At 62.9% G+C, this 56,922-nt stretch carries 49 protein-coding genes and 7 pseudogenes (1 of these 56 only partly in view); 16 read left to right on the top strand and 40 right to left on the bottom strand.

What is annotated here, in order from left to right; translation table 11 throughout:
- The 17 genes from ftsH to QW863_RS29350 form a co-directional block, all read right to left on the bottom strand.
- Nucleotides 1-868 carry the beginning of an ATP-dependent zinc metalloprotease FtsH gene (ftsH, locus tag QW863_RS29430; RefSeq protein WP_315717576.1) on the bottom strand. Its footprint begins 1,049 nt before the window's first position, so 868 of the gene's 1,917 nt are visible here — the first part of the coding sequence; its start codon is at nt 866-868; the stop codon falls past the left edge of the window.
- Nucleotides 869-1,103: 235 nt separating this feature from the next.
- Nucleotides 1,104-2,177 carry a tRNA lysidine(34) synthetase TilS gene (gene tilS / locus QW863_RS29425; RefSeq protein WP_315717577.1) on the bottom strand — a complete coding sequence of 358 codons (1,074 nt, stop codon included), beginning with the start codon at nt 2,175-2,177 and terminating at the stop codon, nt 1,104-1,106.
- Nucleotides 2,178-2,239: 62 nt separating this feature from the next.
- Complete coding sequence (gene ybgF / locus QW863_RS29420) at nt 2,240-3,289, bottom strand: tol-pal system protein YbgF (RefSeq protein WP_315717578.1); 1,050 nt, start codon at nt 3,287-3,289, stop codon at nt 2,240-2,242.
- A gap of 202 nt (nt 3,290-3,491) precedes the next feature.
- Nucleotides 3,492-3,986 carry a peptidoglycan-associated lipoprotein Pal gene (pal, locus tag QW863_RS29415; RefSeq protein ID WP_172133860.1) on the bottom strand — a complete coding sequence of 165 codons (495 nt, stop codon included), beginning with the start codon at nt 3,984-3,986 and terminating at the stop codon, nt 3,492-3,494.
- A gap of 279 nt (nt 3,987-4,265) precedes the next feature.
- The gene (locus tag QW863_RS29410) at nt 4,266-4,988 is read right to left on the bottom strand and encodes an N-acyl amino acid synthase FeeM domain-containing protein (protein ID WP_315717579.1); all 723 of its coding nucleotides are present in this window, start codon (nt 4,986-4,988) and stop codon (nt 4,266-4,268) included.
- A gap of 333 nt (nt 4,989-5,321) precedes the next feature.
- Entirely contained in the window at nt 5,322-7,661 is a 2,340-nt protein-coding gene (locus QW863_RS29405) for a putative bifunctional diguanylate cyclase/phosphodiesterase (RefSeq protein ID WP_315717580.1), read from the bottom strand.
- A 246-nt stretch (nt 7,662-7,907) separates the two neighbouring features.
- Entirely contained in the window at nt 7,908-9,179 is a 1,272-nt protein-coding gene (gene tolB / locus QW863_RS29400; RefSeq protein ID WP_315717581.1) for a Tol-Pal system beta propeller repeat protein TolB, read from the bottom strand.
- A 68-nt stretch (nt 9,180-9,247) separates the two neighbouring features.
- Entirely contained in the window at nt 9,248-10,282 is a 1,035-nt protein-coding gene (locus tag QW863_RS29395) for a protein TolA (RefSeq protein ID WP_315717582.1), read from the bottom strand.
- Nucleotides 10,279-10,758: a biopolymer transporter ExbD gene (locus QW863_RS29390; protein ID WP_315717583.1), complete on the bottom strand. Its 480-nt coding sequence runs from the start codon at nt 10,756-10,758 to the stop codon at nt 10,279-10,281. The genes QW863_RS29395 and QW863_RS29390 overlap by 4 nt, the downstream gene beginning before the upstream one ends.
- Before the next feature lie 39 nt (nt 10,759-10,797).
- Nucleotides 10,798-11,481, bottom strand: coding sequence for a protein TolQ (tolQ, locus tag QW863_RS29385; RefSeq protein ID WP_315717584.1), 684 nt, complete (start codon nt 11,479-11,481; stop codon nt 10,798-10,800).
- A 456-nt stretch (nt 11,482-11,937) separates the two neighbouring features.
- Nucleotides 11,938-12,423, bottom strand: a complete 486-nt coding sequence (locus tag QW863_RS29380) for a DUF2852 domain-containing protein (RefSeq protein ID WP_315717585.1) — start codon at nt 12,421-12,423, stop codon at nt 11,938-11,940.
- Nucleotides 12,424-12,552: 129 nt separating this feature from the next.
- Nucleotides 12,553-13,278 carry a TetR/AcrR family transcriptional regulator gene (locus QW863_RS29375; protein WP_315717586.1) on the bottom strand — a complete coding sequence of 242 codons (726 nt, stop codon included), beginning with the start codon at nt 13,276-13,278 and terminating at the stop codon, nt 12,553-12,555.
- Between the two features lie 262 nt (nt 13,279-13,540).
- Nucleotides 13,541-13,909 (bottom strand): hypothetical protein, encoded by a 369-nt coding sequence (locus tag QW863_RS29370; RefSeq protein WP_315717587.1) that lies wholly within the window; start codon nt 13,907-13,909, stop codon nt 13,541-13,543.
- A gap of 33 nt (nt 13,910-13,942) precedes the next feature.
- On the bottom strand, nt 13,943-14,359 hold the full coding sequence (locus QW863_RS29365) for a YciI family protein (RefSeq protein ID WP_315717588.1): 417 nt from the start codon (nt 14,357-14,359) through the stop codon (nt 13,943-13,945).
- A 33-nt stretch (nt 14,360-14,392) separates the two neighbouring features.
- Nucleotides 14,393-14,806 carry a YciI family protein gene (locus QW863_RS29360; protein ID WP_315717589.1) on the bottom strand — a complete coding sequence of 138 codons (414 nt, stop codon included), beginning with the start codon at nt 14,804-14,806 and terminating at the stop codon, nt 14,393-14,395.
- A gap of 112 nt (nt 14,807-14,918) precedes the next feature.
- Entirely contained in the window at nt 14,919-15,569 is a 651-nt protein-coding gene (locus QW863_RS29355; protein WP_315717590.1) for a glutathione S-transferase family protein, read from the bottom strand.
- Between the two features lie 187 nt (nt 15,570-15,756).
- The gene (locus QW863_RS29350; RefSeq protein WP_315717591.1) at nt 15,757-16,308 is read right to left on the bottom strand and encodes a dihydrofolate reductase family protein; all 552 of its coding nucleotides are present in this window, start codon (nt 16,306-16,308) and stop codon (nt 15,757-15,759) included.
- A 106-nt stretch (nt 16,309-16,414) separates the two neighbouring features.
- Here QW863_RS29350 and QW863_RS29345 point away from each other — a divergent pair, with 106 nt between their 5' ends.
- Nucleotides 16,415-16,933: a helix-turn-helix domain-containing protein gene (locus QW863_RS29345; protein ID WP_315717593.1), complete on the top strand. Its 519-nt coding sequence runs from the start codon at nt 16,415-16,417 to the stop codon at nt 16,931-16,933.
- Nucleotides 16,934-16,979: 46 nt separating this feature from the next.
- Here QW863_RS29345 and QW863_RS29340 read toward each other — a convergent pair whose 3' ends face one another.
- Nucleotides 16,980-18,188 (bottom strand): hypothetical protein, encoded by a 1,209-nt coding sequence (locus QW863_RS29340; RefSeq protein WP_315717594.1) that lies wholly within the window; start codon nt 18,186-18,188, stop codon nt 16,980-16,982.
- 885 nt (nt 18,189-19,073) lie between these two features.
- Between QW863_RS29340 and QW863_RS29335 the strand changes: the two genes are divergently transcribed.
- Together QW863_RS29335 and QW863_RS29330 are read left to right on the top strand one after the other, a co-directional pair.
- On the top strand, nt 19,074-19,874 hold the full coding sequence (locus QW863_RS29335; protein ID WP_315717595.1) for an SDR family oxidoreductase: 801 nt from the start codon (nt 19,074-19,076) through the stop codon (nt 19,872-19,874).
- Nucleotides 19,875-19,878: 4 nt separating this feature from the next.
- Nucleotides 19,879-20,325: a hypothetical protein gene (locus tag QW863_RS29330; RefSeq protein ID WP_315717596.1), complete on the top strand. Its 447-nt coding sequence runs from the start codon at nt 19,879-19,881 to the stop codon at nt 20,323-20,325.
- 5 nt (nt 20,326-20,330) lie between these two features.
- On the opposite strand, the gene QW863_RS29325 is transcribed toward QW863_RS29330, so the two are convergent.
- The 5 genes from QW863_RS29325 to QW863_RS29305 form a co-directional block, all read right to left on the bottom strand.
- Nucleotides 20,331-20,750, bottom strand: coding sequence for a VOC family protein (locus tag QW863_RS29325; protein ID WP_315717597.1), 420 nt, complete (start codon nt 20,748-20,750; stop codon nt 20,331-20,333).
- Between the two features lie 30 nt (nt 20,751-20,780).
- Nucleotides 20,781-21,194 carry a DoxX family protein gene (locus QW863_RS29320; RefSeq protein WP_315717598.1) on the bottom strand — a complete coding sequence of 138 codons (414 nt, stop codon included), beginning with the start codon at nt 21,192-21,194 and terminating at the stop codon, nt 20,781-20,783.
- Nucleotides 21,195-21,290: 96 nt separating this feature from the next.
- Nucleotides 21,291-22,562: an RNA polymerase sigma factor gene (locus QW863_RS29315; RefSeq protein WP_315717599.1), complete on the bottom strand. Its 1,272-nt coding sequence runs from the start codon at nt 22,560-22,562 to the stop codon at nt 21,291-21,293.
- Complete coding sequence (locus QW863_RS29310) at nt 22,559-22,927, bottom strand: YciI family protein (RefSeq protein ID WP_315717600.1); 369 nt, start codon at nt 22,925-22,927, stop codon at nt 22,559-22,561. Before QW863_RS29310 ends, QW863_RS29315 begins: the two co-directional genes overlap by 4 nt.
- A gap of 99 nt (nt 22,928-23,026) precedes the next feature.
- On the bottom strand, nt 23,027-23,344 hold the full coding sequence (locus tag QW863_RS29305) for a hypothetical protein (RefSeq protein ID WP_315717601.1): 318 nt from the start codon (nt 23,342-23,344) through the stop codon (nt 23,027-23,029).
- 88 nt (nt 23,345-23,432) lie between these two features.
- Between QW863_RS29305 and QW863_RS29300 the strand changes: the two genes are divergently transcribed.
- On the top strand, nt 23,433-24,398 hold the full coding sequence (locus tag QW863_RS29300; RefSeq protein ID WP_315717602.1) for a glyoxylate/hydroxypyruvate reductase A: 966 nt from the start codon (nt 23,433-23,435) through the stop codon (nt 24,396-24,398).
- A gap of 4 nt (nt 24,399-24,402) precedes the next feature.
- On the opposite strand, the gene QW863_RS29295 is transcribed toward QW863_RS29300, so the two are convergent.
- Nucleotides 24,403-25,074 carry a TetR/AcrR family transcriptional regulator gene (locus tag QW863_RS29295; RefSeq protein WP_315717603.1) on the bottom strand — a complete coding sequence of 224 codons (672 nt, stop codon included), beginning with the start codon at nt 25,072-25,074 and terminating at the stop codon, nt 24,403-24,405.
- Nucleotides 25,075-25,164: 90 nt separating this feature from the next.
- On the opposite strand from QW863_RS29295, the gene QW863_RS29290 reads away from it, so the two are divergent.
- The 3 genes from QW863_RS29290 (at nt 25,165) to QW863_RS29280 (ending at nt 32,286) form a co-directional block, all read left to right on the top strand.
- Complete coding sequence (locus QW863_RS29290; protein WP_315717604.1) at nt 25,165-25,809, top strand: glutathione binding-like protein; 645 nt, start codon at nt 25,165-25,167, stop codon at nt 25,807-25,809.
- Between the two features lie 164 nt (nt 25,810-25,973).
- Complete coding sequence (locus QW863_RS29285; RefSeq protein ID WP_315717605.1) at nt 25,974-30,743, top strand: DUF3320 domain-containing protein; 4,770 nt, start codon at nt 25,974-25,976, stop codon at nt 30,741-30,743.
- Nucleotides 30,744-31,089: 346 nt separating this feature from the next.
- Nucleotides 31,090-32,286, top strand: a complete 1,197-nt coding sequence (locus tag QW863_RS29280; RefSeq protein ID WP_315717606.1) for a cytochrome P450 — start codon at nt 31,090-31,092, stop codon at nt 32,284-32,286.
- Between the two features lie 83 nt (nt 32,287-32,369).
- Here QW863_RS29280 and QW863_RS29275 read toward each other — a convergent pair whose 3' ends face one another.
- The 3 genes from QW863_RS29275 to QW863_RS29265 form a co-directional block, all read right to left on the bottom strand.
- A complete protein-coding gene (locus QW863_RS29275) occupies nt 32,370-32,597 on the bottom strand; it encodes a hypothetical protein (RefSeq protein WP_315717607.1) in 228 nt (75 codons plus the stop codon).
- Nucleotides 32,598-32,736: 139 nt separating this feature from the next.
- A complete protein-coding gene (locus QW863_RS29270) occupies nt 32,737-33,315 on the bottom strand; it encodes a hypothetical protein (RefSeq protein ID WP_315717608.1) in 579 nt (192 codons plus the stop codon).
- Between the two features lie 50 nt (nt 33,316-33,365).
- Complete coding sequence (locus tag QW863_RS29265; protein ID WP_315717609.1) at nt 33,366-33,701, bottom strand: HPF/RaiA family ribosome-associated protein; 336 nt, start codon at nt 33,699-33,701, stop codon at nt 33,366-33,368.
- 367 nt (nt 33,702-34,068) lie between these two features.
- On the opposite strand from QW863_RS29265, the gene QW863_RS29260 reads away from it, so the two are divergent.
- Together QW863_RS29260 and QW863_RS29255 are read left to right on the top strand one after the other, a co-directional pair.
- The gene (locus QW863_RS29260) at nt 34,069-34,275 is read left to right on the top strand and encodes a hypothetical protein (RefSeq protein WP_315717610.1); all 207 of its coding nucleotides are present in this window, start codon (nt 34,069-34,071) and stop codon (nt 34,273-34,275) included.
- 60 nt (nt 34,276-34,335) lie between these two features.
- A pseudogene (locus QW863_RS29255) lies at nt 34,336-34,817 on the top strand (cytochrome P450); the annotation flags it as partial.
- A 10-nt stretch (nt 34,818-34,827) separates the two neighbouring features.
- On the opposite strand, the gene QW863_RS29250 reads toward QW863_RS29255, so the two are convergent.
- The 4 genes from QW863_RS29250 to QW863_RS29235 form a co-directional block, all read right to left on the bottom strand.
- Nucleotides 34,828-37,959 carry a type I restriction endonuclease subunit R gene (locus QW863_RS29250; RefSeq protein WP_315717611.1) on the bottom strand — a complete coding sequence of 1,044 codons (3,132 nt, stop codon included), beginning with the start codon at nt 37,957-37,959 and terminating at the stop codon, nt 34,828-34,830.
- A 29-nt stretch (nt 37,960-37,988) separates the two neighbouring features.
- A complete protein-coding gene (locus tag QW863_RS29245; RefSeq protein ID WP_315729373.1) occupies nt 37,989-39,227 on the bottom strand; it encodes an FRG domain-containing protein in 1,239 nt (412 codons plus the stop codon).
- The gene (locus tag QW863_RS29240; protein WP_315717613.1) at nt 39,227-40,474 is read right to left on the bottom strand and encodes a restriction endonuclease subunit S; all 1,248 of its coding nucleotides are present in this window, start codon (nt 40,472-40,474) and stop codon (nt 39,227-39,229) included. Before QW863_RS29240 ends, QW863_RS29245 begins: the two co-directional genes overlap by 1 nt.
- Nucleotides 40,475-40,535: 61 nt before the next feature.
- Complete coding sequence (locus tag QW863_RS29235; protein ID WP_315717614.1) at nt 40,536-42,131, bottom strand: class I SAM-dependent DNA methyltransferase; 1,596 nt, start codon at nt 42,129-42,131, stop codon at nt 40,536-40,538.
- Nucleotides 42,132-43,470: 1,339 nt separating this feature from the next.
- Here QW863_RS29235 and QW863_RS29230 point away from each other — a divergent pair.
- The 6 genes and pseudogenes from QW863_RS29230 to QW863_RS36045 all read left to right on the top strand — a co-directional run.
- A pseudogene (locus QW863_RS29230) lies at nt 43,471-43,719 on the top strand (hypothetical protein); the annotation flags it as partial.
- Between the two features lie 5 nt (nt 43,720-43,724).
- Nucleotides 43,725-43,922, top strand: a pseudogene (locus QW863_RS29225) (SOS response-associated peptidase); the annotation flags it as partial.
- Nucleotides 43,923-44,163: 241 nt separating this feature from the next.
- Nucleotides 44,164-45,081: a hypothetical protein gene (locus QW863_RS29220; protein ID WP_315769493.1), complete on the top strand. Its 918-nt coding sequence runs from the start codon at nt 44,164-44,166 to the stop codon at nt 45,079-45,081.
- The gene (locus tag QW863_RS29215) at nt 45,056-45,697 is read left to right on the top strand and encodes a RelA/SpoT domain-containing protein (RefSeq protein ID WP_315769490.1); all 642 of its coding nucleotides are present in this window, start codon (nt 45,056-45,058) and stop codon (nt 45,695-45,697) included. The genes QW863_RS29220 and QW863_RS29215 overlap by 26 nt, the downstream gene beginning before the upstream one ends.
- Nucleotides 45,698-45,725: 28 nt before the next feature.
- Nucleotides 45,726-46,346, top strand: a pseudogene (locus QW863_RS29210) (DNA-directed RNA polymerase subunit alpha C-terminal domain-containing protein); the annotation flags it as partial.
- Nucleotides 46,347-46,442: 96 nt separating this feature from the next.
- A pseudogene (locus QW863_RS36045) lies at nt 46,443-46,673 on the top strand (DNA-directed RNA polymerase subunit alpha C-terminal domain-containing protein); the annotation flags it as partial.
- 135 nt (nt 46,674-46,808) lie between these two features.
- Here the strand turns inward: QW863_RS36045 and QW863_RS29205 are convergent.
- The 9 genes and pseudogenes from QW863_RS29205 to QW863_RS29165 form a co-directional block, all read right to left on the bottom strand.
- Entirely contained in the window at nt 46,809-47,663 is an 855-nt protein-coding gene (locus QW863_RS29205; RefSeq protein WP_315769486.1) for a DUF3883 domain-containing protein, read from the bottom strand.
- 455 nt (nt 47,664-48,118) lie between these two features.
- Nucleotides 48,119-49,303, bottom strand: a complete 1,185-nt coding sequence (locus tag QW863_RS29200; RefSeq protein WP_315769483.1) for a hypothetical protein — start codon at nt 49,301-49,303, stop codon at nt 48,119-48,121.
- Between the two features lie 19 nt (nt 49,304-49,322).
- Nucleotides 49,323-50,339: a hypothetical protein gene (locus QW863_RS29195; RefSeq protein WP_315769481.1), complete on the bottom strand. Its 1,017-nt coding sequence runs from the start codon at nt 50,337-50,339 to the stop codon at nt 49,323-49,325.
- A gap of 2 nt (nt 50,340-50,341) precedes the next feature.
- On the bottom strand, nt 50,342-51,178 hold the full coding sequence (locus tag QW863_RS29190) for a hypothetical protein (protein ID WP_315769479.1): 837 nt from the start codon (nt 51,176-51,178) through the stop codon (nt 50,342-50,344).
- Entirely contained in the window at nt 51,171-52,619 is a 1,449-nt protein-coding gene (locus tag QW863_RS29185; RefSeq protein WP_315769477.1) for a hypothetical protein, read from the bottom strand. The genes QW863_RS29190 and QW863_RS29185 overlap by 8 nt, the downstream gene beginning before the upstream one ends.
- A gap of 18 nt (nt 52,620-52,637) precedes the next feature.
- Nucleotides 52,638-53,360 (bottom strand): thermonuclease family protein, encoded by a 723-nt coding sequence (locus QW863_RS29180; RefSeq protein ID WP_315769474.1) that lies wholly within the window; start codon nt 53,358-53,360, stop codon nt 52,638-52,640.
- A 179-nt stretch (nt 53,361-53,539) separates the two neighbouring features.
- Nucleotides 53,540-54,145: a cell envelope biogenesis protein TolA gene (locus QW863_RS29175; RefSeq protein WP_315769471.1), complete on the bottom strand. Its 606-nt coding sequence runs from the start codon at nt 54,143-54,145 to the stop codon at nt 53,540-53,542.
- 6 nt (nt 54,146-54,151) lie between these two features.
- A pseudogene (locus QW863_RS29170) lies at nt 54,152-54,418 on the bottom strand (hypothetical protein).
- A 56-nt stretch (nt 54,419-54,474) separates the two neighbouring features.
- Nucleotides 54,475-55,404: a Ku protein gene (locus QW863_RS29165; RefSeq protein WP_315769468.1), complete on the bottom strand. Its 930-nt coding sequence runs from the start codon at nt 55,402-55,404 to the stop codon at nt 54,475-54,477.
- A 198-nt stretch (nt 55,405-55,602) separates the two neighbouring features.
- Here QW863_RS29165 and QW863_RS29160 point away from each other — a divergent pair.
- Nucleotides 55,603-56,530: pseudogene (locus QW863_RS29160) on the top strand (3'-5' exonuclease).
- The last annotated feature ends 392 nt before the right edge of the window (nt 56,531-56,922 follow it).

The raw sequence follows: 56,922 nt of genomic DNA, 5'->3' as shown, positions 1-56,922 counted from the left end.
CGAAGCCATCCATCTCGACCAGCAGCTGGTTGAGGGTCTGCTCGCGCTCGTCATTGCCGCCGCCGAGACCGGCGCCGCGATGACGACCAACGGCGTCGATCTCGTCGATGAAGATGATGCAGGGCGCGTTCTTCTTGGCCTGCTCGAACATGTCGCGGACGCGGCTGGCGCCGACGCCGACGAACATCTCGACGAAGTCAGAACCCGAAATGGTGAAGAACGGCACGTTGGCTTCGCCGGCCACCGCACGCGCGATCAGCGTCTTGCCGGTGCCGGGAGGGCCGACCAGCAGCACGCCGCGCGGGATGCGGCCGCCGAGCCGCTGGAATTTGCCGGGATCGCGCAGGAATTCGACGATCTCCTGCAGGTCCTGCTTGGCCTCGTCGACGCCGGCGACGTCCTCGAACGTCACCCGGCCATGCGCCTCGGTCAGCATCTTGGCGCGCGACTTGCCGAAGCCCATCGCCTTGCCGGCGCCGCCCTGCATCTGCCGGGAGAGGAAGATCCAGACGCCGATCAGCGCGATGAAGGGCAGCCACGACACCAGCAGCGACACGAACCACGGCACGTTGTCGCCGGGCGGCTTGGCCTGGATGTTGACCTTGGCGTCGTACAGGCGCTTCACGAGGTTCGGATCGCTCGGCGCGTAGGTCTGGAACGACGAGCCGTTCTTGAAGGTGCCGTGAATCTCCGGCCCCTGGATCACGACGTCGCGCACATTGCCCTGATCGACCTCGGTCAACAGCTGCGAGAAGTTGATGTCGGTCGACGACGCGCGTTGCCCCGGGTTCTGGAAGAGTGTGAACAGCGCCAACAGCAACAGGACAATAATGACCCAAAGGGCGAAATTGCGCAGATTGGCGTTCATCGATTTTCCTTCGTGGTCGCGCGGATCGCGGCCGTTAGTCCTCGGACTCATCCCTGGGTAGCCACGAGGGAATCCCCCGGTCGACCATCTCGTAATCTAGGTACCACTCGCCGCAATGCCAAGGGAACTAGAAAGGACTATTTATCGCATCCTAGCCCGATTCCCGCTCAAAAAATGGCGCGGGAAAGCGCCGCCAAGGCAGGTGGTTAAGCGTCCGCGAAGGCGGTGAACCGCTTCAAATCCCGCGCGACCGCCGCGGCGGCGCGGGCGTGATGCGGATCGTCTCTCTCGTCATGCTTACCAGTGCACCAGCCAGGGTCTGTTTTAGCCTGCCCGGAGCAGACGTACCACCATCTGCGATCTCCGCAAGAGTCCGGTCCAGCCGCGCCAGCAGCGACTCTGCCTTGCCGAGTTCCACGGGACCTTCGGTTCCAATGCGGTTGATCGCGCGCATCAGCAGCCTCAGCCTGATTTCGGCTGGAAGTGCGACAAAGGCGCGCGCCTCGAAGGTCTCGCCGTGAATCGCGCCCACCGGCCTGCTCCCGGCCGCGCGCAGTGCAAGATAGCGTTCGGCGCCATCCACCATCAATTCGATCGCGGCATTGGCCCGTCCGAGCCGGTCGGCCAGCGTCGCCAGCGTCCGGGCATCGCCGCCCTCGGCGGCCAGAGCCGGCATCAGGGCGCGCAGCCGCGGCCGGGTGAAGGCGGGATCTTGATTGGTCGGATCATCTGCGAAGGGGATGCCGGCCGAGCGCAGCGTCGCCACCAGCCTGGCCTTGGCAACGTCGAGCAGAGGCCGCGCCAGCAACAGCCCTTCACGCTCGCTGAGCGGTGCCATCGCCGCGAGCCCCGCGATGCCGCTGCCACGCAAGAGCCGCATCAGCACGGTCTCGGCCTGGTCGTCACGGGTGTGGGCGGTGACGACGTGTCCGGCGCCCGCCTGCCGCGCCGCGCGTGCCAGCAGGCGGTATCTTGCCAGGCGCGCCGCTTCGGGAATCCCAGTGTCCGGCTTCTCATCGTTCCAGCGCAGGGTCCGGTGTGGAATTGCCAGCCGGCGCGCGGTCTCCTTCACCATGCGGGCTTCACGGGCGGACTCGCGCCGCAGCGCATGGTCGACCGTCACGGCCACAAGGCGCGGCCCCTGCGCAAGCCCCGCGCGCCACTGCGCCGCGAGCCACATCAGAGCCATCGAATCCGGACCGCCCGACACGGCGAGCACCAGCGCGGGCGCCCCCGAAAGCGGGGCGAACAGGCGCTCGGCTTCGGCTGCGGAGATCGCAGGATCGGCTTCGGAACGGGCCTTCGACATGGCGCCGCAGCCTACCCGCCCCGCCGATTATAGGCGAGAGGCTACCCCTCGCCCGGGGACGTTCAGCACTTCACCCGCTTCTGCTCGCGATCGACGGTGGCCTTCACGCCCGCCGAGGCGCGCGGATATTTACGCGTCACTTCGCCGAACGCGGCGCAGGCGGCCTCCTTCTCCTTCAGCGCGGCGAGCGACTGGCCGAGCCGGAGCAGCGCATCCGCCGCCTTGCCCGACTTCTCGTATTTCGTCGTCACGGCGAGGAAGACCTCGGCGGCATCGCGATATTGCTGACGCTGGTAGAAGCTCTCGCCGAGCCAGTATTGCGCGTCGCCGACCATCGGATCGTTCGGATATTTCTGGGTGAAGTTGCGCATCGTCTGCTCGGCCAGCGCGTAGTCGCGGCGCTGCATGTAGCCGATGCCGAGGTCGTATTCGTCGCGCGGCGTCTGCCGCGGCGGCGCGGTTTCCAGTCCGCCAGCGCCGGGAGCGGCGGCCGGCGGCGCACCCTGGGGATAGCGACCGCCCGTGTTGGCGAGAGTCGTGGGATCGCCGGCGGGACGGCCGGCGGGCTGGCCGCCACCCGGCTGGATCGGCAACTGGCCGCCGCCGAGCGCTTGCGGGGCGCCGGGAGCCGTCGGATTCTGGCTCGGATCGAACGCATCGCCGCGGCGGCCCCGGCCAGGGGCCGCGGGCTCCTGGACGATTTGCACCGGCGCGCCGGCCTGCGGCTGCGCGTAGCCCGGCTGCTGCTGGGGATAGGCCTGTTGCGGCTGGCCGTACGGCTGCTGGCCATATTGCTGCTGGCCGTTGGCCGGCTGAGCAGCCTGGCCGTAGGCGGGATTGGCCTGCGCCGGCGCGGCCGCGCTCGGCTGCGCCGCGGGGGCGCCGCCAGGCGCTGCGCCCTGCAGTTGTCGCAGCCGCTCCTCGAGCTGGCGATTGCGATATTGCAGCTCCTCGTTCTGACCGGTCAGTTGCCGGAGCTGATTTTCGAGCCGCTGAATCCGGATCTCGGGATCATCATCATCGGTCTGGGCGAGCGCCCGCGACGAAAATGCCTGGCACGAGAAAATGACGAGCGCGGCGAGGATCGCGGCGGCGCTCCGTGGAAGAAACATGAACGACATGCTGCCCTGACGACCAGATCGGCGAGACGTTGAAAACAGGCCTGTGAGCGTGGCTGTAAAGCAGAAATGCGACGGATACAAATGACGTTCAAGCGAAGAAAATACCAAGTCCGGCCGAGACCCGCCGACAACAAACGACGAAGCCGGCGTCGATGGGCGACGCCGGCTTCATCAGCAACGGATTCGTTCAGCTTTATGAACTGGCGTTCAGGACCGTCACCGCACGGCGGTTCTGCGACCAGCACGAGATGTCGTTACAGACCGCCACCGGCCGCTCCTTGCCGTAGGAGATCGTGCGCATGCGGCCCTGGTCGATGCCGCGCGACGCCAGGAAGTTGCGGACCGACTGCGCGCGCCGCGCGCCCAGCGCAATGTTGTACTCGCGGGTGCCGCGCTCGTCGGCGTGGCCCTCGATCGTGAAGGAGTAGCGCGGATAGCTCTGCAGCCACTGCGCCTGCTTCTCCAAGGTCGCGATCGCCTGCGGCGTGAGATCGGTCTGATCGCTCTCGAAGAAGACGCGATCGCCGACATTCACGACGAAATCCTGCTGGCTGCCTGGAGTCGCAGCGCTGGCCATTGCCCCGTCGGCCCCGGTGAGATTCTTGTTGGCGCAGGCGCCCATCGACAGCGCCACGGCCAGCACGGCGGCCAACTTCAATCCCTGGAGGATACGCATCTGATATTTCATTCCCGGAGCCTCCACGCTCACGTTCTTAGACTGCCATCCGGTCTACAGGGCGATGGTTAAGCGAACGTTCCGTCAACCTTGATGGGGTCTTGCCGAACCCCGTCAAATGCTAACGAAACCCGAAAAGCGACCGCGATGGTTAATGGGTTGTAAATGTGGCGCCAGGGTGAAGGCAAGCCGCTCAGCGCCTGCAGCAGGGCGCTTTTTCGCTGATTTTTGCATCGCTGCCACGGTGCGAACCGGCCGGACGGCCGAACTGGCCCCGATATCGGCCGACGATCAGCCGGCCCTCGCGACCGCGTGAATCCTGAACGAATCAGTGAAGGCGTCCGGCGCCGGACGATCGAACAGCATCCGTCGCTCGAACGCGCTCGATCGCATGAACGGAAAGCGCTGGAACACGCGATCGCGGATCGAAGGATAATGCGCCGCCACCAGGCCGACCGGCTTGGTGAGACCGGAGTAGAGCCGCGGTTCACCCCATGGTTCCTGCAGGAACACCTTCTTGTAGAACGCACGATGCTCGGGGCGCACGTTGGCGAGACCGATATCCGCATTGAAATGGGCGCAGGCAACGTAGCCGAGCCGGACGGTCACATAGGGAAGCGCCGGAAACAGCCGCGCCTTCTCATGGTCGGCGACGAACCGTGTCGGGTCGATGATGACCTTGCCGCGATCGAGCTCGGGATGCAGCAGGTCGGCGAACATGTCCGAGGACAGCGATCGGCGCCATTGCGAGTTCAGCACGCTGATGCGGATCGAGCTGTAGAGCTCGCCATTGACGTAGACGCCGAAGATGAAGCTGTTGGGAAGATCGTCATATTCGTCGCTGACGCGTTCGCTGGGCGACGGCAGGATGGCGCCTTCACGCAGATAGGCGCGGTAGCGCAGCCGATAGATCTCGTCCTTGTCTTCAGCAGTCAGCGCCAGTCGATAGTCCACGTTCTCCAGCACATCCGACTTCTGCTCAGCAACGGCACTCACTCTAGCCGCCGACTTCATCCGCAACCCCTTTTCACACAACTCCTACGAGCAGTATGAGCTTAACAGCGGGTTAATGCCGACGCAAAGCTTTCGCCGGTACAAAGTTAACGGCACGTAGAATCCCGGAGGCGTAACCGTGACTTACGGGATTGGATGCTACGCTGGACGATTGCTTCGGATCACTTGCGTATCAAATCGAAACGGATTCGCTTGCCATACACGTGCAATGTTTCCGAACGATGCGACGTGGGGTTGTTACATGCTCGGACCGGCGGGATGCTGCGCACAGAGCCGCCTTCAGCACTGGTCGATCTTTCCTGGCACCTCCGCATCAAGGCGGAGGTCGGGCGATCAAGCGATCGAACGTGTCCCGCCGGCGGCCGCGATCGCCCCGTCGCTCGAACGGCGCCCATGCGATGCATTCAGGAGCTGCCGGATGCGGATGGCGGGGACGGGCCGGCTGAACAGATAGCCCTGCGCCTCGGTGACCGTACCGTCGGCGCTGACCAGTTCGAGCTGCTCGTTGGTCTCGATGCCCTCCACCACCACCGACATGCCGAGATCGGCGGACAATCTTGCGACACCGCGCAACAGGGTCAGCGGCCTATCGCTGTCGATGCCTTCGAGGAAAGAGCGATCGATCTTGACCTTCTCCAACGGGAAGTTGTGCAGATAGCTGAGGCTCGAATAGCCGGTGCCGAAATCATCGAGCGAAATACGGACCCCGAGCATGTGCAGCTGCGACAGCACATCGTGCGTGAGCTGAGTGTTGCGCAACAGCGAGGATTCGGTGATCTCGATCTCGAGCCGATGCGGCGGCAGCCCGGACACTTCGAGCGCGTAGCGGACCTCACTGAGCACATCGCGCTGATGGAACTGCTGCGGCGAGAAGTTGACGGCGACGCTGACAGCATCCGGCCATTTCATGCATTCCAGGCAGGCCTTGCGCAGGATCCAGCGGCCGAGATCGACGATCAGGCCCATGTCCTCGGCGACGGGAATGATGTCGACCGGCGAGACCGTGCCGCGCACCGGGTGGTTCCAGCGCAGCAGCGCCTCGCAGGTCGAGATCTTGCCGGACTTCAGGTTGACCAGCGGCTGGTAGAACAGCTCGAACTCCTCGTTCGCCAGCGCCTTGCGCAGGTCGAGCTCGAGGATGCGGCGTGCTTCCACCGTCTGGGCGAGTTCATCGCGGAAGAAGCAGAAGGTGCCGCGTCCCTCCGCCTTGGCGCGGTACAGCGCCATGTCGGCATTCTTCAGCAGGGTGTCGGCGCTGATCCCCGGCCCGGTCATGGCGATGCCGACACTGGCGCCGATCTCGACCAGGTGATTGTCGATCTTGTAGCGCTCGCTGAGCTGGTCGACGATCCGGCGCGCCAGCATCGCCGCGTCGTCGTTGGAGCGGATGTTGCGCTGGAACACCACGAACTCGTCGCCGCCGAAGCGCGCGACGAAGTCTTCCGGACGCAGCATGTCGCGCAGCCGCTCGGAGACCGCGCAGAGCAGTTGATCGCCGCAGGGGTGGCCGAGCGTGTCGTTGACCTGCTTGAAGCGGTCGAGATCGACGAACAGCAGCGCGGACAATTCGCCGTGCCGCTGCGGAATTCTGAGCAGCCGTTCGATCTCGTCGCGGAAGCTGACGCGGTTCGGCAAGGTCGTGAGCTCGTCGTAGCGCGCCAGATGCGAGATGCGCGCCTCGGCATGCCGGCGCTCGGTGATGTCCTCGAGCAGGACCACGGCGCCGCCGTCGGCCATCGGCTGGAAGGTCCAGGACAGCGACCGGTCGCGCGCAACGTCGGGATCGCTGGTAATGACATTATGGGTCTTGGTGTGCTCGATCTCGGCCAGGATCAGCCGGCCGCTCGAAGCGGAGATCGAGCCTGCAATCACGCAGGCGTTGATGATGTCGGCCGCCTTGCCGCCACGCTGCAGGATGTCATCCGGAAGGCTCATCATCTGGCCGAAGCGATGGTTCATCACGGCCAGACGCCCGTCGGAGCGGAACATGCACAGGCCGTGCGGCATGTTGTTCAGGGCCGTATCGAACTGCTTGGCCAGTGCGGCCTCGCTTTCGCGCGCCACGAAGGCCTGGACGAAGATCCGCTGCAGGTTGGTCGAGATGTGTTTCAGCGACACGAAGAACAGGACGCAGAACGCCGCCATGCCCAGGTAATAAGGACTGCCGTGGATCGCGAGGGCCACTGCGAGCGGTCCGCAGGCGAGCAGGATCTGGACGTGGAAGATCCAGGGCCGCCCGTAGGTCCGGCCCGCGCCCGCCGACATGTAGCAGAGCGTCACCGTGATCGCGATCAGGTGCACCACCGGGTCGCTGTTGTCGACCAGGGCGACCACGCACCAGACGCCGAGCACCAGCGCATAGATCATGGCGCCGATCTGGTAGCGAACCTCCCAGCGCTCGACCGCCTCCTGCGTGAGGCGGCCGTTGTCGCACAGGTTTCGATAGTAGCGCATGTCGAGCGAACGGAACGCCCCTGCGATGATCAGCATCGCGGCACACGGCCACAGATTGACGTCGCCGCTCTTGATCGCGGTCATGACGGCGGCGACGGCGGCGCAGAGTGCGCCGGCGAACATCGGGCCGGGATCCTGGAAGAGGGAGTCGACGAGAGCCGCCTGGATCGCAGGCGACAACTTTCGATCGTCTTCTCCGTTCTGAGTGGCAAGCTGCATTCGTGCGCACGCGTCCTGTTCGGTGCACAAACATTACCGCTCGCAGGTGAAGTCTTTCTGAGGGAACATCGTTAGCGGAGCGTTTCCGCGTTCGCGAAGTGCACGAATTCGCTCGAAAATTCAGAGAACTAGGCAAACACTACCCGGCTACTACAACTAATAGTTCTGCCTTTCCATAGAACACGCATCGCGCGACTGGAAAAATCGCGTCCACCACGACGTGAGCGGGCCCAGAGGCTCGCTCCATCACGACAGCAGCGGCGACCAGGCCGGATCCGAGGCGAAGCCCGGCGTCGGCACCTTCTGCTCGAAGCGGCCGGAGACGTCGATCGAATATAGCGACGGACCAGCGGTGCCGCCGGGGTCACGGAAGAACATCAGCACGCGGCCGTTGGGCGAGAAGGTCGGCCCTTCGTTGTGGAAGCCGGCGGTGAGGATGCGCTCGCCCGAGCCGTCCGTCTTCATGATGCCGATCGCGAATTGGCCGCCGCCCTGCTTGGTAAAGGCGATGAAGTCGCCACGCGGCGACCACACCGGCGTCGAGTAGCTGCCCTCGCCGAACGAGATGCGCTGCGCTGCGCCGCCACTGGAGGACATTACGTAGATCTGCGGTTTGCCGCCGCGATCGCTTTCAAAGCAGATCTGGCTGCCGTCCGGCGAGTAGCACGGCGAGGTGTCGATCGCCGGCGTGTCGGTGAGCCGCGTCGTCGTGCGCGAGCGCAGATCCATCACGAACAGGTTGGAGTTGCCGCCCTGCTGGAGGCTGAGGATGATGCGCTGGCCGTCCGGCGAGAACCGCGGCGAGAACGACATGCCGGGGAAGTTGCCGACGATCTCGCGCTGGCCGGTCTCGATGTTGAACAGATAGACCCTCGGGTCACCCTGCCCGAACTCCATGTAGGTGATTTCCTGGCTCGACGGCGAGAACCGCGGCGTCAGCACGAGGTCGGCGCCGCGGGTGAGGTAGCGGACGTTGGCCCCGTCCTGATCCATCAGCGCGAGCCGCTTGACGCGCCGCTCGGACGGGCCGCTCTCGTCGACGAACACGACGCGGCTGTCGAAATAGCCCTTCTCGCCGGTCATCTGGGTGTAGATCTGGTCCGAGATGATATGTGCGATGCGCCGCCAGTATTCCGGCGCCGTCACATATTGCTGGCCGGTGAGCTGCTGGCCTGAGTTCGGGTCCCACAGCCGAAACTCGGCCTTCAGCCGCCCGTCCGGCTGCCGCGTCGCGCGGCCGGTGACGAGCCCGCGCAGATCGAGCGGCTTCCAGCTCGCGAATTGCGGCGGGGCCTCGAAATTGCTGATGCGCTCGGGAAAGGCGGCCGGGTCCACCGGCGCGAACAACCCGCTGCGCTTGAAATTGTTGGTAATCACCTGTGCGATACCGTTGCCGACATCGGCGTCACCGGCACCGCCGGGCACGAAGGGCGGAATCGCGATCGGGATCGGCTTGAACTCGCCGGGGCCGATAATCACACGTTGCGCGAACGCGGGCCCCGCGCCCAAGGCTGCCATGGCGGCTCCTCCGCCCAGCAGAACCTGGCGCCGCGTGGTGGATCCTGTCTTGCGCGTCGGAGGTGTCGTCAAGTTCGGCCTCGCATCGAATTCATCATTTTGAGGTTGAATGTCGCGGGTATCAACTTCCACTCATTGTACCGGTTCTTCGGCAGAAACGCGTAGGGCGCACAGTTCTCGACCGCACGCTTGGCATTTTCCGCCATGGCCAGGCTGACGGTACGGGACGGTCCGGTCATGCCGACGACGGCGGGAGCAGCAAAGAGCGATCCATCCGGCCGCAGCTGGATATCGAGATCAACCGAGATCTTGTCTTCATCCACGCCGCTATAGGGCGCATTGAAGCAGCGGGTGACCGCCTCCTGGAACGCGGCCTGCCAGCTCGCGACATTGGCCTCTGCCGTTCCTCGCACCGAGCCCAGCGCCGCATTCGCATTGATCTCGGATCCCGTGACCGCCTGCCGCGTCGGATCTTTCTGATTGATCAAGCTCGCCATCTTCTCGGCGTCGAACTTGCGCTCGCTCTTGTGCTTGGGCGGCTCCGGTGGCGCGGCGGCGGCCTGCGGCTTCGGCGGCTGCTTCGCCTTGTCCTTGTTGAGCACGCTGGCGATCTGGTCCGGATTGAACGGGTCCGGCTTCTTCTCCTCCGGCTTCGGCTTCTCGGCCGGCGCGGGCTTCGGCGGCTCCGGCTTCTTCTCGGCCACCGGCTTCGGCGTATCCGGCTGCTTCTCGACCGGCTTCGGCGGATCGGGCTTCTTCTCGACCGGCTTCTCCGGCTTGGGCTGCGGCTCAGGCGCGGCGTCGGTCTCGGTGACCTGCTTGGTGTCGACCTTGCCGACGATGTCCTCGGTCGGCTTCTTCTCGCCGATCTTGTCGGCCAGCAGCTTCTGGGATTCCTTCTTGCCCGTCAGCGCGCCGGCCTTGGCCTTCGAGCTGTTGTCCTCCGAGATCACGTCGACCGGCACAAGGTCCTCCGGCGGCGCCACCATCGAGCGCGCGGAGAAGCTGAACAGGCCCCAGCACAGCACGAGCACGTGCAGGGCGACGGACAGCACCGTCCCCTTGCGCGTGCGCACGAACCGGATGAGGTCCTTCGACGTCATGAGCCCTGATCCGGCAGCACGACGATGCTGGCGCGATAGCCGGCATCGCGCGCCAGGCCCAGCACCTTCATCATGTCGGAGTAGCAGGCGTCGCGATCGCCGCGGATCTTGACGACGTTGTCGCCGCCGCCGGCGCCCGCCTCCTTCATCGCCTTGATCTTCGGCCCAAGTTCGTTGATCGCGATCGGCGAGTCACCGAGATACACGTCCACCTTCGACGCGCAGCCGCCGCCGGTCTTCTTCACGGTGACCTCGAGCGGTGGCTTGGCGTCGGCCGTCGAGGCCGAGCCGCCTTGCGCCTGGGGCAGGTCGACCTGGATGTTGACGGTGAGCAGCGGCGCCGCGACCATGAAGATGATCAGCAGCACCAGCATGACGTCGACCATCGGCGTGACGTTGATCTCCGCCATCACGGCCGCCTTGCGCCGACCGCGGCGACCACCGCCGCCGGACGCGCTGCCCATGCTCATGCCCATGCTGTGGTACTCACGATCCGGATGCCACTATACCTGCCCTCATCCCCGCTCGTCGATCTGACGGGACAAGATGGCCGAAAATTCATCTGCGAAGCCTTCCAACCGCTGCGCCTGCCGGTTCACCTCCGAAGAGAACTTGTTGTAGAAAATCGTCGCCGGGATGGCCGCGATCAGGCCGATGGCTGTGGCGAACAGCGCCTCCGCGATGCCCGGCGCGACCACCGCCAGCGAGGTGTTCTTGGAGGCCGCGATCGCCTGGAAGCTGGTCATGATGCCCCAGACCGTGCCGAACAGACCGACGAACGGGCCGGCGGAACCGACCGTGGCGAGCACCAGGAGACGGCGTTCCAGCCGCTCGACCTCGCGCGCGATCGACACGTTCATCACCTTCTCGATGCGCATCTGCAGGCCGGCGAAGGAGCGCGCGTGGCCCTCGAACGAGCGCTTCCACTCGCGCATCGCCGCCACGAAGCACGCCGCCATGGACTGCGTCGGCTTCGCCGATAGCACCCGGTACAATTCCTCGATGGATTCCCCGGACCAGAAGGCCTGCTCGAACCGGTCCATCGAGCGGCGGGTCCGCGAGAACAGGAACATCTTGTCGATCGCAATCGCCCAGACCCAGATCGAGCAGGAGATCAGGCCGAGCATGATGATCCGAACCACCCAGCCGGCATTGCCGAACAGATCGATCAGGGACAGGCCGCCGCTATCGACAGACATCTGCAGTATCCTCTCAACCAATCATCCCGGAATGCCCGGGACCATGCAGCCGCCGTTCCATGCCGGATGCCGTCGCGGCGGAAAGCGCCTGCGCGAGAAAACCCTGAACTGATCGCTTTAAGAGGCCCGCCGAAGCCATAAGCGGCCTGCTTCCTCTGCCAACGTGTCAAAACAAGGGCTCTTGGCGCGCGTAAGCGCCCCTTAACCAAACCCCCTCCGGGGTTAAGGCGGGGTTACCGCGGAGTATTGCCGAGGTCAAAGGTCCAGCCGGACCAGCCAGATAGAGCCTTTGTGATCAGCCGCTTGACCGTTTTGGCCGGCGGCGGACAGCGGCCAGCCGCCGCAGGCGGGCGGTATCGGAGAACGCAAAACGCCCGCCGGCGGGGGAACCGCAGGCGGGCGTCTTGTGCCGTCAGGGCGGGGGCTGAAAGCCCTGCGGCGTCAGGTGAGAGGCGATCAGCTCTGCGGCTGGTCGTTCGGCGGGGTCGGACGCGGCTTGTGCTGGGCCATGAACGCGTCGAACTCCTCCTTGTCCTTGGCGTGGCGCAGCCGGGTCAGGAAGTCACGGAACTCCTGCTGCTCCTCTTCGAGCCGCCGCAGGGTCTCCATGCGGTACTCGTCGAAGGCGCGGTTGCCGCTCGAAGCCGGCTGCGAGAAACCGAAGCCGAAGCCGCGGCGCTCCATCTTGTCGCGCATGCGGTCCATCTTCCACTGCATCCGTTCCATCTTGTTCGACCAGCGATCGCCGCCGTTCCAGCACGACATCTTTCTGCTCCCGAGTGTGAAAAAGAGAAGGGCAAGTCCGATCGGCCACCAGATGATGAAGCCGAGCACGGTCACGGCGATCCAGCCGGGATGCCAGGGCGACTCCATCATGCGGGGCCGGTACCTCTGCTCCTCCTCCGAACCGCGCCAACGATTGACATCTGCGGTGTAGGCCATCTCCCTCTCCATTCGCGGCGCCATGCCGTGTGAATGTAAATAACATTTACATAGCTAGCTCAACCCGGGATTTTGTCAAGGCGACCGCCTGACGCGTCGCTCGAATTATTTTTCGGCGTTCTTTGAACCTTATTTCGGGCGGCCCCAGGGCCCTGCCGGCTTGTCATCGTCCGGCAGCGGCGGCGGCTCGGCAGCGGAGGACGGCGCAGGCCGGCGGTCGGTCGGGAAGCCGAGCCCGCGCAGATAGATCAGCAGCTCGGCCTCCAGCAGCTCCTCGGGCGACATCGGCAGCTTGCGCCGGGCGGCATCGCCGCGCGCGAACAGCGAGGCGATGCCATGCGCCATCGACCAGATGTGCAGCGCCATCATCAGGGCCGGCGGCCGCGGCATCCCGGGCGGCGCCAGCGCCGCCAGCCGCTCCGCCGCGGCCCGAATGACGCCGAAAGCGCGCTCACCCGCCGCCAACAGGCCCGCGGTGGAGTCCGCCGGCACGCCGGATTCGAACATCGCCGAGTAGAACGCAGGCTCCGAACGGGCAAATGCCAGATACGCCTTGCCGACGCGCTCGAACGCCGTGACGGTGTCGGGCCGGCCGTCGTCCCACGCCGCCGAGAGCTGCGCCTCGAACTGCTCGAAGCCGCGCTGGGCGATGCTCGACAGCAGTTCGTCGCGATCGCGGAAGTGGCGATAGGGCGCGGCCGGGCTGACGCCGGCCATGCGGGCCGCATCGGCAAAGGTGAAGCCGGCAGCCCCCTTCTGCGCGATCAGGTCGAGCGCCGCCTGCAGCAGCGCCTCCTTGAGGTTACCGTGATGATAGCCGCGCTCGGCGCGGCGCTCTTCCTTGCGCCAGCTCATGTAAATGGCTTTTACATGAGCCGGGTCGAAGGAAGCCAGCGACTTTTGGGCGGGGTCAGCCGCCGACTTCCGGGACGCTCTATCGCGCCGTTCGGTTAAGCCCCCGCGAACAGGTGCCACCCTCGCCCCTTGAGGGCCCCCGCAAGGGGCAGGGTGGCACCGAAGTCGCCGCGGGATCAGCGCGCCCGGCACAAACGCCGGGCGCCCGCAGCAAGCGGGACGTTCACCTCAGCCGACGTGCTCCGCCCTGCAGGCCGCTCAACTAGCCGCCCGGAATCGGCAGCACCGGCATGATCTCGACCCGCTCGCCCGGGAAGATCGCAAAATGCGGATGGTTGACGAACATCTTCGCGGCATCCTCGTGCGACGCGGCGCGGACCACGGTGAACGCGCCCATCTCGTTGGCGATGTCGTTGACGCCGCCCTTGTCGACCCGCTTGGTCTTGCCGAGCGGCCCGCCCATCGCGACGATCGCGTCCTTGTGTTGGTCCACCCAGGCATGCCAGGCCGCCATGCCCTGCTGTCCCCTGGCATTGCGCTCCGTCTCGGACAGCGCCTCCCAGGCTTTCCAGACCGGACTGGTCTTGCTGCCGAGAAAGACGGCGAGATAGGTGTTGCTGTTGTCGCTCATTGCACTTCCCTCTCCTGCTGTGAAACGGATCGATCAGACACGGCCGGCATGCGGCAGCTCGGCGAAGCCCGCCGCCGCCTGCTGCACCTCCTCGGAAAAGTCGGCCATCTCCTGGACCTGGCGAATCTCGATGATCTCGTTGTCCGAGGCCGGGCACTGCCTGGCCCAGGCGATCGCCTCGTCGCGCGAGGCGACCTCGATCATCCAATAGCCGCCGAGCACCTCCTTGGCCTCCGCGAACGGGCCGTCGGTCACCACAGGCTTGCCGCCCGCGAACGAGACCCGCGCCCCCATCGACAGCGGATGCAGGCCCTCCAACGTGATCAGCACGCCGGCGTCCTTCAGGGCCTCGTTGTAGCGCATCATCGCTTTGACACGCTCGGGATCGAGCTGCACGTCCGGCGGCGCACTCTCGTAGCCGAGCGGGATCATCAGCATCATGAATCGCATCGCGTTTCTCCTCCTCTCCTGATCAGGGTCGGTTCAGCTCCTGGCGGCCTGCGCACGCAGCCGTTCGACCCGCTCACGCAATTCGGGCGTGAACGTCTCGCCGAAATCCTCCGCGGCATAGACCTGGCGGATCTCGATCTCGCCGCTCGGGAACGGCGCCCGCTTCATGTGCTCGATCACCTCCTCGAGCGAGCCGGCCTTGAGCATCCAGAAGCCCGCCGCGAGATCGCGGGAGAGATCGAACGGACCGCGCGCGACGCTCGGCGTCCCGTTCGAGAAGTCGATGCGCGCCCCCTTCGCGGTCGGATGCAGGCCCTCGCCGGCCTCCATCATGCCGGCCTTCACCAAGCCCTCGTTGAACCGGCCCATCGCCGCGAACTCCTCGGTGGTCGGCAGGATTCCGGCTTCCGTGTCCCTGGTCGCCTTCACGATCACCATGAACCGCATGGTTGCTCTCCCCTGATGCTGTCTGGCAGGACTGCCCTGCCCTCATCAGTAGGACGATCCGGCCCCGGTACGGCCGACACGCTCCCGCAATTATTTTGGCCGGGTTCCCGGTTCAGCCCGGCTCTTGCGGGAACATGTGGAAATAAGGCTCGGCCTCGGCGAGCACCCGCGCGACGGAGGGCCGCGTCTTGAGCCGGTCGAGATAGGCAGTGACCCCAGGCAGCCCATCACCCAGCGGCTCCACTCTGTCGGCGTAGAACAGCGCCGGCAAGGCCGCGCAATCCGCCAGGGTGAAAGGGTCGCCCATCGCCCAGCCACGCGGCGGCAGCTCGGCCTCGAGCATGGCGTAGGACGTGCGCAGCCGGCTTCGAGCGTCGGCGACGCCGAGCGGATCGCGGGCATCGGCCGGCCGCAGCCGGTCGAACACGACGGTCTGCGTCGGCATGTGCAGATAGAGGTCGAGAAAGCGATCGCGTAGACGTGTCCGCAAGGCGAGATCGGGATCATCGGGAATGAAGCGCGTCCTGCCCGCATAGTGCTGGTCGAGATACTCGATGATGATGCTCGATTCCGGAATCGTGCGCTGCTCATCGCGCAGCACGGGAAATTTACCGACCGGCCACAGCTTCAAGAACGCCGCGCGCTCATCCGCGTCCCCGAGATTGATCAGCTTCGGCGTGAACGAAACGTCGTTCTCATACAGCGCGATCAGCACCTTCCAGCAGAACGACGACAGCGGATGATAGTAAAGGGTCAGGGACATCGTACGCTCCTGCTGAGTTGAGTGAGAACAAGTCGTTTGGTCCCGAACGCGCGGCCGCAGGGCGGTGCGCTCCCACGGACCGTTGTTCACGGGGAGAGGGTTGAGCTGAGGCGCTAGAGGCACGGGTGGTGTGAGTGGAAAGACCTGCGCTGCCCCCGGAACCCGGAGCGCGCCGCGAGATATGGGCTCACACGCCCCGAACGGGGGCATAGCGCGCGATGACAACGCCGTTGGACAGCGCCCGGCTGTCGATCAGGCTGAGCTTCAAGGCCTGCCCCGGCTTGAACAGCGGCCGTCCGGCGCCAAGCACGCGCGGATTGATCGCGATTCGAAGCTCATCGATCAGGTCGTGTGCCACGAGCGTCGAGCCGAGGTCGGCGCTGCCGAACAGGAACAGGTCCTTGGCATTCTCCTGCTTGAGCTTGTCGACCTCGGCCGCGAGCTGCGGACCCAGCAGATGCGCGTTCGACCATGCCAGGCGAGATAGCGTGCGGGAGGCAACATATTTGGGGATGCTGTTCATGACGTCGGCGATCACGCCCTTCTCGGTCGGCCAATAGCCGGCCATCAGATCGTAGGTCACCCGGCCGAACAGCAATCCGCCCGCCTCGTGCAGTTGCGTCTCGGAGATCTGCTCCAGCTCCGGGCCCCACACATCCTCGTGCCAGGAGATGTCGCCGTTCGGGCCCGCAACCATGCCGTCCAGCGTCATCATGTTCCACATCACCAGCCTCGCCATCGACTGCCTCTCCCTAACTGCTTTCATTTTGCAAGCAGTTGGAGAATGCCCAGACCGGTGCAATATTGCAAGCGGTTTATGCGCGATCCCTGCTCACGAGACTTCGATGTCCGACCCTCAGCGCTCCCGCTGCCCGATCAACCTGTCGCTCGAAGTGGTGGGGGATAAATGGAGCCTCTTGATCATCCGCGACATGATGTTCGGAAATCGCCGGCACTATCGCGAGCTGCTCGGCGGCTCGGAGGAGGGCATCTCCTCGAACATTCTCGCCGACCGGCTGAAGACGCTGCTCGCGGCCGGCATCATCAGCCGTGCGGACGATCCGAGCCACAAGCAGAAGGGCATCTATTCCCTGACCGAGCAGGGCATCGAGCTGTTGCCGATCCTCGCGCAGATGGCGGGCTGGGGTTACAAGTATCTGCCCGTCTCGGAGGAGCTCGGCATCCGCGCCAAGCTATTGATGGAAGGCGGCCCGAAGATGTGGGCCGAATTCATGGACGAGCTGCGCGAAACCCATCTCGGCGCGAAACGGCGCAGGAGGGCTGGACCGAGCGTCGGCGAGCGGCTGCAGGCAGCTTACCAGAAGGTCGTCGCTGCCAAGAAGGCCGAGGCAGGCGGCCGATGATCGCACGCCTCGCGACGCGCACGGATCGTGCGCGCCGCTTCCCGCATCAGAACCGCGTGTTGTCGGCCCTGTAGCGCGATGATTTGCGCGGGGCGCGTTCGGGGGCCTGCTCGAGCTGCGCGATCGGACGGCGATAGGTCTCGGCGCGACGCAGCCAGCCCGCCTCCCACACGCGGTTCGAGGGCAGATTGCGAACCCGCTGCTGCAGCACGACCTGCACCGCGTCGGAATATTCGGCGAGCACGGCCTTGGACTCGGTGGTGGTGCCGTTCATCTTGAGCAGCACCTGCTTGAGACCCCAGCCCTGGCGCTGGCCCGTCTCCTTGTCCACGGCCGTCTCGGACGGATTGGTGCCCTCGCCCTTGAAGTTGATGTAGTCGATCAGCGGGTAGAGATCGTTGGAGGCGCGCACGACTCGCGAATATTGCGCGACGATGTGCTCGCGTTCGGCGCTGTCGGGCGTGTTGGCGAGGATCTTGTCCATCGCGCCTTGCGCACGCGCCACCAGGAACTGCGTCTGCTCCGCAATCGTGTCGAGCAGGAACTGCCGCAATTGCCGCATTTGCGGCGAGTTGAAATTCCGCTTGAAGTCGGCCCGGCTGGTCCACGGGCATGCCGGAATCGGCGTCTTGTCGAGCCATGCAGGCAACGGCGTCTTGCCCTTGCGCAGAAATGCGATCAGCCCCGGAAAACCCTCTTCATAAGGCGGCTTCGCGGTGGACGGGTACCAGATGAAATGCCCGATTCCCAGCGAGGCGAATTCTTCACCCGCATTCCACGACGTGATCGCGTCGCGCCGTCCCCCGGCCTCGTTGAGCCAGATCCTGCGGCCGATCATCTGCGCGACGTCGGCCGGCAGCGCGCGCTGAGGCACCGACAGATTCTTCGTGGTCTTGGCGTCGCTCCGCGGGTCGCCCTTGCGCTCGGCCGCGATCGGCTTCGCAGGCTCGGTCGGTGGAACGACCACTTTCAGAGCCGGCGTCTGCACGTCCGACGGCCGCCCCACCGTCTCGGGCTCCGCCGTCTGCGGCTGCTGCGGCGGCGCGACATCGTGCGCAGCCTGCTCGGTCTCTGCCGGTTTCGCAGCAACGCTGCCATCCGCTCCGACGGCGCCGGACGCCGCGAGCCCGAGGACAATGCACGACAACAGCAGCGCGCCGCACCCGCGCCACAGACCATTCGACCCGTGCGACGAAGCGTGCAGCTCCGTGGTTCTGACGAGGGTGATTCGCCGGCTGATGAATAGATCGCCCATGTCGATTCTACCGAGACTCTTAAACTCTACGCCACCGGTTCAGATTCGTCCCGGACACGTCCGAGAGCCACCCGACGACGAGCAAATCAGCCGACGGCGGGACTGTCCAATTCCACGGGGGAACGCGCCTGGAGAGGCGGCTCTTTTCCTGAAGACTTTCAAGTCGATCACCCTTGTCCAGTGCTTCCCGTAAAAAATCCCTCTTTCGCCTTTCCGGAATTCATGCTCCTTTAGCCACGTCCTGTTCCCGATCGAGAGGGACGTTTCGCGGTCGTCACGAACGTGGGGAGCAGGATGCGGTGAACGCGTCGATGTTGCAGCGTGGAGCATGATTCGGAACCGGAGGCCGTTGACGGCTATTGCGCCACAGCTTTCCGACAAGATCATGCTCATATGAGGACACGCAGACGAACAACGCGGCGCGTACGGCGAAATCATGTGGTCCCTGGCATCCCGATGCTGATGCCGTGTCCGATGCGGGAGCGTATTGTGGCGGAAACGGGGGCAAAACAGCCGGTCCCCGGGCATCGCGCAGGGAGGGCCGGGATGTCTCAGCCGAATCTGTGGTTCCTGCCCCGTGCATTTTTCCCGCGGGGGCCATGGGGCGGGCAAGCTCCCGGTCTTCCCTGCGCCCTCCGACCCGAGAGGGAGGCCAGGGCGAGCATGACTCGGGTGCTTCGACACCGCGAGAACGCGAATTGACGTCGTCGTTACCACCCCTGGCTGTTTGACAACGCCCACGAAACTCGCTGGCTATACGCATCGCGCGGAGCTGGATTGAACGTACACTGACAGATGTGACGGCCTTCACAGCCGATCCGCGCAGCGCATGTTAGGACTCAACGACGAGAAGAGCCGGGCTGCCGGCCCGAGGAGTCGACCGCCGTGACGGAAACATCGACGACGACGCTGACTGACAAGGTCGCCCTGATCACCGGGGCGGCACGCGGCATCGGGCTGGCGACGGCAAAGAGATTTCTGCACGAGGGCTGGCGCGTGGCGCTTCTCGACATCGAGAAGACGCTGCTCGACGACGCCACATCGGCACTCAAATCCCCCGATCGAACGCTCGCGCTGCATTGCGACGTCGCGGACGCGGCGATGGTCGCCGATGCGTTGGCGCGCATTGCCGGCCGTTTCGGTCGTCTCGATGCACTGGTCAACAATGCCGGCGTGGCGCGTTTCGCCCCGATCATGGAAACCAGCGAAGCCGACTGGCAACGCATCCTCGACGTCAACCTGACCGGGCCGTTTCTGTGCACGCGCGCCGCGGTGCCGCTGATGCGCGAGCACGGCGGCACCATCGTCAACATCACCTCGATTTCAGCCGTCCGCGCCTCGACGCTGCGCTCCGCCTACGGCACCAGCAAGGCGGCGCTGGCGCATCTGACCAAGCAGCTCGCGGTCGAGCTCGCTTCCGCCGGCATCCGCGTCAACGCGGTGGCGCCGGGCCCGGTGGAGACCGCGATGGCCAAGGACGTGCACACGCCGGAGATCCGCGCCGACTATCACGACGCCATTCCACTCAACCGTTACGGCCTCGAGGACGAACTCGCCGAGGCGATCTTGTTTCTCAGCTCCGAACGCTCCAGCTATATCACCGGACAGATCCTGGCCGTCGATGGCGGCTTCGATGCCGCGGGAATCGGATTGCCGACCTTGCGCGGCCAACGCAGGAACACTTGAAACGATGCCGAGCCGGACGCGCATCATTCTGACCTTGCTGCTCGCCGTCCTCTTGTGGGGGATCGCGACGATGCTGGCGCGCGCCGACGTCCGCATCATCTCCTCGCCCGGCGGCGAGGTGGGACCGTTCCTCGATCTGTTCGAGAAGGTGCGCGCCTCCGGGGAGCGTGTCATCATCGACGGTCCCTGCCTGTCGGCCTGCACGCTGGTGCTCAGCGTCGTGCCCGAGGACCGCATCTGCGTGACGCGGCGAGCCTCCCTCGGCTTCCACGCCGCACGCTCGGTCGACCGGCGCGGCCGCGTTTATGCGGAACCCGAAGCCTCCAAGCTGGTGCTGCAGACCTATCCCACGCCGGTGCGCGGCTGGATCGAGCGCCGCGGCGGCCTGACGTCGCGGCTTCTGTTGTTGCGCGGGCGCGAGCTCAAGGCGATGTACCCCTCGTGCCGCTAGCGGCGTCACGCCGCGTAGCCTTCCGCCGGGGAATTGATCATCCACGGAATACCGAAGCGATCGACGCCCATGCCGAAGCCCTTCGACCAGAAGGTCTTGCCGAACGGCATGGTGACGGCACCGCCTTCGAGGAGCGCGTTGAACTTGCGCTCGGCCTCGGCCGGATCCGCGATCTGGAGCGAGACCGAGATTCCGTGCGGCTTGCCTTGATAATATTCGGGCGGCGAATCCGAGGCCATCAGGACGCCGCCGCCGATCGAGAAGCGGACATGCATGATCCTGTCCTTGTGCTCCGGCGCACACGGCATCTCCGGCGGCGCCTCGCCGTTGCGCATCATCATCTCGATCTTGGCGCCGAGCACCTCGCTGTAGTGCTTGAGCGCCTGCTCGCAATCGCCGTTGAACGTCAGATAGGGACAGATCATCGTCATCCTCCTTGGTTGAAAGATCATTCGTCAGCGCGGCAGCGGCAGCAGCGCGCGCAGCCGGCGATCGCGCAGCCACAAGCCGCCCCACAGCATCAGCCCGAGATAGAGGCCGAACAGGACGTGGCTGAACAGCGGACTGCCGATGCGGACATGAGAAGCGATGGCGCCGCCGAGATAGCCTGTCAGCAGGATCGCCCCGACGAACGACGTCGGCGGCAACGCATAGAGCACGGTGCAGACGATCGTGATCAGACCGAGCGCGCGGGCCGTGCCGTCACTCGCGCCATAGCCCATCTGATCCAGCGTCTGGGTGACGACTGGCAGAGGGACGAGCTTGATCGCGCCGTCGAACAGCAGGAACAGGGTCACCAGCCCACTCAGGATGCGGCCGCTCCACAATTCGGCGCGCGAGACCGGTTCTTCCAAGGTTATCGTCGTCATCTGCAGCTCCTCCCCGTAATGCTGCTCCAAGGACGAATGAAGGAGCGTGCCGCCGACAGCCCGGTTCAAGATTTTGGATCGAATCTCAGCGGAATGTCACTGGCCGACCTGGACCTGAGCCGTTGCGCTGTCGCGCATCAGGCGATCGAGCTGCATGCGGATATGCGCGGCCTCCGCCGAGCTGTGCGCCAGCGCGATGGCGCGGTCGAAGGCGGTCCGTGCCTCGTCGGCGCGTCCGAGCTGCATCAGCAGCGCGCCGCGCACGCCGAAGAAATAGAAATAGTTGGCGAGCCGCCCTTCGAGCGGCCCGATCAGGTCGAGCGCCGCCCCGGCGCCGCGGACCTTGGACACCGCAACGGCGCGGTTGAGCGTCACCACCGGCGAGGGCTGCACCACTTCCAGCGCGCCATAGAGCAGGTCGATCTGCGTCCAGTCGGTGTCCTCCGGACGCGCGGCGCGTGAATGCAGCGCCGCGATCGCCGCCTGGATCTGGTACGGACCGCTGCGGCGATGGCGCATCGCCTTGTCGATCAGGGCTGTGCCTTCCGCGATCATCGGCTGGTTCCACAGCGAGCGATCCTGATCCTCCAGAAGAATCGGCAATCCCTCGGCGTCGAAGCGGGCGGCGGAGCGGGCGTGCTGCAACAGCAGCAGCGCCGTCAGCCCCATGATTTCGGGCTCGCTCGGAAACAGCCGCAGCAGCAACCGCGCCAGCCGGATCGCCTCCTCGGACAGCGGCTGGCGCTGCGCGGCGGTCTCGCCGCTGGCCGAATAGCCCTCGTTGAAGATCAGGTAGACCATGGCGGCGACCGCGGTCAGGCGCTCCGACCGCTCGACCGCGCCAGGGGTCTCGAACGGCACGTTCGCCTGCGCGACGCGCGCCTTGGCGCGGGTGATGCGCTGCTCCATGGCGGCCTCGCTGACCAGGAAGGCCCGGGCGATCTGCTTCACCGTCAGTCCGGACACCACGCGCAGCGCCAGCGCGATCTGCTGCGTCGCGGGCAGATCCTTGTGGCAGCAGATGAACAGCAGGCGGAGGATGTCGTCGCGATAATGCGAGCCGTCGAGCCGGTCGGCCAGCGCGCTCTCGGCGTCGTCGAGATCCGAGATCGCCTCGTCCTCCGGCAGCGGCTGCTCGCGGCGGACACGGCGGACGTCATCGATGGCCGCGTTGCGTCCGACCATGATCAGCCACGCCGCGGGATCGCGCGGCGGCCCATTCTGGGGCCAGCTCTTCAGCGCGCGCAGGCAGGCGTTCTGGAATGCCTCCTCCGCCGTGTCGAGGTCGCGGAAATAGCGCAGCAGCGCGCCGACGGCCTGGGGACGTGCTGATGTCAGGGCTGCATCGATCCAGGCCGTATCGGTCATGCCAGCGCTCCACCCGGCCTGAACGTGCCGACGGGACGGATCTCGTAGGAGCCGCCTGGATTGGCCTCACCGAGCTCGCGCGCGACCTCGAGCGCCTCGTCGAGATTGGCACAGTCGACGAGATAGAAGCCGAGCAGTTGCTCCTTGGTCTCGGCATAGGGGCCGTCGATGACGAGCGGCGGATCCTCCTTCCGGAGCGTCGTCGCGGCCGTGGTCGGCAGCAGCCGCGCCACCGGCCCGAGCCGCCCCTGCTTGGCGAGCTTCTCCTGGATGACCGCAAGCTTGGCCATGACCGCGGCATCCTGGTCCTTGCTCCAGGCGCAGACGACATCCTCGTCATGATAGCAGAGCAGCGCATACAGCATCGGAAGTCATCTCCATTCGTCTTCAAGACGGCGGAGTATGCCTCCGGCCGACAGACCCACGAAGTATTTTCGCGGGTTCCGCCTGCAGGAACAAGCCGCCTACCAAGAGATGCCGTACTTGGCCGCGATGTTGCGCGCCCGCGTCTCCTGCGCGCTCTCGCGCGGCTGCCTGGCTCGGCCCGTCTGGCGCTGCGACTGGCCTTGGCCCTGCCCCTGACCTTGCCCTGCGGCACCTTGGCCGCCCGCACCTTGCGCCATGCCGTCCGCGGCGCCCTGTTGACTGGCGGCCTGCGGCTGACCGCCGCCCTTGCCAATGGAAATGCCGTTGGCCGACAGGATCGACCCGACATCGATGGTCTGAGCCTGGACCGAGGCGGATGCGATGACGAAAGCGGCGGCGAGAAGCAATTTGCGCATGACGATGTCTCCGTGTTGATGGCTGGAGATTGGCCTGCGCGCGCGATCTGGTATGTGGAACACGTCACATAAGCTCGAGGACCCCCCGATGACCAAAGGCGCGCTGGCGCTCCTGATCCATGGCGGCACCGATAACTGGTCGCCGCAGCGCTGGAAGGCGCGTTTCGACGACGTCTGCGGCGACCGCCCGGTGGTGCTGCTGCCGGATGCGAGCCTCGATCCGGCGGAGGTGCACTACGCCGCGGTGTGGAAGCCGGTCCCCGGCGAGCTCGCCGGCTTCCCGAACCTGCGCGTGATCTTCAATCTCGGCGCGGGCGTCGACGCACTGATGGCCGACAAGACGCTGCCGAGCGTGCCGCTGGTCCGGGTCGCGGTCGATGATCTTACGGCGCGGATGACCGAATATGTCGTGCTGCACGTGCTGATGCATCATCGGCAGGAGCTGTATCTGCGCGAGTCGCAGCGCGTGAAGCGCTGGGCGCCCAAGTATCAATGGCCGGCGGCCGCGATCGGAGTCGGTATTCTCGGACTGGGTACGCTCGGCATCGATGCGGCCGAAGTGCTCAAGCGGCTCGGCTTCCAGGTCGCCGGCTGGAGCCGCAGCGAAAAGCAGGCGGACGGCATCGAGTGCTTCCACGGTGCGGCGCAGCTGGATGCGTTCCTGGCGCGGACCGACATTTTGGTGTCGCTGCTACCGCTGACGCCCGACACGCGCGGCATTCTCGATCGCAAGATGTTCGCGAGGCTTCGGCGCAGCTCGCCGCTCGGCGCCCCCGTCATGATCAATGCCGGGCGCGGCGGCCTGCAGAACGAGGCCGACATCCTCGCCTGCCTCGACGACGGCACACTTGGTTCGGTCTCGCTCGACGTGTTCGGCCAGGAGCCGCTGCCGGTCGACAGCCCGTTCTGGAGCCACCCGAAGGTGGTGCTGACGCCGCACAATGCGGCCGACACCGACGCCGACGCGATCTCGCGCTACGTCGCCGAGCAGATCGCGACCTTCGAGGCCGGCGGGGCGCTGCGCAATCTGGTCGATCGCGTCAGGGGATATTGAACCGCTATTTGTTGCCGACCATCACATCGATCGCGCCGGCGACGATCGCCTCCAGCTCCTGACGCGGCGCCCGCGCGCGCGCCCGGACAGCGATCGAGTGGATCGTCGCCGACGCCAGACGCGCCAACACGACGGGATCGGCGTCGGCCGGCAGCTCGCCTTTTTCCTTGGCGCGGCGGAAGCAATGCGCAAACGCCTTGTCGAGCTCGGTCAGCGCGTTCTGCACCATGGCGCGGATGTCGGGGTCGGCGACAGCCTCCGAGCCCGCCGTCATCACCGTGAAGCAGCCGCGCGGTCCCTCCTCGCCCGACAGATAGATGTCGAGCGCCGTGGCGAAGATCTGCTCGAGCTGCCGTCGCACCGGCCAATCGTTACTGAAGACGTCGCCCATGAGGGCGCGGGCATTGTCGCGATAGCGCTGATAGCTCTTGATGTAGAGCTCGCGCTTGTCGCCGAACGCGCCATAGAGGCTCGGCCGGTTCATGCCGGTGGCGGCGCTGAGATCGTCGAGCGAGGTCGCGGCGAAGCCGGTCGACCGGAACAGGTCGAGCGCCTTGCCGAGCGCGACATCCGGCTCATACGCCCGCGGCCTCCCGCGCCGCTTCGGCTGGTCGGGGGCACCCGCCTTTTCTATCGGACGGTCGCCTTGCGGCGGCCCTTTCTTTTTTTGTACCATTTCGCACTAAATTCCTTGACCGAGCTTATATTATGCGAGACAGTATAAAAATCAACCAATGCTCCGGTCCGGAGCCCGAGGGAGACGTCCATGGACCTGTATTTCTCGCCGCTCGCCTGCTCGCTCGCCACCCGCATCGCGCTCTACGAAGCCGGCGCGAAGGCGAACTATCTCGAGGTCGATCCCAAGACCAAGATCGTCCTCAACGACGGCTCCGATTTCCGCGCCGTCAACCCGCTCGGGCTCGTCCCGACGCTCCGCACCGATGACGGCGACCTGCTGACCGAGAACGCCGCGATCCTGCAATATGTCGCCGATCGCTTCCCCGAGGCCAAGCTCGGCACCGGCCCCGGCATGGACCGCAGCCGGCTGCATCAATGGCTCTGCTTCATCGGCACCGAGCTGCACAAGGGCCTGTTCATTCCGATCCTCGACAAGACCGCGCCCGAGGAAATGAAGGCTCATGTCCTGAAAAAGAACCTGTCGCGGCTCGATCATCTCGAGAACCATCTGCGGGATCGCGACTATCTGCTCGATCATTTCACGGTCGCCGACGCGTATCTCGTCACCGTGATCAACTGGACCATGGCAACGCCGCCGGTCCAGCTCGCGAAATGGCCGGCCGTGAAGGCGTACTACGAGCGCCTGCGCGCGCGGCCGTCGATCGCCCGTGCCATCGCCGAGGAGTTCGAGCTCTACAAGGCGGAACTGGCGCGGCATAAGGCAGCGGCCTAGGAACAGGCGGCCTGGGAACATACGAGTCTCGTCTCCCTCGATTGGGAGATGAGACCTCTTCACGGGGAAGATGAACCATCGCTCATTGACCCCTTCTCCACCGCGCCGGATGCTTGACCGCGATCATTCCGGGTTGCAATCCTCGAATCGCAGGAGGATTGCACGTGGCGACCACATCCGTACGAGACCGATTGCTGGCGGACCGGCGCGCGCTGCTCGATCTGGGCACGCGCAACCGGCTCGTGCACATCCCGCTCAAGACCAAGACCATCCGCACCATCGACATCGTCGGCGCGCGCTCTGCTGCGCTCTTCGAGCTTCTCGGCGAAGGCAAGCGCTTCACGTTCCTTCCGACGAAGGCAGAGACGGCGGAGGCGGAAGGCACCCTGCCCTTGAGCGTGCCGGCACCTCGATCCGACACGCCGACCACCAAGGTGGACCAGGAAGGTGATGATTCGGAGTCGCAGACGCGGCAGCCGGACACCCGGCTCAGGACCCGGCTGTCATCGGAGGCGCTGCAGAAGCGCCTGCTGGATATCTGGTACGACGCACGAACGCTCGAGGAAGAACAGGGCGTCAATATCCTCTATCTCGCCTTCGGGCTGCTGAAATGGTTCGAGGACGACAAATCCGATGTCGAGCGCTTCGCGCCGCTCGTCCTGCTGCCCGTCCGTCTGGAACGCAGCAGCGCCGCCGATCGGTTTCACCTGGTCTCGCGCGCTGAGCCGCCGTCGCCGAACCTCTCGCTCCAGGCCAAGCTCGACGCCGAGTTCGGACTCAAGATCGAGGATTTTGGCGACGAGGACGACGTCGACATCGCGACCTATCTCGCCGGCGTCGCGGAGACGGTCGCCAACAAACAGCGGTGGGAGGTCAGGGCGGACGCGATCGTCCTCGGCTTCTTCTCGTTCTCCAAGTTCCTGATGTATCGCGATCTGGACCCTGACAACTGGCCCGCAGATGGCAGCCTTGATCGTCATCCCCTGATCGCAGCGCTGCTTCAGGACGGCTTCGAGGGCGCGGAGCCGATCGTGGCCGACGACGGCAAGATCGATTCCGTCATCCAGCCGGTGGCGGTGAACCATGTCGTCGATGCCGATTCATCGCAGGCCGTGGTGATCGAGGAAGTGGTCCGTGGACGCGACCTCGTCGTCAAGGGACCGCCTGGGACCGGCAAATCGCAGACCATCACCAACATCATCGCGTCGGCGGCCGCCGAGGGGAAAACGGTGCTGTTCGTGGCCGAGAAGATGGCGGCGCTCGAGGTCGTCCACCGGCGGCTGAAGCATGTCGGTCTCGGCGCGCTCGCGCTGGAGCTGCACTCCAACAAGGCCAACAAGCGCGTTCTGCTCGAAGAGCTGAAACGCTGCAAATCGGCTGAGGTTCCGGTCCCGCGCGGCGAAGCCACCCTGGTCCAGCGCCTGACTGACAGCCGTGACGGCCTCAACCGGCATGCGGACATGATGCACCAGCCGCACCAGCCGAGCGAGCTGACGCCATTCAGGTTGCTCGGTCACCTCGTGCGCTGCGGGGACATCTCCGCGCAGCCGCCCTACCCGTTGCAGGGCGCGCCCTCCTGGTCTCCCCTGGATCTGGAGCGGCGGCGTGAGCTGATCGCCGAGCTCGCCGAACGAATTGCAGCCGACGGCGCGCCGCACCTGCATCCCTGGCGCGGCGTCGGCCGCGACGCGCTGGATCCAGCCGAGATGACAGAGCTGCGAAAATCGCTCGACGACATTTCGAACGTTGTCGGCAGCGCATCCTCAGGCGCGGCCCGCCTCGGCACGCTGCTCGATCTCCCGCCGCCGGCCACCTTGGCCGACGCCGCGGGGATACTCGCCTTTGCGGAGGCCGCGGCCGCGATGCCGGAGTGCGATCGGACTGCCTTCCGCGAGGCCGTCTGGAACCAGGCCGGACTCATCACGGACATCGTCGACAAGGGGCTGCGCTACGCGAAACTGAGGACGGCCTTCGAGAGCGCCTTCGTCGAGGCCGCCTGGGATGCACCGATCGCCGATTGCCGCAAGGTCATCGCCGAGAAGGGCCGCTCCTGGCTGCGCCTGCTCAGCCCGCGTTATCGCCAACAGGTGGCGCTGCTGGCCTCGTACCTGAAGGTGCCGATGCCGAAAACGCTCGAGCAGCGGCTTCTGCTGATCGACGGCCTCATCGCGGCGCAAGCCGCTCGCCGGTCCTTCGAGGAGGTCGAAGCCGCCGGCAGCACCGCATTCGGAACGGCGTGGCAGAAGGAACGGTCGGACTGGGATGCGTTGTCCAGATTGGCGACCTGGTGGAGTGCATTCCCCAAGCCGTTCGCAAACGACGAAACGCGCCAGCGGCTGACGCAGCTGGCCTTGTCGGCCGATGATCGGCAATCGATCGAACAGCTCAACCACGACCTCGCAAGTCTGAGGTCCGGCCTCGGCAGGCTGATCGACTCTCTCCAGCTGGAGCCTGCCCGCATCCCGCTCGAGGCCGGCGACCAGATCCGGTTGGACGGCCTGTCGCAGACTTTGTCGGAGTGGCAGAACGCGACCGAGCGCCTCACCCGCTGGATCGCGTTCATGGGCCGGGTCCGCCTTGCGCGCGCGCAAGGCCTCGCCGCGCTGGTCGACCGCACGCTCGACGGCTCCTTGCCGGGCGAAGCGCTCGAAGCCGCCTTCGACCGGTCCTATTACGACGCCATGCGCAGCGTGATCTTCGCTGATCATCCTGAACTGAAACGTTTCGACGGCGAATCGCACGATCGGCTGGTCGACGGCTTCCGCAGGCTCGACGTCGCGCGGATGCAACTGGCCCGCGATCAGATCGCCCACGAGCATGCCGCGGCCCTGCCGCGCAACGCCGGCGGCATCGGTCCGCTCGGCGTGCTGAACGGCGAGCTTGCCAAGAAGCGCAATCACCTGCCCATCCGCCAGCTCCTGGAACGGGCAGGTCCGGTCATTCAGCAGATCAAGCCGATCTTCCTGATGAGCCCTCTGTCGGTGGCACAGTTCCTCAAGCCTGGCGCGATCGCCTTCGATCTTCTGGTAGTCGACGAGGCCTCGCAGATCGAGCCGGTCGACGCGCTCGGCGCGGTCGCGCGCTGCCGGCAGATCGTGGTCGTCGGTGACGAGCGGCAGCTGCCGCCGACGCGCTTCTTCGCGAAGCTGACAGGTAACGACGACGAGGACAATGACGACGAGGATCAGCCGACCTTCCAGGTCAAGGACGCCGAGAGCATTCTCGACCTCTGCCTTGCCAAGGGCCTGTCGCATCGGATGCTGAACTGGCACTATCGCAGCAAACACCAGTCGCTGATCGCCGTTTCCAACAAGCAGTTCTACGACAACCGGCTGTTCATCGTGCCGAGCCCGTACGATGCCGTCGCGGGAATGGGGTTGAAGTTCAACTACAACCCCGATGCGCACTACGAACGCGGCAGCAGCCGGACCAACCCCAGGGAAGCGCGGCTCGTCGCCGAGGCCGTCATGCGCCATGCGCGCGAGACGCCGGACCGAAGCCTTGGCGTCGCGACCTTCTCGGTGGCGCAGCGCCAGGCGATCCAGGATCAGCTCGAAATCCTGCGCAAGGAAAACCCGGCAACGGAGAGCTTCTTCGTCCGCGGAGCCAGCGAGCCGTTCTTCGTGAAGAACCTCGAGAACATCCAGGGCGACGAACGCGACGTCATCTTCATCTCCATCGGCTATGGGCGAACCAAGGAAGGCTTCGTCTCGATGAGCTTCGGCCCCCTCAACTCCGACGGAGGCGAGCGCCGGCTGAACGTGCTGATCTCGCGCGCCAAGCTCCGATGCGAGGTGTTCTCGTCGATCACCGGCGACGACATCGACCTGTCGCGCGCCAAGGGCCGCGGCATCGCGGCGCTGAAGACGTTCCTGACCTTCGCGCAGATGGGGCAGCTCGGCATCGCGCAGGAGACCGGGCGCGATCCCGACTCGGTGTTCGAGGAGCAGGTCGCCGCAAGGCTGCGGGCGCTCGGCCACGACGTGAAGACCCAGATCGGCACCGCCGGATTCTTCGTCGACCTCGCCGTCGTCGATCCCGACAAGCCGGGCCGCTTCCTGCTCGGAATCGAATGCGACGGCGCCCAGTACCATGCGTCTCGTTCGGCGCGAGACCGCGACCGCCTTCGGCAGAATGTGCTGGAAGCGCATGGCTGGGTGCTGCATCGTATCTGGTCGACCGACTGGTTTCTCCGTCCCAAGGAGGAAACCGAGAAAGTCCTCCGCGCGATCGATGCTGCGAAGGCGCATTGGCGGGACATCGACCAAGGGACTGCGCGAGCTCAACCCGAGCCTCCGGCAACCTCCGATGTGCCGGCGCCGGAGCAGACCGAGCAGCGCCCTCAGGAGATCCTCGCACAGGCACCGACGGTGGCCCCCTATGAAGAGGCGAAGCTGCGCGTCCGTCGGGAGATCGAGCCGCACGAGACGCCGCTTGCCGACATGACGCGGCATGTCGTCGAGATCGTCGCCATCGAGGGGCCGGTGCATGAATCGGAAATCATCGTCCGGATCAGATCGGCCTGGGGCCTTGCCCGCGCCGGCAACCGCATCCGCGATGCCGTGAGAGCGGCGCTGACATCGGCAGTTGCGAGGGGACAGATCGCCGGAGGTCCGTTCTACGCCGTGCCGGGACAGGCGATCGTCGTCCGTACGCGCGAGGACGTGCAATCGCAGTCCTTGCGCAAGCCCGAGATGCTGCCGCCGGAGGAGATCAAGGCGGCCATCATGCAGATTGTCGAGCAGAACTTCGGTGCCGAGGAGGACCAGTTGATCCAGGCGGTGGCCCGCTTGTTCGGCTTCGGGTCGACCAGCGCCCAGCTGCGGGAGACCGTGCAGGGCAGTCTCAGAAGTCTTCTCGACGCAGGACACCTGCGCCGCGAAGGAGCGCTGCTGACCAGGCCGCAGGAGGCCTCGCCGGCGGCGCAGGACTGACCGGGAATCACGGCCCGAACGCCGCGTCACAGCCGCCCCGCGGAGCGTACGTCGCACCGCGTTACGCAGAGTCACTGGCAACGACGATCTCGCGATCCATCCGCGTCCTGCAATGGCGGTGGAGCGCCGACGACGTCGGAGCTGACGCCTTGAAGGGCGCAATGTCGCCCTCCGCTGTCACCGCAAACCCGCGGAATCGCTGAAGGAACGGAACAGGCGAGGTCAGAATTCGTTCAGCACGGACGCTCGTCCCGGCCAATGCATCGGACCAGGATTGCACGGGTCCGTCCCGGCCACTATCCTCGAGGCACGACACGCGCTGGCCCGCATCCCACAGGAGCGCCCCATGCCGACCGCGACCCCGGCTCAGACCCTGGCTCCCCTGGACGAGACCATCACCATCGCGGAGCTGACGCGCGATCCCTATCCGATCTACCGGCGCCTGCGCCGCGAGGCGCCGGTGTTGCGGGTCAAGTCAGTGGGCCGGACGTTCCTCACCAAGGCGGCCGACACGAAATATGTGAAGGACAATGCGGCGCTGTTCTCGTCCGACGATCCGAACACGCCGATGAAGCGCGCCTTCCTCGCGCATACCCTGATGCGCAAGGACCACGACGAGCACCGCGCCGAGCGGATGGCGATGATGCCGGCCCTGATGCCGAAGACGATCGAAGCCGTCTGGGAGCCGCTCTACACCAAATTCGCTACTGATTATCTCGACCGCCTGCCGCGCGGCGAGATCGTCGATCTGTTCCCCGCCCTCGCCGGCCCCTTGGCCGCGCGCATCCTCGCCCATGTCATGGGCATTCCCGACGCCAGCGATGAAGACATGCAGCGCTGGTCGCAGGCCCTGATCGACGGCGCCGGCAATTTCGGCTGGACGCCGGGGCCATTCGACGCGTCCGATATCGCCAACGCCGAGATGGACCGCTGCATCCGCGCCAACATGGCGCGCGTGCGCGCCGCGCCGGATTCCTCCGCGCTGTCATTCATGGTCAACGCGAAGAACCCGATCCCCGAGAGCCAGATCATCGCCAACATCAAGATCGCGATCGGCGGCGGCATCAACGAGCCGCGCGACGCGCTGCTGACGATCCTCTACGGCCTGCTCACCAACCCGGAGCAGCTCGAAGCCGTCAAAGCGCAGGACAAATGGCGCTCCGCCTTCGAGGAAGGCGTGCGCTGGGTGGCGCCGATCCAGGCGAGCTCACGCCTGGTGATGGAGGACACCGAGATCCGCGGCTGCCTGATCCCGAAGGGCGACACCGTGATGACCATCCAGGCCTCCGCCAACCGCGACGAGGAGCTGTTCACCGACGGCGAGCACTACAACGCCCTGCGCGACCCCAACCCCCACCAGGCCTTCGGCAACGGCCCCCACCACTGCGCCGGCGCCCACCTCTCCCGCCGCACCGTCGGCGCCATCCTGCTGCCGATGCTGTTCGAGCGCTTCCCGAAGATGACGCTGCCCGATCCCGCGAGCGTGCGGTGGCACGGATTCGGCTTCCGCGGCCCACTCAATCTGCCGGTACGGCTGCAATAGGTCCGGCACGAAGGGCGTTGTTCTTCGCGTTGTCTCAGTGCACCTGAGCCGGGCCCGGGTTGGTTGGAATCACCACGTTCGAGTTATCGCGCTTTGGCAGGCCCGGCGGCGATCTCGACGACGGCCTTCGTGAACCTGCGGTAGATGTCGATCTGTCTGCCGGCAAACGTGGTCGCGACGCCGAACATGCTGAGAGGCGAGCGCATCGTGGCGAGGCTGGCCGCCAAATCGAGATTGTCTCGCGTCATCTCCATAAGCAGGGTCTGGCAGGCCTCCATGCCGGCGAGCGCCGGCGGCGGTCCGCCCGCCACGGGCGAGGGATCGGCCGCCCTGGCTTCAGCGATCGGGGTTGGCTGGGCTTCGTGCGAGTCCGTCCCAGCGCCGACCGGCTGAACGGCATCGGGCTTCAGCTCGCTGAGAGGCGGCAGGCGCGCCGGCCCGGGTTCGGGCTCAAGAGGCGGGAGCAGCGGCAGGATCGTTTCCGTCTCCTGGGCTGGTCGTCCCGGGAGCCTCGTTTCGGTCTCCGGAACTGCCTGCAGTTCGTCTGCGTCCGAGCTTACGAACTCGGTTAGCACGCGAGCGCGCTTCTGCCTCGCTGTCGCGTCGGCGTGTTTGGGCATTGATACCGGCTTCGCCACGACGGGTTTCGCGCTGTTCCCCTTGTGGGAGCCATTTGATTTGCGCTTGTTCATTGAAAGGCCTTCCTGTGCGGCATCGCCGGAGTGGGGCCAGCCCGGTCTCGATACCAATCTCCGTGTCGGACCATTGGTTCCTTGCGATCAGGACGCCGTCGCTCGATCCCATCTGCACCCGGCCGCGGCCGGCATCGAGCCGCAGGAACTGATCGGTTTCCGGATGCGCCTCCAGTCCGATGTCGCCGCCGACCGGAATCGACATCAGCGTCACCTGCAGATAGCGCCCGCTCCAGGCGACCGACCGATAATTGGCATTGTCCCGGGTCGCCCGCTCGATGTCGAACGCCTGCGGCTGCGGCCCGATGTCGATGATCTCGCCAGCAAGCACATCCATCACGGATCTCCCAACCGGCGGCATTGCCGGCAAACCGTCCCGCCACGCGTCTAGCGATGATCCCGAAGCTGATCGGACACCGCCTCCTTGCCGAAGGCGTGGTCGAGCGCGCGCTTCAGCTTGTGGACCGCGCCACGCACGGCCTGCTCCATGAAGCTGTCCTGATGCGCCGCGACGATCGGCTCGCCGCCGTCACGGTGCACCTCGATCTTGCAGCTCTTGTCGTCGTGACTAGGCTTGTGGCTCACCGCGTCGCTGAGCTGCACGTCGATCCGCCTGACCTGATCCTCGTAGCGATGGAGCACCGCATGAAGCGACGCCTTCACGTCCTGCGACAGCTGCTCGCCGTCCTCGACGTTTCCATCGGTTCTGACATCGATCAACATCCGAGTCTCCTTCAGGTGAAGCGTCAAACGTCGCAAGATGGAATTCGCGATCATGATCAGCTCCCCGGCATGGTCGTCATCCAAGCTTTGACGTCGCCGCACGGCACGCGACGCCACGACGCGTCGTTCGCGGGCGGCCGCCACGACTGAACGCCCCGTGATACAGCGGGTCTGAAGCGACGCTTGATCCGCCTCGCGGCCTTTCGGGCGGGGCGAAGCGGCCGTTCGAGCGCGTCTCCCAATGTCTCCCGCAACCAGACTGCCAGAGGCGAACGCGCGCGGCTGATCAATATTGCTCAGTCAATACCGGAGAATCAGGCGCAACCTGCGGCGACCCAACTTTCGAGTCTGCACCGGAGATGGGATGATGGATTGTCCGATCACATTTCGCTGCCCCCAGACCGGGTCCGAGGTCGATGCCATCCTTCACCAGCCGAAGGACGACTGTCGTTTCGAGACCGTGACCTTCGAGACCGTGAGCTGCCCGGCCTGCACGAGATTTCACTTCGTCCACGCCATGACCGGCGCGCTCATTCCTCCGACCCTGCTCGGCCCGGCGAACTGGACGCCGTAGCGGCGGTCTCGAAACGCGAACGTCCCGTCTTGCACATTCCTGTGCGGAGGCCGCTGCCGCGGCATCAACGAGCCGTGCGACGCGCTGCTGACGATCCTCTACGGCCTGCTCACCAACCCGGAGCAGCTCGCCGCCGTCCGCGCGCAGGACAAGTGGCGCTCCGCGTTCGAGGAAGGGTGCGGTGGGTGGCGCCGATCCAGGCGAGCTCACGCCTCGTGATGGAGGACACCGAGATCCGCGGCTGCCCGATCCCGAAGGGCGACACCGTGATGACCATCCAGGCCTGCGCCAACCGCGACGAAGAGCTGTTCACCGACGGCGAGAGCACCAACGCGCTGCGCGGTCCTAACCCCCACCACGCCTTCGGCAACGGCCCCCACCACTGCGCCGGCGCCCACCTCTCCCGCCGCACCGTCGGCGCGATATTGCTGCCGATGCTGTTCGAGCGGTTTCCGAAGATGGAGCTGGTGGATGCGGCGGGCGTGCGGTGGCACGGGTTCGGGTTTCGGGGGCCGCTGGGGTTGGTAGTGAGGTTGCGGTAGCGATATTCAATTAGAGAGTTCTTAGCAAAATCTCCGCTTGGGCAAGAACGGTCTGTACCGCCTCATCCGCAAGGTCTGGCGGATAACCGTATTTTTTAAGTATGCGTTTCACCAAGACGCGCATACGGGCGCGAGCGCTTTCGCGCTGATGCCAATCGACGGTGACGTTGCTGCGCAACTGCTCCAGCAGCTCATGGGCGATGACACGCAGTTTGTCGTTGCCCATGGCTTCCACCGCGCTCTCGTTTTCCGCAAGCGCCATGTAGAACGCAACCTCTTCCTCGCTGAGGCCCATCTCTTCGCCACGCGCGCGAGACGCTTTCATGTCCTTGGCGAGTTCGATCAGTTCTTGAATCATCTCTGCGGCTGAAATAGCCCCCGCATGGTAGCGGGCGACCGCCTCCTCCAACCTGCTGGAAAACGCTTTGCTTTCAACCAGATTGCTCTTTGCGCGGCTAACGATTTCGCCATTGAGCAGCTTCTTCAACGCTTCCAGCGCTAGGTTCTTCTTCTCCATCTTGCCGACTTCCAAGAGGAATTCGTCGGACAAGATTGAAATGTCCGGGGACTGGAAGCCTGCCACTTTTAGGATATCGATAATCTCGGAAGACGCAACGGCACGATCAATGAGTTGCTGAACGGCGAAAGCCCGGTCTTTTTCGCTGATCTTTCCGGTCGCCGTGGTCTTGGCCAGCGCTGCCCGGATTGCCTGGAAGAAGCCGACCTCATCGCGAATGGTACGAGCCTCATCGCTCGCAGAAGCAAGAGCGTAGGCTTTTGATAGTTCGAGCACCATGTCCATGAAGCGGCGGTGCGCTCGCTTCTTTTCCTCATCGGTCTTCTGCCGTGCTGCCTGAGCTTCCTGCCACTTCAGAACCCAGTCGATAGCTCCGCCAAGGCAGATCAGGCGTTGGCGTGGTTGGCCGTTGATACCGAGGCGATAATCAAAGCCATGGAATAGGTCTCGGATGGTCTCGTACCGTTCCATCATCGCGGCGACGGCTGCGGATTCGTCGATTCCAGTCTTATCGCGGTCGGAATCGGTGTATTGGCTGAGCGCGTTGCGAAGATTCTGCGCAACGCCGATGTAATCGACCACCAGACCGCCGGGCTTGTCCTTAAAAACACGATTCACACGGGCAATTGCTTGCATAAGCCCGTGTCCGCGCATCGGCTTGTCGATATACATGGTGTTCATGCAAGGTGCATCAAATCCGGTCAGCCACATATCGCAAACGATGACCAGGCGAAGCGGATCATCGGGACTACGCGCACGCTTTGCCAGGTCGTCGCGGCGCTTCTTTGATCCGATATGTTGCTGCCATTCGAGCGGGTCTGACGCTGAGCCGGTCATCACGATCTTGACTGCACCTTCGGCATCGTCGGTCGAGTGCCAGTCCGGCCGCAAGGCGATGATGCGGTCATAAAGGGAGACGCAGATTCTGCGGCTCATGCAGACGGCCATCGCCTTGCCATTCATCGCCTCGATGCGCGCTTCAAGGTGCGCGACCATGTCCTCCGCCACCTGCGACAACCGCTTTTCAGACCCCACCAAGGCTTCGACGGCTGACCATCTTGCCTTGAGCTTTTCCGCCTCGGTCAGCGATTCATCCTCGACCAGCGCCTCGATCTCGCTGTCGATCAGCGGCTTTTCGTCTTCGCTCAGTACGATCCGGGCCAGGCGGCTTTCATAGAAAATCGGCACGGTCGCGCCGTCTTCCACCGCACGGCTGATGTCGTAGATGTCGATGTATTCACCGAAGATCGCGGGCGTGTTGATATCTGCTGCTTCAATCGGGGTGCCGGTAAAGCCGATGAACGATGCGTTCGGCATGGCCTGTCGGATATAGTGAGCATAGCCATAGCGCCTCAGGCCCGTTTCCCGGTTGAGCCGTGCCTCGAAACCGTATTGGCTACGGTGCGCTTCATCCGCGATCACGATGATGTTGCGCCGGTCGGACAGCAGCGGGAAGCTTTCTTCGCCCTTCTCCGGCGAAAACTTCTGGACAGTGGTGAACACCACGCCGCCTGCTGCCTTGTCAAGCAGCCGCTTGAGGTCGGCGCGGCTGTCCGCCTGCTCCGGCTTCTGGCGGATCAGGTCGCGGCACAGGCCGAAGGTGCTGAAAAGCTGATCGTCGAGATCGTTTCGGTCGGTCAGCACGACGAGCGTCGGGTTTTCGAGCGCCTGCGACTTCACAGCCAGCCCAGCGAAGAACGCCATCAACAGGCTCTTGCCTGAACCCTGCGTGTGCCAGATCACGCCGATCTTGCGGTCGCCGTCAGGCCGCGAGGCTTCCACCGCCTGCCGCACGGCCTTCTGCGCGCCGTGGAACTGATGATAGCCGGCGATGATCTTGAACGACCCTTCGCCCTTGTCGCCGAACACGATGAAATCGCGGATTAGGGCCAGCAGGTTCTCACGTGTGAACACGCCGCGCAGCAGGGTTTCCAGCTCGGGCGTGCCTCGGTGAGCGAAATCTTTGCCGTCCACGGTCCGCCAGGGCATGAAGCGTTCGGCATTGGCAGTGATGGAACCGATGCGCGCCTCCATGCCGTCTGATGTCACCAGAATGGCGTTGGTGTTGAACAAGGCGGGGATCTGGTGGAGGTAGGTCTGCAATTGATTGTAGGCGTCGGCAATCGTCGCGTTCTGCGCAGCGGCGTTCTTCAGTTCCACCACGGCCAGCGGCATGCCGTTGACGAACAACACGACGTCCGGGCGACGACTGGCGCGGTTCTGCACGACGACGAACTGGTTTATAGCCAGCCAGTCGTTCGCGTCGGGGTGGTCAAGGTCGATCAGCCAAATCTTGGTGGCGGCAGTCTTGCCACTGTCGGCGCGATATTCGACATCGATGCCATCGGTCAGCAGCTTGTGGATGCGTCGGTTTTCCTCGACTAAAGAGGGCAACTCGCCGGTTAACACGCGGCGCAGGGCCTCCTCTCGAGCAGCTTCCGGTGCATCGGGGTTGATCCGAGCGATCGCAACTTCCAGCCTGCTTGTCAGGATAACATCCCCAAAGGATCGACGCTCTGGAGCAATTCCATCGGGAGCAATCACTGAACCATGGACGTAGGACCATCCAAGCTCTCGCAACGTTTCCAGCGCCGCCAGCTCAACAATGTCTTCGGTAATGGTCAAGGGGCGCCTCCCGAAGGCCCAGCATACTTCTACTGGTGGGGCCGGTTATTAACTTTCCGCCAGTTTGATTCGAATAAATCCAACAATTGCAGCGCGCATGCCTCCGCAACCGACTTGTTGACACTGTTGCTCAACAAGAACTTGCGAAATTCGAGCTTGAGGTTCGCCCGCACAGCATCACGTTCTGGCCAATCGAGCCCCGCAACGCGCTCATACAGGTTGATGATCTTTGGCGCCCAGCCAGTCAGCAAATCTGCAGAAAATTTGTCGCCTGGCCCCAACATATTTTGCAAAAGCTGGGTTATGACTTCTGCGGAAATTTCACCTGCTGTTATCAATTGTGAATCTAGCGGCGCTGAAACATCTTTGCGCTGCTGTTCATGATCTTCAGCCTGCGTTCGGAGTCGGCGCTGTTCAAGCACCTGGGCTTCCAATTCGCCGTGTCTCTCTTCCTCGATCACCCGCGCCAACCAATCATTGCAGTATTTCGATGCGCCGCCTGGATCAGGAAAAAGATTGGCATGATGAATATTCATCTTGCGTAACGTGTTCAGACACTCAACGCGATGTTCATTTGGGATGTGGATTTTCGCGATAAATCGAGACACGTCCATAGGGTCGCTGGGATCGATTACTTCGTTTTCGATCAATTCATTCAAGATTGCGGACACGAGATTGTCTCTACCGCTGGGCGTGATAGTGAACAACCCCGCCTGATTGACCAGCCGCGCATTTTCGTGATGAGTTGGTTCGAAAATGATCTCGGAAAGGCTCTCATCAGCACGAATGGCGGTCATATTCAGGCAGAAGACCGCGCGCGAGGGATTGTCCACGCCTTCGAGGTCCGGCTCATCGAAAGCGAAGAACAGCGCGACATAGGGCGATTTAGTCCAGTCGATCAGCGGAGTTCGCAGGCCGTGATGCTGACCGAAGGCCCAAATTTCCTGCTCATCCAAGCCACTAACATCCAGACCGCGCCCGCGCATGGCGAGACGAAACTGACCCAGCAAGCTGGCTTCGTGTTGAGGGGGGACCGATCCGCCATCAAAAAGTCGTGCAAGAGTAGAGGACAGATGCCAGTTATGCCCGCGCTGTCCACGATAGATGATTTCTGCTTTTGCCCGATTATGATCCGGCGAACGCATCGCTTCAATGAACTTTTCCCAGCTTTCAACCCGGCAGGCAGGAACGAGCCCATCGATACGCTCGTCTCCAAAGGCATAGGCCGGAAACAGCGGCAACGACCGGAAATAAGGGGCCACGTCCATTAGTCGATTTCAGCTTTTTGGGCGACGCGCACTGCACCAGACATTAGTATGGGCAGCAGATAGTCGCGGGTTGCAGCGAGAGTGACGTTTTGAAGGAGCGTCGCAACGAGTCGGTCAAAGATCGGCCCGACAAAGGCCGCGAACGCGGCAGCAACCGGCGGAGTTGGCTTCGTGATCAAAAGGCGCTTCATATCGTCCTTTGTCACATGACCAAGACCCGTCGTTTGTTTGTTTCGTGCAAGCTCCGAAAACTGCGGCATTAGCCATTTCAGCAAGGTGTACAATGCTGACCTGTCCATCTTTCCGTTCTCTCGCACCGCGAAAATATGCTGATTCAGCCAAGCCTCACCGCCGGTCCAAATGAACGCGTCGATCGAAGTGTCAGGATTTCCGGACCACGAAAACAGTAGCTCGCCGTCACTAATCCGATATTTTTGCCCAAGATCCGTATTCGTAAACCTCGTTTGATTAGTGATGCCCGCTTTTAGCTCAGCGATCTTGACGACCGGTAAGCCGAGCCCCTTCTGTACGAAGTGCATGTTCTTGTATGCGGCACCATTAACCCAATGCGCCTGATCCAAAAGCGACTCTTTATCCCACCCGATCGGCAAGCCTTCCGCGCCGAAGACGGCGGGGAACAGAGCAGAAAGCTCGGCGGCGCGGATCGGGTCTGTGTTCAGGCCGCCCATAATCGCCACTGGATCTGTGACGCCAGCTAGCTTGCGCTGTATCGGGCCGAAGTCGACAAACCAATCCCGAAAGATCGCCTGCGCTATACTCTCCAGCGTCTCAGTTGTCTGTCGATTCAAAGAAATCTTTCGGTCTAACGAGAAAAGGACATCCAGGATTTGATCTTGGACACAGACTTCTGGAACCGACACTTCCATTTTCGCAAGTCGAGTGACGTAAATGTGCTTAATAGTCGAGCCATCGGCGTCGCCCAGCATTTTTGCGAAGTTATTTGGCTCTTCCAGTAAGTATTTTAGGAACTGCGGCCTGATTCTGTTTGATGGCCTCAAAAGTGCGACAGACTGATTGATACAAACATCATCTCTGTCTACAACGGCAATCCTACCAAGCGTCCCGTCTTTGGTGACTAATACGTCGCCGACCTTTGGCCGGCTTTTGGCAGTAAGAAGCGTATTGTAGGCTTCCCAAGATGTGCGTCGCGCCTGCTCATACAAGATGCGGCCAAAGTTGATATCTTTCGCTGTAAGCATGAAGGGGCCGACACTCGTTGTCGGCATTGGGTTGGTGAATCCATACGTAATCCGCTCTAGATAGCTATCCAGCGGCCCGCTCGACCAATTACTCATTTCCAGTCAGCCCACCAAAAGCATCGGCAATTTTCTCATCAAGCGCCCGCGCATCCTCCATGAGATCGAACATCTTTGAACGAAGTACACTAATACGTTGCTCGAACGAGATACCGTCATCGACAAAATCTTGGATTCCGACGTATCGCCCTGGAGTGAGAACATAACCGAGCTCTCGGACCTCCTCCAAAGAAGCTGACCTGCAAAATCCTGTGATATCTTGATACTCGCCAAGTCCCGCTTCCGGCTTCGCCCTCCAGCGGTGATAAACTTCGGTGATCGTGCCAATATCGCTTTCAGAAAACTCACGGCGGGTGCGGTCCACCATATGGCCCAGATTGCGGGCATCGATGAACAGGATTTCGCCGCACCGGTCACGGTGCCCGTTCGCGCTCTTGTCACGGGCCAGAAACCAAAGGCAGGCGGGAATCTGGGTAGAATAGAATAGCTGACCCGGCAGCGCGACCATGCAATCAACAACGTCGCCCTCGATCATGGCCTTGCGGATTTCGCCTTCGCCCGATTGCTGGGATGACATCGATCCGTTGGCCAGGACGACGCCCGCAGTGCCGCGCGGAGCAAGGTGGTGAATGATATGCTGAAGCCAAGCGAAGTTGGCGTTGCTCGCAGGCGGTGTGCCGTATTTCCAGCGGACATCGTCTTCAAGCTGGGGCTGCCACCAGTCCGAAATGTTGAAGGGTGGGTTTGCCATCGCATAATCAAACTTCAGCGTGGGAAAGGCGTCGTTGAGGAAAGAGCCTTCGTTGTTCCACCTGATATCCGCATCGATGCCGCGAACGGCCAAGTTCATCTTGCAGAGCTTCCACGTGGTGTGGTTACGCTCCTGCCCATAGATGGCGATGTCGCTGCGGCGGCCCTGATGATTCTCGACGAATCGTTCGGACTGCACGAACATCCCGCCCGATCCGCAAGCCGGATCGTACACGCGACCATTGTGCGGCTCCAACATCTCGACGATAGTCTGGACGACCGAACGGGGCGTGAAAAACTCGCCGCCGCGCCGGCCTTCCGCGCCAGCAAACTGGCTGATGAAATACTCATAGGCCCGGCCGAGCAAGTCCTTCGACTTGCCGTCCGCACTATGCATCCCGACCTTGGAAAACAGGTCGATCAGCTCACCTAACATGGTCTTGTCGAGCTGCGGGCGACCGTACTCCTTGGGCAGCACGTCCTTCAGCACAGAGGCGTTGGCGCGCTCGATGGAATCCATCGCGTTGTCGATCAGGTTGCCGATGTCGCCCACGCGCTCCCTGCCGGTGGCAACATCGATAAAGGTGATCTGCGGGCGCTTTGCGTTGGCCTGCAAGTTCTCCCACCGCGCTTCCGGTGGTACCCAGAAGACGTTTGACGCGAGATATTCTTCAGGATCTTCGGGGTCGGCGAACTCCTCCTGCGACAGCTTGGCGCGATGATGCTCGAATGCCTCGGAGATGTATTTCAGGAATATCAGGCCAAGCGCGACATGCTTGTATTCCGATGGTTCAAGGTTCCCGCGAAGCTTGTCCGCGGCCTTGAATAACTCCGCTTCGAACCCAAGATCACTGCCACTATTAATTTGCGATGCCATTGATTCGGAATCCCCCTGCTTTATGACGCATAGCTGAGTGAGAAGCCTGCGGGCAACTGGCCAAATACCTCATTCGTGGAAAGATGCTTAGCCGTGATGTACCCAGCCAAAGGGGAATCAGCGAGAGCAACTATCTCCGATCGGAGTTTCCGAGCCGCTCCAAAGAAATCTCCCACCTGCCCAAACTGCCCGTCATGCCAGTTTGCCGCATTCCGTCGGGCAACTTCGGCCTTGTGTCGTCGGGCAAATCAGATCGATGCTTCCCGCCGTCTCCTGCTCACAGAAGGGGCGTTTCGCGATCGTCACGGACCGTGGAGCGGGAGATGCGGTGGCCGCCTGGGGTCGCAGTGCGCGTTTCGCGTGCGGACGAACGAACCCTGGGCGGACGGTCAAGCCGTGTGGTCCCGACACCCCGACGCTGGTGTCTTGGTCGGCGACGACGTCGATGACGGGGGCAAGCAAGCCCGGTCCCCTGGGAGAGCACGGAGCAGCCGTTCAACCCATCGCGCAGGGAAGGCCGGATGTTCGGCCAATCCTGTGGTGACTGCCGCCTGCTTTTCTTTCTGCAGGCGGGCCATGGGTGCGGCCTGCACCCGGCCTTCCCTGCGCCCTTCTTTTGAAAGGGTGCCTTGATGAGCAAAGCTCGGACGCGACAGCGCGCCGCGAGGCTGAGGAGCCGCGGGTGCAGGTCGGAGATGAAGGGTCGAGCGCCGGGGAATGGCGCTCCCTAGGGAAGCGCAAAAAGCCAACGAAATCAGCGAAGTAAGAATCCATTTGGGAAAGAATGGCATCGTTGTTCTGCAAGGCCTTTCAGGACCGTCACCCAAACGACGCGGCCGAACTCGGACGACAACAGGTGCCATTTCAATAGATGTCCGCATAGGAGGACTCGACTCCAAGTTCGCGCTATGTTCTCATTCTGCCATGATCGACCGCCCCGCCAGCTGGCGCATGCCGACACGGAAACAGATGGAGGATATGGCCCGCGGCGTTGGCAGGAAGACCCTTCCCGTGCGCGGGCTGGATCCGGGAGACGATTTGCCTGACGAATACTGGCAAGCCCTCCTAGAGGCCGCGGCGGCCGACGGTGGACTAGCCGGCCCCGGCACCTCCGAGCGCCTACTGCGGCTCAGTCAAGTGCCCGGCCACGTGCTGCGGGTTGAATGCCGACGGTGCGGCCGAACCGTCGAGATCCAAAAGGCGGACGCCCTCCGCCTTTACGGTGCGGAGGCGGTCTGGCGGGAGATCGGGCAACGCCTCCTGGACGACACGTGCACCCGTAGGACTGGGCGCTACGAAGAGGACGGCTGCTGGCCGTCTTTCGATTGACCACGTCCAAATGGCGCCTAAACGTCACCCCACTCCGCTCAGCGGAGGCGACCGCAAGGCGCTGCAGAAGGAGCTCGGCCGGGCGCGATTCATGACAACGATTCTGACCGAGCAGGCCGCCGAAGCACGTGCTCAAGGGGAGGCGCTGATCCGGAAGGCCGACAAGCTTCTCTGCGAGAGCTGGAACGAACGCATGTGGGCCAACGGCGGTCCGGCCGATCCGTCACCGGCCATCGACCAGGCGATCAGCGGCGGCTACGGCTTCTGACCTGCGAGCCAAAGGCTGAGGTCGGCACCGTTCACCCTAAGGCCGTGCCAGTGATCCTGACCACGCCCGAGGAATACGGCGTCTGGATGCGCGCTCCCTGGGATAAGGCCAAGATGCTGCAGCGGCCGCTACCGGATGGCGCGCTGCGGATCGTGGCGACCGGCCCAAAGGAGGATGCGGCCGGAGGGACCTAACATCTTCCAGGACTAGGTTTGCTGTCCGCTCCCGCCCGAGTGGCGTGAATACGCCCTAAGCTAGTCTCAGTTGTGCTCGCTGACGCTGCGTAGCTATAATCGACGTCAAAAAGGGAGAATCCTGGATCAGGGGTTGGGGGGAGATTTGGCTGTACAGCACATCCATACGTTTCTTGTGCATCCCGGAAAAGGATCGGGAAAGACAAAAATCGTAGGTACAACGGTTTCTCTGACCGGAGGAATGTTCGACCTTCTGAGCGGCGTGTACACAAAAGCGGACACAGAGTGCAACGTCGATATTACTTTCAGCCCCGCCGCTGACGGTAGGCAGCAGAACGACTTCAGAGATCTGCTGGTGTCGTATCTGAGCAAGCCAGATCTTCCGAAGGGTCGCAAAATCGCAGAGCGGCTCGCCGAGTACAGCGATGGCCGTTCGGGCTTGGGCCTGCTTTTCCTGATCGCGGGCAAGGAGGGACGCGATCATAAGATCGTCCTTTCTCGCTTCCCTACCGATAGCGCGATCTACGTTGACGAAACGCCGGGCGCGCTGTCCGTCCAATTCCTGGAACGCGTTTTCATGAAGAGTAGGACCTCCTACAAGGCGGTTCTCTACCAGCACTCGTCGCTACAGGGCGGCTTTTGGTTCGGACGCGCGATCGACAAGCAGCTCAACACGCTATCCGGCGAACCGTCAAACTACTGGATCAATGATTTTCTCCTCTCAGACTTCACCACGACACCGGCAATGGGTACGCGCCGCCTCGCGATAGCGCTCCGGGACGCTGCCAAGAGGGCCCCGTTGGACGTCAAACAGGAGCTGACTGCGGCCGGAACACTCGCGAGCGGTCTGGCCGGACAACGGCTGAACATCGACGATTTTGGAGAACGACTGGGTCTTTCTGACGCCGCTAAGAGCGCAATCAAGAATGAGCTAAAGTCCTCCGCTGCCGCACAGGAAGTCTTCCAGTTCGACATCGGCACGTACAAGAGCCTCGTCGCATTCAAGTCGGTCGAGCTCAGCAACGGCGCGCTGCTCACTGCCGACACTGAGAAATTCGACGAGGTGTTCGAACAGGAGCCGGTCGAAGGTTCAAAAGACGAGATCAGGTTCGTTACAAGAGGCCAAGTGATCGATGAAAAGCTCAAGACAGTGCGGTGACGCGCTCGCAACAGAATATGGCGGCCGCTACGAAAACGCGCTCAAACCCGCGGCGACCGCGTTGCGCGAACATCTCGCCGACCTCCTCAAGGCAGAGCCACGGATCGATCGCGTGACGGCGCGTGCGAAGGATCCGGCCAGCTTCCTCAAGAAGGCACAGGCGCTGGCGAACGGAAAGCAAAAATACTCCGAGCCGCTGGCTCAAATACAGGACCAGATCGGCGCCCGGATCATCGTTTTCTTCAAAGCCGACGTCGAGCGGCTGGACGGAATCGTCAAGAGCTACTTCAAGCTCATCGAGTACCGCGATAGGATTCCGGAATCCGAGTGGGAGTTCGGCTACTTCGGAAGGCATTACGTTCTGGTGCTGCCGAGCGACGTCAAGGGCGACTTCCTAGACAAGTCCATGCTGCCCGACTTCTTCGAACTCCAGATTAAGACGCTTTTCCAACACGCCTGGTCCGAAGCGGAACACGATCTTGGCTATAAACCCGGCTCCATACCGCTTAGTTCCGACGAAAAGCGCAAGCTTGCATATACGTCCGCGCAGGCGTGGGGCGCGGATCAGATGTTCGACGAACTCTTCAGGTCTCGCAGCACGGTGGTGATAAAATAGGCAATTGCCGGCTTATCGAGGGAAGCCGATGGATTGGTCGGACAACTTCCGAGATCGGTACTACGCGCCCGGCTACGTCTACATCGCCGGGTCTCTCGCGCATCGTATCCTGAAGATAGGCACGACAATCAACATCGGCGCCCAGGAAAAACGGCTCCGGAGGGACCGGTACGGCAGCATCGACGACTGGCGCCTGCTCTACTACGTCGAGGTGTCGGAGGGAGGGCGGGTCGAACACGACGCGCGCAGAATCCTCCGCCGATACCGGGTGCTCCGGAAGTACGACAAGGAGGGGCACTGGCAAAAAGGACGGGAGATGGTCAGCTGTAGGTTCGGCCTCGCGCTCGAAGCTGTCGAGAGCCTGCTGAACGAGTCTGAGCGCGGTGGCGCCATCAGTTATCCGCGATCGAGCGGATACGAATTTGGCTGGACCCCGCCCCCTCCGCCCCGCTGCCCACCGCCGCCCCCGGTCGGGCTCCCGCCGACGATCCACCTACTCAAGGACCTCGATCTGCTGGAATTGTCCGTTCTGGCCTACAATTGTTTGAAGAATGCGGGTGTGCGCTACGTAGGTGATCTGATCTCGCGGAGCGAGACGGATCTCCTGCGCATCCCCGGTTTCCGCCGCAAGGTTCTCACCGAAATCGTCGAGCTCCTGGCCTCGATGGGGCTGTCGATAGGCGAAGGGCCCGCTGGGTGGCCGCCAGCCGACGTCGAGGCTCGGGCAGTCGAGGCGGCGAAGTTTTTATCGCTCGTCGATGAACTAGAACTGTCCGTGAGGACCTCGAATTGCCTGACGAACGGTGGGATCGTCTACATCGGACAGCTGGTGCAGAGGACCGAAACCGACCTGATCACGTCACCGAACTTCGGACGCAAGTCGCTCAACGAGATCAAGGAGGTCCTCGATGAGCTGGACCTGCATCTCGGGATGGACCTGTCGCGTTGGCCCCTTGGCCCTGCGTCCACGGAGTAGACCCGAACGCCAGCCGACCTGAGCCAACGGACTTTCTCCGAATGGCCGTGAATCGCCTGAATCGCGGATATCTCATGGCAATCTGCTTGGGCAAGGCTGACCACATGGTCTGGGCATGCCGAACCGCGACATAGTCTACCGGGGCACCGCCGCGTACTTGTCCGGGATGAGTTCTAGACTGGCGTGGAGCGGTGGCTTGATGTCAAACATCTGAGCACCGTTCTGAAAATGGAAGACTCTCCGGACGCGGTAAGTCGACGGGTTCTGAGCCGCAACTTCGTACTGGGTACGCGACAACCAGAAGCGAGTCCGCGCGTGCCCGTTTGTGGTTTTGATCTCGAGCAGCCGCTCCTCGCCGTCCGATTCGAAGGTTCGCACGTCGTAGCCTCGATGGTCTTCACCGCGATCTGCGGGCCAATCCATTTCCTTTGCGAGATCGCGCCGGCCAGCCCGGCAGAGTCGATCAAATTCGAACTTGAACACCATTTCCTCGCCGGCGCGCCCTAGGGAGCGGTTGAACTCGTCCCTCACTGCTGGGTCGTATTTCCGGACCAGGCGCTGCAGCGCCGGATGACGGTCCTGCAGGTCCGAATTGAGGAAGGCAGGTGGTGGGACCAACACAGGCGCTCCCGCCGGCGTAAAACGCGGCGCCACCGAGGTCGGGCTAGTAAGAACCTTCGGATGTCGCCCTAACTGGATCTCTACGGCCTCCACTAGAGAGTCCTGGTAATTATGGGCGGGCACCAGCCCAGAGACCCAGGCGATCCCAAGCTCGTCCAGGACCGCGGATACGTTTCGAAGTTTCCATTCGATCGATTTCTCGGAGCGGCCCATGTCTGGCGCCAATCTACGGTATAATTCGGCCTTGTTGAGCTTCTCGCCGGCGCGCTCCTTCTCGAGAAGCACGAAGTAGTTTGCGACCACGATGGCAACCTGCTCGGCTGTCCAGTCAGTCCCCTTGGATCCCTGCGCCGAGCCTTTGGTATTCACCGGTCGCTTCCCGTGCTCCGCTGGGATCCTACCATGGACCTATAGATCCGCAATTTCGCCAAGGCGCACCAAGCAGCTGTGCTTCTAAGTCCGCCTCAATGCGTTTCAACCTGCCCGAGAGAGGCCCGCCCCCAAATTGTCAGCCCCGCCCCAGGGTCAGCATCGCCAGATTCGAATCCCTGCGGCTCGCTAGCCGCACGGAACGAGGAGGCGAGCGGAAGGATTCATGGTGATGGAGTGAATTTCGATGCTGACGATGTCATTCGGCCCGCAATATTTGAACGCCGATTGACAGCCATGCGTCATCCGATCCGACACGAAGTAGAGGGACCGGCGACTCGTCGGATTCGTAAGCGCAGGGATCTTTGGACGGACGCGGATGATGCAGACTGGGCGGAAATGGCGAACCGGCTCCGGGCACAGTCTAAGAGCCCAGCCCTTAAGGCAGCCAACGGTCAGTTTCCAGGTGTCCATAAGGGAGCTCGGACCGGCTTAGGTGCCGGTGTGAGCGATAGAGGTTGCGGCTTCTGAACAGGTCTCGACCTTGGCATGGGCACTGGCGTTGTAATGGCTGGCTCTAGCGGAATGGTTGACGTTATCTCTCGAGGCACCGATTTCCGCAATCGGATCTCTATGCGCCGGCGCTGCGGATCATCACGTGGAGCCCCTTCGATCGACAACGTCTCGTCCGTGTTGACCAATTGGGCGCCCGATAGTGGCAGGAGCTTGTAAGGCGCCAACAGTTGGCTCTGTCGGAGCACGCTTACAACAGAAACCGCCCTCGCCAGCCCGAGGCCGGCGTTGTCGGCAGGAACCAACGTCGAAATGTTTGAGGTGCCTTTGAGGACGGAAGGGAGATCGCGGTCCAAATTCGTTGGCCGAACGCCAAGTGGCTGTTCGTCGGTGTGGCCAACGACTTCAATAACATCCACGTCGTACTTTTTGATGTATGCCAAGATCTCCTCAGGCGTTTTGCCGGTCAGCGCATCCATCAGTTTCTGTGAAAGCTCCGCGCTGCCGCTCTTGAATGAATAACCCGCTGCGTCACTCAGTGTAATGATCGGCGGCCACTGGTGGCCACTCGGCCCTGCTCCGGGAGTCTCGGCTGATCCACGTTCGAGTTTCTCCAGAATCGCGGTCGTCGAGGGTGGAGGCTGACCTGACTTTGACATCGCCCGATTAATTGCGTTGACTGTCTCGGCATTCTTGAGAGCCTTTTCGATATCTAAGCCGCTTGCTTTCAGCTTCTCCAGATCGGCGATCCGACTTCGAATCTCCTTGATCGATACCCCACTCCGCTCAAGATCGGCCATCGCCGTTTGGCTGTCGACCAGCTCGCGCCAATACTTATCGATCTCTGCGGGATCGGTCAGGCCCGAAAAATTCTTAAGCTTCTCCGCGACCGCTGTATTCTCCCGTAGCGAGGCCACCACGTCTCGATCACGCTGGTTCTGCGTGACTTGCCGCTGCAGCTGCTGCTCGGCAGCTAAGCGCTTGTCTTGTTCGCGCTTCAAGAAGGTGGCCATCGCGATGAGGAGACAGAATACCAACAGCAGCATAATCTCAGCCATCGTCAGTCCGAGCACAAGGCCCTGTCGATACGACGAGCGCTGCTGAATGATCTCTCCATCCATAGCCATGCTTGCAACCTTTCAGCGGCTAGGGCGCACGATTACTGGACCCCCAAGGTCCAGCGGCTGGGCGCGCAGCCTCTGCAGCCTGAACAGTCTGCACGAGGCGATCAATAGCGGCACCCATGGCCTGCGTTTGGCGGAGGCTCGAATCAATCGTCCTGGCTTGAACCTCGGCACTCTTACTGAATGAGTTGATTGCCTTTGTTAACCCGGAAACGACCGGCGCGAGCTTTATCTCAATGATCTGCTCAGGCATTTGCATCGATGCGAGCTTGGCCGCGAGGCCGTCAATCGCCTTTACGATACTAGCCGTACTTCGCGAAAGCTGGTCGGACTCATTTACGAGGCGGGCCGAAACCGTTTCGAGAGTATCGACAACCTTTTCGTTCAGGGCGTCGAGAGTTTTGCCAGACTTCTGGGAGGCTTCTTCCAGAGGTTTTCCGGCCGTTTGCGCGAAAGTCCGGATCTCGGTCGCGAGCTTATCGCTCGCAGTGCCTAGCGTTTCGTTTATCTCGTCCAACGCCTCTGTAATCGACTGCTGAGTCATGCGTCGGAAGTACCCAAATTCCAAAACCGTGCTTTCAAGCTCACGCTTCACTTTTCGCGAAGCATCTGCCAACTCCAGTCGGGCGGTCGCTTCCACTTCAATCGGATCTCGCCGCATCTGATTGAAGAAGATACGGAGTGTGATGCCGGCGATCGTCGATGCGATGGCAATACCAAAGTTCTGAACGATCTGCTCGGCGGCCCCCTCAGCCCTGAATTGATAAAGCGAAACGGCAAGGCTCGTCAGCGTGAACAGGAACCCCATATAATAGAGATTATCGCCCGACTGGTCGTCCCGCAGGCGAAAGAGCCGCGCGATTCCTAGGATCAGCGCGTATCCGATCATGATAAGAACTGGAACAGAGGTGACGTAGAGCGCCGGCCAGCCATACATCTTGGAGATAGCAATATATCCGCTACCCAGCGCCACCACCGAGAAGAATAGCAGGCCGCTGGCCAACCCTGGTGTAATTCGAAGATTGTTTTGAACAGCCATGCCTAGGCTCCCTGCAGTCGTTTGACGTCAACTGAGGACGCGCCATTGTCCTTCATCCATTGAATCCAGAACTCGGCGTGCTTGATGTCATTGAGCAGGGGCTGCCCCTTCGGCTGGCGCGTGACATACCGGATTGATACTGCAGCGCCATGCAATTCGGTGCGATACTTCATGTAGGCTGGTGATTGTTTGTAGCGCTGGAATGTAAGATCACCGGCAGACGGGTACTGGCTATAGTCTCGCGTATACTCGATCATGTCGGAGATCACTATCAGAGCTTTCTTTGCGTTTTGATTGGCCGCACCCGAAAACTCATCAATGGCAATATCTTGGATCGCTGCCATGAGCGGTGAACTGGCAGCTTTGGCCGAGGCTATGCTGTTCTTCACTGCCTCAGATGCCGGCTTACGGAAGTTCTCTATCCAACGCAGCCGAGCAATTCTGGGATTATCGGTCCATTCGCTGAGGCCCGCACCGTCACCCGGATTGCACTTTGAAAACAACGAACGACTGCGGCCGCGCACGATATCGAGCACCCGGATATCAAGCCTGTAAAACGGGGGAAGAGTCGCGACTAGGTCGTCGAGGATCACTTGCACCTCCCGCCGCGTCGCCTCGGGCAAGTCGTCGGACGTATCGACCAAGACCACGTTGATACCGTGCGGACCATCAAGGGGGCACAGGCTTTGCGCATCGAGAGCGGGTCGCTTGGGTGTCGATAAATAGAAATAAGCTAGGGCAGCGACACATGCGACTGCGACCAAAATCAGCAAGATCCCGCCGATGCCGGCCCAACCGATGCCGGACGCGCTCTGCCGTTTGGGGCGCCTCTTAGCCACTCTTCTTCTCCGGCAGCAGCTCGTCGATCTCACGATATGTCTTTACGGCATCGTCGAAGGCCTCATGAATGGCTTTGATCTGCTGGTTTAGAAGCTCCTGGGTTTCGGCGATCATCTTCCGCAGGTGTTCCCTAGCCGTTGAATCCGGTTCACCGCCGGCGTAGATGATGCGCTCCATAGTATAGCTGCGCGAAAAGGTGCTCGGGGGCGGTGTAGAACGTGCCCGTCGGTTGGCTTCGCGATAGATCTCAAGCAAGGCACGGCCAGCTTGCTCTGTCTGGTTCTGGTGCTGAGTAAAGCGCTGGGCGAGGCGCCCCCTACCTTGAAGCAGCGAATCGTATTCCCCACGTCGAACGGAGAGGTCCCTCGCCGCATTGTTCATGGCGTCGGTGCAGTCCTCGCGAATGTCGCGTAGTCGATCGATTAATTCACTCCGGACACGCGAAAACTGCTTGCTCGCGTCTAGCCATCGACGTTCTAGGCCAGCATACCCCATGTAGGGGTCAAAGAACATCAAGCCGTCGGCCATCGCGACCAGAGAAAAAATAAAGCCGACGCTGAAGAATACCCACGAATTGATGTCGGTGAGCATATACGGTGCGGTTTGGAGACGGTGGAGCACCTCTTGGCCGACGTCGCCGCTGATCGTCGGTGGAATCTCGCGCAGGTGGGCAAGGGTCAAGTTTAGTACGACGGCAAAAGCAAGATAGCCGACACACGATAAGACGCCGAGCAGCTTCAGGAAGTAACTTCGCTGGTTGACCAGACGTATGAGCACCATACCGCAGAGGAAGCTCGCAAGGATGTTCAAGGCAGCGAATACCACCGCCTGGACCAACCCTCCTAGCAGACCGCCTATGTTTGCATTGGCAAGAAAGCTGCCGTTCACCACCACTTCGGTAACGAACAAAATTGCTAGGATGCCGATCTTCAGAATGACTTTCCCCAGGCTAGCTAGCCTGGCGGGCCGTTCTATCCGATGACGGGTGCGAAAGCGCTCCCGTTCGATTTCAGATTCATTGAGCCGACGCCGTAAGGCAAACAGCTCATCTCGGCCGACGGTCGCCTCGGCCCTGAAATCACCTACGGCCTCGGGTGCGGCCTGCTGAATAGTCGCGAAGCGCTCCTCGAAGCTGAGTGCCGTGACGCGTTCATCATAGGTGTGCAGGTGATCAAGGTATATCGAGTGGGAGTCCTGCTTGTGCCTCTCGATTCTTTCAATGATCTGATGCTCGATATCGTCGAGCGTCTGTACATCTGAAGCAGGATGGTTTTGCGCTCCCCGTTCTCTCCCGTGTTCGACGAGCTGGAGCTCATCGGCTATGCGGTCGACATTGAGATCGAGAAAGATGTTCGTCGCCGGTTGATAGTGATGAACGGGTTGGCTCAGGAAGCCCAAAATGCGTGCGATCGCTGACTGACGTGTGCCGGTGGGTTTCATAAGGATCTCAATCTGGATCTAGAGCTTGGACTTGCGACAGCCAGCGGCTTCAGCATCCGCTACCGAGCAAAACCAACGACGAGACGAGCTTCGATCCATCGACAGCCGATCGTAGAACCGTCCTCCGGGCACGTGATAGATGCATTCATGAGCACCTTTAAGATTGCCCTTGATGACACAAGCGGGCGAAGGCGGCTCGGCCACAGTAGCCGGCGCCATCAGTATCCGTTGCGCCTGCGCGGGTACGGCGACCGCGCCAAGGATCACGGTATTGTTGCTGCGATGCCTCCACTCCCAGGGAGCTACAAAAGCGCCGCTCCAGAGGCCGCGCTTCTGTTCTCGGGCGAAATCTTCGTCCGCAACGTAGGCCGTCGAGTAGCGTCGAAACGCCAGCGCCCAGCCGTTTCTCACTAGCCAACGTGAGACATCCTGACCAGAAACTGTGCAGGACCCAAGATGCCGCCTATAGACGTCCTGGCCGGTCAGTTCGCAGTTCCAGGATTGCTCGCGCGCAAAGGCTCTCAGCTGTTGTCTGGCCACAATGCCGCAATCCCAAGCCTTACCACCCGCGTCGAGGCAAACCTGGTCCGTCTCAGGCGCGTCGATCCCAAGAAGTCGAATCTTGACGGTCCCCTCGTAAACGGTGTCCGCGTCAACAATTTGCGGAACGCCCTTTACCTCTCGCGCAATTGCGGAAGAGAGAGCCAAAAAGCAGCATGAGATGACAACAGCAGCGCGCATACTGCACCGCAATCAAATCTGATGAAAAATCGATAGTTAACAGCCTATTACACTTTCCTCGCGAGGACTAGGAAGGGACAATCTGTCGGACACGGTCCCCGCTGTCATAGTTAATTCGACTCATGCTCGGCTGCTGGACGAATGCTGCCCTGAGGCCGCCGGGAATAAAGCGTGGAGACCTAATCCCTCGACTGGCGCAGCGCTTCGTTGAGCTTTCTCCGTTCGCTCTCCCATCGCGTCTCTTCGGCCTCGATTCTTTTCTCCAGCTCAAGCCGCTCCGCGTCGAGAGCTTCCCTTCGTTCTTCGTACTGCCGCTGTCCTGCCTCCAGCGCCGCCTGCGCTTTGACGATCAGCTTTTCACGTCTGGCCCGCTCTTTCTCCCGCGCTGCCTCTTCCCTGCGGCGCTCGGCCTCGCGTCTCTTCTGCTCGCGCTCGAACTCCACGGCGGCCTTGCGCTTGTCCTCCGCGCTGATCTCGGGTGCCACTTTCCGTTTCGGTTCGAGACGGCGCCTTCTCCTCGCACCGCCGGAGTCATCATCTAGGTCTGGCATACCAGCTTGCTCCGCGAAGCGGCCGCTCGATCCGGCTGGGCGCTTCAGGACCACGCCTGGCTTTGCCATGGTAGCGGCGACCACGGCCGGATCCTCAGTCTCCCTGGCGGCCCCTTGGTGGAAGAGATTGCTGCCGGCGCCCCATGCCTCAAGCGCCGCCTTCATGGACGGCGCGGCGATCGCGAGATCGTAGAAGCCGAGCGAGGTCTGATAGGTTTTCAGCTTACGTGGCACGGGAGGTTACCTGCACGAATGTAAGGCCTCAACGTACCATGCGGCGTAGGGCGTGTTCCTTGCCATATGGCGGTTCAGATCGGGCGAGCCGTCCGTCCACCAGACGGGCCCCCGCTCCCCAGCGCTCTCTTGGCTTGGTCCACGGCGCGGTGCGCCGCGGCTTCAGCCTTCGGATCCTCCGCCGCCTTGGCGGCTCGAACGGCGCGCCTGGCCGACATCAGCTGCCGGGGTCAGCAGGGAGCGCTCGGTCTCCCTGAGGCGAGGATCGGCCATCCGCCAAAGGCGCCCTTTAACGACGAAGCAGCGCCCGTCCGGAGTCACAGGATGCTTCAAGCCGACTTCCGCTGGCGGCCGGCGGGTGGCTTTTTCGCCGGCGCCTCCTTGGCGGCAGCCTTCTTGCCGGCGATCGGCATCAGCATCTCCTTCTGGCCAGCGGCAGCCTTCTTCCGCTTCTTCGCGGGCTTGCTCGCATCCGAGGGCTGCGTTTGCTGCCCGACCGAACGGCGCAGCGCCTCCATCAGATCGACCACGTTCTCGCCCTTCGGCCGATCCTTCGGGCGGATCGTCTTGCCCGCACGCTTCTGATTGATCAGGTCGATCAGCGCGGTCTCATAGTGGTCCTCGAACTTCTCCGGCGCGAACGTCCCTGCCTTCTGGTTCACGATGTGCCGGGCGAGGTCCAGCATGTCCTTCGTGATCTTCACGTCCTGGATATCGTCGAAATACTCCTGCTCCGACCGCACCTCATAAGGATACCGCAGGAGGGTGCCGACCAGGCCCTTGTCCATCGGCTCGAGCGCGATGATGTGCTCGCGGTTCATGAGCACAATCCGGCCGATCGCGACCTTGTTCATCTCTCGGATGGTCTCGCGGATCACCGCAAAGGCGTCATGGCCGACCTTGCCGTCGGGGCGCAGATAGTAGGGGCGGATCAGATAGCGCGGGTCGATGTCGGCCTTGTCGACGAACTCGTCGATCTCGATGGTACGCGTGGACTCCAGGGCGATCTCCTCAAGCTCTTCCTTCGAGACCTCGATGTACTGGCCCTTCTCGAGCTCATAGCCCTTGACGATGTCCTCGTTGGGAACCTCTTCGCCGGTGTCGGCATCGACCTTGACGTACTTGATCCGATGGCCGGTCGTCCGGTTTAGCTGGTTGAAGCTGATCTTCTCGGACTCGGACGTGGCCGGGTAGAGAGCCACCGGACACGTGACGAGCGACAGGCGCAGGAAGCCTTTCCAATTGGCGCGGGGGGCCATGTACGCGGAACTCCGGTTTCAACGGTCCGGAATTAAGACGAATGACGGCGCCGGGTTCCGACATGGCCGCTGATCAATATCGGGAAACCAAGTGATCCTCTTCGCACTGCCTGGCGAGGCTCGAGGTGGGCCGAAAATGGCCGTGAATCGCCTTGCTCCGATACCTGGTGGTCATTTGCTTGGGTATGGTGGCGCGTCATGACTGCCGCGCCGCGATTCCACCGACACCATTTTGACGAGGCTGCCGACTTGGCGGCCATGGCAGATGCCCTCGCCCAATCGCCCGATTACCGGGTGCTGCGCAGGCTTGTCCCCCGGGCCCCCTCCCCTGCCGCCATCGGAGAGGAGGTCAGGACGGCCGTCCTGCTGGACACCAAGACCACCGGCCTCGACCCACTCCCGGGACGAGATCATCGAACTCGGCATGCTGTCATTCGACTACATCCGGGAAGGTCGCATCGTCGGCGTCAGGAGCGTCTTCTCCGCCTTCCATGAACCCAGCCGCCCCATCTCCGCCGAGGTGACGGCGCTCACCGGCATCACCGACGAGATGGTCGCCGGACAGCGTATCGATCCGGACGCGGTATCGGCGTTCGTCGCCGGCGCGGCCATCGTCATCGCCCACAACGCGGCCTTCGACCGTCGGTTCGCCGAGCGCTACTGGCCGATTTTCGAGCGTAAGGCCTGGGGCTGCAGCGCGACCGAGGTCGACTGGCGCTCGCACGGCTTCGCCGGCGCCCAGCTGGGTTACCTTCTGCACGGCGCCGGATTCTTCCACCAGGCCCATCGCGCAGTCGACGACTGCCACGCTCTGCTTGAGGTCCTGGATTTCGTCCTGCCCACGACAGGCGCGCCGGCGTTGGCTGCCTTGCTCCAGACCGCGCGCAAGCCGATCATTAGGGTGTGGGCGGAGCAGTCTCCCTTCGGCCTCAAGGATTCCCTGAAGAAGCGCGGCTATCGGTGGTCCGACGGTACGGATGGACGGCCGAAGCCGTGGTACGTCAACGTGCAAGAGTCCTCCATCGAAGCCGAGGTCGCGTATCTTAGAGACGAGGTTTATCTCCGCGATCTCGAGCCGCGGCTGCAGCGCCTGACCGCATTCGAACGATTTTCGAATCGTGGTTGAGAGGAACGGTGGCCTGTCCAAAGGGTGCAAAGAAACCGGGAGCTCTCTTTGCAAGACAAAGAGCCTTCTACGACGGCCAAGAAATTGCACGGGAATACGGCCGGTTCAAGCAGGTCCTGATCACGCTTGGCCTTGTTTCAAGCGAGGGATTTAAGAGACTTTCGATACTCTACGCTTGAGCCCGCTGTACTACGATGAGTGCCACAGATCGCATTGATTCAGTTCGCAGAAACTGCGAGCGCGGCACGCGCTCCGACCGAACGGCACGGTTGAACGCAAGCCATGTCAATGGCTTGCTGTTCAACCGGCGAGCCGCTTTTATCTTGCCGGGAGTAATCGGGCGCTTCTCCGCCTTCTGCTCCGACATGATCGTCTCCTCTGCTTGATATTAT

Source organism: Bradyrhizobium sp. SZCCHNR1017, assembly GCF_032381375.1.
Taxonomy (GTDB): Bacteria; Pseudomonadota; Alphaproteobacteria; order Rhizobiales; family Xanthobacteraceae; genus Bradyrhizobium.
This window is presented reverse-complemented; position numbering and strand designations above follow the sequence as displayed.

What these genes read in the sequence shown, in the direction of transcription:
- QW863_RS29325 (WP_315717597.1), bottom strand. Translation starts at nt 20,750, where the DNA reads ATGATCTGTCCCTATCTGACGTTCAACGGCGATTGCGAGCAGGCGCTC.
- QW863_RS29305 (WP_315717601.1), bottom strand. Translation starts at nt 23,344, where the DNA reads ATGCGCAAATTGCTTCTCGCCGCCGCTTTCGTCATCGCATCCGCCTCG.
- QW863_RS29350 (WP_315717591.1), bottom strand. Translation starts at nt 16,308, where the DNA reads ATGGCGAGGCTGGTGATGTGGAACATGATGACGCTGGACGGCATGGTT.
- QW863_RS29315 (WP_315717599.1), bottom strand. Translation starts at nt 22,562, where the DNA reads ATGACCGATACGGCCTGGATCGATGCAGCCCTGACATCAGCACGTCCC.
- QW863_RS29295 (WP_315717603.1), bottom strand. Translation starts at nt 25,074, where the DNA reads ATGGTACAAAAAAAGAAAGGGCCGCCGCAAGGCGACCGTCCGATAGAA.
- QW863_RS29380 (WP_315717585.1), bottom strand. Translation starts at nt 12,423, where the DNA reads ATGGCCTACACCGCAGATGTCAATCGTTGGCGCGGTTCGGAGGAGGAG.
- QW863_RS29185 (WP_315769477.1), bottom strand. Translation starts at nt 52,619, where the DNA reads ATGAAACCCACCGGCACACGTCAGTCAGCGATCGCACGCATTTTGGGC.
- QW863_RS29235 (WP_315717614.1), bottom strand. Translation starts at nt 42,131, where the DNA reads ATGGCATCGCAAATTAATAGTGGCAGTGATCTTGGGTTCGAAGCGGAG.
- QW863_RS29375 (WP_315717586.1), bottom strand. Translation starts at nt 13,278, where the DNA reads ATGAGCTGGCGCAAGGAAGAGCGCCGCGCCGAGCGCGGCTATCATCAC.
- QW863_RS29245 (WP_315729373.1), bottom strand. Translation starts at nt 39,227, where the DNA reads ATGGACGTGGCCCCTTATTTCCGGTCGTTGCCGCTGTTTCCGGCCTAT.
- QW863_RS29410 (WP_315717579.1), bottom strand. Translation starts at nt 4,988, where the DNA reads ATGAAGTCGGCGGCTAGAGTGAGTGCCGTTGCTGAGCAGAAGTCGGAT.
- QW863_RS29340 (WP_315717594.1), bottom strand. Translation starts at nt 18,188, where the DNA reads ATGGGCGATCTATTCATCAGCCGGCGAATCACCCTCGTCAGAACCACG.
- QW863_RS29240 (WP_315717613.1), bottom strand. Translation starts at nt 40,474, where the DNA reads ATGCCGACAACGAGTGTCGGCCCCTTCATGCTTACAGCGAAAGATATC.
- QW863_RS29195 (WP_315769481.1), bottom strand. Translation starts at nt 50,339, where the DNA reads ATGGCTGTTCAAAACAATCTTCGAATTACACCAGGGTTGGCCAGCGGC.
- QW863_RS29330 (WP_315717596.1), top strand. Translation starts at nt 19,879, where the DNA reads ATGCCGAGCCGGACGCGCATCATTCTGACCTTGCTGCTCGCCGTCCTC.
- QW863_RS29355 (WP_315717590.1), bottom strand. Translation starts at nt 15,569, where the DNA reads ATGTCCCTGACCCTTTACTATCATCCGCTGTCGTCGTTCTGCTGGAAG.
- QW863_RS29290 (WP_315717604.1), top strand. Translation starts at nt 25,165, where the DNA reads ATGGACCTGTATTTCTCGCCGCTCGCCTGCTCGCTCGCCACCCGCATC.
- tolQ (WP_315717584.1), bottom strand. Translation starts at nt 11,481, where the DNA reads ATGTCTGTCGATAGCGGCGGCCTGTCCCTGATCGATCTGTTCGGCAAT.
- QW863_RS29215 (WP_315769490.1), top strand. Translation starts at nt 45,056, where the DNA reads ATGAAAAGCTCAAGACAGTGCGGTGACGCGCTCGCAACAGAATATGGC.
- QW863_RS29370 (WP_315717587.1), bottom strand. Translation starts at nt 13,909, where the DNA reads ATGAGCGACAACAGCAACACCTATCTCGCCGTCTTTCTCGGCAGCAAG.
- QW863_RS29365 (WP_315717588.1), bottom strand. Translation starts at nt 14,359, where the DNA reads ATGCGATTCATGATGCTGATGATCCCGCTCGGCTACGAGAGTGCGCCG.
- QW863_RS29265 (WP_315717609.1), bottom strand. Translation starts at nt 33,701, where the DNA reads ATGTTGATCGATGTCAGAACCGATGGAAACGTCGAGGACGGCGAGCAG.
- QW863_RS29300 (WP_315717602.1), top strand. Translation starts at nt 23,433, where the DNA reads ATGACCAAAGGCGCGCTGGCGCTCCTGATCCATGGCGGCACCGATAAC.
- QW863_RS29320 (WP_315717598.1), bottom strand. Translation starts at nt 21,194, where the DNA reads ATGACGACGATAACCTTGGAAGAACCGGTCTCGCGCGCCGAATTGTGG.
- QW863_RS29310 (WP_315717600.1), bottom strand. Translation starts at nt 22,927, where the DNA reads ATGCTGTATGCGCTGCTCTGCTATCATGACGAGGATGTCGTCTGCGCC.
- QW863_RS29165 (WP_315769468.1), bottom strand. Translation starts at nt 55,404, where the DNA reads ATGGCCCCCCGCGCCAATTGGAAAGGCTTCCTGCGCCTGTCGCTCGTC.
- QW863_RS29395 (WP_315717582.1), bottom strand. Translation starts at nt 10,282, where the DNA reads ATGACGTCGAAGGACCTCATCCGGTTCGTGCGCACGCGCAAGGGGACG.
- QW863_RS29405 (WP_315717580.1), bottom strand. Translation starts at nt 7,661, where the DNA reads ATGCAGCTTGCCACTCAGAACGGAGAAGACGATCGAAAGTTGTCGCCT.
- QW863_RS29390 (WP_315717583.1), bottom strand. Translation starts at nt 10,758, where the DNA reads ATGGGCATGAGCATGGGCAGCGCGTCCGGCGGCGGTGGTCGCCGCGGT.
- QW863_RS29280 (WP_315717606.1), top strand. Translation starts at nt 31,090, where the DNA reads ATGCCGACCGCGACCCCGGCTCAGACCCTGGCTCCCCTGGACGAGACC.
- pal (WP_172133860.1), bottom strand. Translation starts at nt 3,986, where the DNA reads ATGAAATATCAGATGCGTATCCTCCAGGGATTGAAGTTGGCCGCCGTG.
- QW863_RS29360 (WP_315717589.1), bottom strand. Translation starts at nt 14,806, where the DNA reads ATGCGGTTCATGGTGATCGTGAAGGCGACCAGGGACACGGAAGCCGGA.
- QW863_RS29200 (WP_315769483.1), bottom strand. Translation starts at nt 49,303, where the DNA reads ATGGCTATGGATGGAGAGATCATTCAGCAGCGCTCGTCGTATCGACAG.
- tolB (WP_315717581.1), bottom strand. Translation starts at nt 9,179, where the DNA reads ATGGCAGCCTTGGGCGCGGGGCCCGCGTTCGCGCAACGTGTGATTATC.
- QW863_RS29270 (WP_315717608.1), bottom strand. Translation starts at nt 33,315, where the DNA reads ATGGATGTGCTTGCTGGCGAGATCATCGACATCGGGCCGCAGCCGCAG.
- QW863_RS29345 (WP_315717593.1), top strand. Translation starts at nt 16,415, where the DNA reads ATGTCCGACCCTCAGCGCTCCCGCTGCCCGATCAACCTGTCGCTCGAA.
- ybgF (WP_315717578.1), bottom strand. Translation starts at nt 3,289, where the DNA reads ATGTTTCTTCCACGGAGCGCCGCCGCGATCCTCGCCGCGCTCGTCATT.
- tilS (WP_315717577.1), bottom strand. Translation starts at nt 2,177, where the DNA reads ATGTCGAAGGCCCGTTCCGAAGCCGATCCTGCGATCTCCGCAGCCGAA.
- QW863_RS29220 (WP_315769493.1), top strand. Translation starts at nt 44,164, where the DNA reads ATGTTCGACCTTCTGAGCGGCGTGTACACAAAAGCGGACACAGAGTGC.
- QW863_RS29260 (WP_315717610.1), top strand. Translation starts at nt 34,069, where the DNA reads ATGGATTGTCCGATCACATTTCGCTGCCCCCAGACCGGGTCCGAGGTC.
- QW863_RS29180 (WP_315769474.1), bottom strand. Translation starts at nt 53,360, where the DNA reads ATGCGCGCTGCTGTTGTCATCTCATGCTGCTTTTTGGCTCTCTCTTCC.